Annotated in this window: 63 protein-coding genes and 1 other RNA gene (1 of these 64 cut by a window edge); 26 read left to right on the top strand and 38 right to left on the bottom strand. The window is 62.7% G+C overall.

Annotated elements, in window-relative coordinates; translation table 11 throughout:
- Positions 1-1,205: the 5' portion of a phosphoglucosamine mutase gene (glmM, locus tag ACSQ3L_RS06610; RefSeq protein WP_436159216.1), read on the bottom strand. It extends 148 nt beyond the left edge of the window; the window shows 1,205 of its 1,353 coding nt (coding positions 1-1,205); the start codon lies at positions 1,203-1,205; its stop codon lies off the left edge, out of view.
- A 368-nt stretch (positions 1,206-1,573) separates the two neighbouring features.
- Here glmM and ACSQ3L_RS06605 point away from each other — a divergent pair, with 368 nt between their 5' ends.
- Positions 1,574-2,425 (top strand): hypothetical protein, encoded by an 852-nt coding sequence (locus tag ACSQ3L_RS06605; RefSeq protein ID WP_436159215.1) that lies wholly within the window; start codon positions 1,574-1,576, stop codon positions 2,423-2,425.
- 444 nt (positions 2,426-2,869) lie between these two features.
- Here the strand turns inward: ACSQ3L_RS06605 and ftsH are convergent, their stop codons facing one another.
- From ftsH to ybgC, 10 genes are all read right to left on the bottom strand, one after another.
- Positions 2,870-4,798, bottom strand: a complete 1,929-nt coding sequence (gene ftsH, locus ACSQ3L_RS06600) for an ATP-dependent zinc metalloprotease FtsH (protein WP_292188165.1) — start codon at positions 4,796-4,798, stop codon at positions 2,870-2,872.
- Between the two features lie 125 nt (positions 4,799-4,923).
- Positions 4,924-6,315 carry a tRNA lysidine(34) synthetase TilS gene (tilS, locus tag ACSQ3L_RS06595; protein WP_436159214.1) on the bottom strand — a complete coding sequence of 464 codons (1,392 nt, stop codon included), beginning with the start codon at positions 6,313-6,315 and terminating at the stop codon, positions 4,924-4,926.
- Positions 6,316-6,372: 57 nt separating this feature from the next.
- The gene (gene ybgF / locus ACSQ3L_RS06590) at positions 6,373-7,500 is read right to left on the bottom strand and encodes a tol-pal system protein YbgF (protein WP_436159213.1); all 1,128 of its coding nucleotides are present in this window, start codon (positions 7,498-7,500) and stop codon (positions 6,373-6,375) included.
- A gap of 223 nt (positions 7,501-7,723) precedes the next feature.
- On the bottom strand, positions 7,724-8,230 hold the full coding sequence (gene pal / locus ACSQ3L_RS06585; protein WP_292188173.1) for a peptidoglycan-associated lipoprotein Pal: 507 nt from the start codon (positions 8,228-8,230) through the stop codon (positions 7,724-7,726).
- A 248-nt stretch (positions 8,231-8,478) separates the two neighbouring features.
- Positions 8,479-8,856, bottom strand: a complete 378-nt coding sequence (locus ACSQ3L_RS06580; RefSeq protein ID WP_436159212.1) for a four helix bundle protein — start codon at positions 8,854-8,856, stop codon at positions 8,479-8,481.
- A 32-nt stretch (positions 8,857-8,888) separates the two neighbouring features.
- Positions 8,889-10,199: a Tol-Pal system beta propeller repeat protein TolB gene (gene tolB / locus ACSQ3L_RS06575; protein WP_436159211.1), complete on the bottom strand. Its 1,311-nt coding sequence runs from the start codon at positions 10,197-10,199 to the stop codon at positions 8,889-8,891.
- Between the two features lie 40 nt (positions 10,200-10,239).
- Positions 10,240-11,397 (bottom strand): TonB family protein, encoded by a 1,158-nt coding sequence (locus ACSQ3L_RS06570; protein WP_436159210.1) that lies wholly within the window; start codon positions 11,395-11,397, stop codon positions 10,240-10,242.
- A 7-nt stretch (positions 11,398-11,404) separates the two neighbouring features.
- Positions 11,405-11,857 (bottom strand): protein TolR, encoded by a 453-nt coding sequence (gene tolR, locus ACSQ3L_RS06565; protein ID WP_013529146.1) that lies wholly within the window; start codon positions 11,855-11,857, stop codon positions 11,405-11,407.
- 10 nt (positions 11,858-11,867) lie between these two features.
- Positions 11,868-12,578: a protein TolQ gene (gene tolQ, locus ACSQ3L_RS06560; protein ID WP_056586472.1), complete on the bottom strand. Its 711-nt coding sequence runs from the start codon at positions 12,576-12,578 to the stop codon at positions 11,868-11,870.
- A 273-nt stretch (positions 12,579-12,851) separates the two neighbouring features.
- Positions 12,852-13,334, bottom strand: a complete 483-nt coding sequence (gene ybgC, locus ACSQ3L_RS06555) for a tol-pal system-associated acyl-CoA thioesterase (RefSeq protein WP_436159209.1) — start codon at positions 13,332-13,334, stop codon at positions 12,852-12,854.
- 57 nt (positions 13,335-13,391) lie between these two features.
- Between ybgC and ACSQ3L_RS06550 the strand changes: the two genes are divergently transcribed.
- On the top strand, positions 13,392-14,642 hold the full coding sequence (locus ACSQ3L_RS06550) for a glycoside hydrolase family 5 protein (RefSeq protein WP_436159208.1): 1,251 nt from the start codon (positions 13,392-13,394) through the stop codon (positions 14,640-14,642).
- 4 nt (positions 14,643-14,646) lie between these two features.
- Here ACSQ3L_RS06550 and ACSQ3L_RS06545 read toward each other — a convergent pair whose 3' ends face one another.
- The 8 genes from ACSQ3L_RS06545 to ACSQ3L_RS06510 form a co-directional block, all read right to left on the bottom strand.
- Positions 14,647-15,543, bottom strand: a complete 897-nt coding sequence (locus ACSQ3L_RS06545; protein WP_436159207.1) for a metallophosphoesterase — start codon at positions 15,541-15,543, stop codon at positions 14,647-14,649.
- Between the two features lie 166 nt (positions 15,544-15,709).
- Positions 15,710-16,747: a Holliday junction branch migration DNA helicase RuvB gene (gene ruvB / locus ACSQ3L_RS06540; protein ID WP_436159206.1), complete on the bottom strand. Its 1,038-nt coding sequence runs from the start codon at positions 16,745-16,747 to the stop codon at positions 15,710-15,712.
- A 43-nt stretch (positions 16,748-16,790) separates the two neighbouring features.
- On the bottom strand, positions 16,791-17,411 hold the full coding sequence (gene ruvA / locus ACSQ3L_RS06535; RefSeq protein ID WP_436159205.1) for a Holliday junction branch migration protein RuvA: 621 nt from the start codon (positions 17,409-17,411) through the stop codon (positions 16,791-16,793).
- A gap of 27 nt (positions 17,412-17,438) precedes the next feature.
- Positions 17,439-17,858 (bottom strand): type II toxin-antitoxin system VapC family toxin, encoded by a 420-nt coding sequence (locus tag ACSQ3L_RS06530; RefSeq protein ID WP_436159204.1) that lies wholly within the window; start codon positions 17,856-17,858, stop codon positions 17,439-17,441.
- On the bottom strand, positions 17,836-18,105 hold the full coding sequence (locus tag ACSQ3L_RS06525; RefSeq protein ID WP_436159203.1) for an AbrB/MazE/SpoVT family DNA-binding domain-containing protein: 270 nt from the start codon (positions 18,103-18,105) through the stop codon (positions 17,836-17,838). The genes ACSQ3L_RS06530 and ACSQ3L_RS06525 overlap by 23 nt, the downstream gene beginning before the upstream one ends.
- A gap of 54 nt (positions 18,106-18,159) precedes the next feature.
- Positions 18,160-18,669, bottom strand: a complete 510-nt coding sequence (gene ruvC / locus ACSQ3L_RS06520) for a crossover junction endodeoxyribonuclease RuvC (protein WP_436159202.1) — start codon at positions 18,667-18,669, stop codon at positions 18,160-18,162.
- A 246-nt stretch (positions 18,670-18,915) separates the two neighbouring features.
- Positions 18,916-19,449 carry a protease adaptor protein RcdA gene (rcdA, locus tag ACSQ3L_RS06515; protein WP_127384606.1) on the bottom strand — a complete coding sequence of 178 codons (534 nt, stop codon included), beginning with the start codon at positions 19,447-19,449 and terminating at the stop codon, positions 18,916-18,918.
- 441 nt (positions 19,450-19,890) lie between these two features.
- On the bottom strand, positions 19,891-20,271 hold the full coding sequence (locus ACSQ3L_RS06510) for a hypothetical protein (protein WP_436159201.1): 381 nt from the start codon (positions 20,269-20,271) through the stop codon (positions 19,891-19,893).
- A 340-nt stretch (positions 20,272-20,611) separates the two neighbouring features.
- Here ACSQ3L_RS06510 and ACSQ3L_RS06505 point away from each other — a divergent pair, with 340 nt between their 5' ends.
- The gene (locus tag ACSQ3L_RS06505) at positions 20,612-21,163 is read left to right on the top strand and encodes a DUF2269 family protein (protein ID WP_436159200.1); all 552 of its coding nucleotides are present in this window, start codon (positions 20,612-20,614) and stop codon (positions 21,161-21,163) included.
- Between the two features lie 33 nt (positions 21,164-21,196).
- Here the strand turns inward: ACSQ3L_RS06505 and ACSQ3L_RS06500 are convergent, their stop codons facing one another.
- From ACSQ3L_RS06500 to ACSQ3L_RS06490, 3 genes are all read right to left on the bottom strand, one after another.
- On the bottom strand, positions 21,197-21,967 hold the full coding sequence (locus ACSQ3L_RS06500; RefSeq protein WP_436159199.1) for a sulfite exporter TauE/SafE family protein: 771 nt from the start codon (positions 21,965-21,967) through the stop codon (positions 21,197-21,199).
- 119 nt (positions 21,968-22,086) lie between these two features.
- Entirely contained in the window at positions 22,087-22,815 is a 729-nt protein-coding gene (locus ACSQ3L_RS06495; protein WP_436159198.1) for a class I SAM-dependent methyltransferase, read from the bottom strand.
- A gap of 100 nt (positions 22,816-22,915) precedes the next feature.
- Entirely contained in the window at positions 22,916-23,395 is a 480-nt protein-coding gene (locus ACSQ3L_RS06490) for an Lrp/AsnC family transcriptional regulator (protein WP_436159197.1), read from the bottom strand.
- A gap of 132 nt (positions 23,396-23,527) precedes the next feature.
- Here ACSQ3L_RS06490 and ACSQ3L_RS06485 point away from each other — a divergent pair, with 132 nt between their 5' ends.
- From ACSQ3L_RS06485 to trhA, 6 genes are all read left to right on the top strand, one after another.
- Positions 23,528-24,433: a DMT family transporter gene (locus ACSQ3L_RS06485; RefSeq protein WP_436159196.1), complete on the top strand. Its 906-nt coding sequence runs from the start codon at positions 23,528-23,530 to the stop codon at positions 24,431-24,433.
- Between the two features lie 132 nt (positions 24,434-24,565).
- Entirely contained in the window at positions 24,566-25,213 is a 648-nt protein-coding gene (locus tag ACSQ3L_RS06480; RefSeq protein ID WP_436159195.1) for a thiamine phosphate synthase, read from the top strand.
- A gap of 13 nt (positions 25,214-25,226) precedes the next feature.
- The gene (locus ACSQ3L_RS06475) at positions 25,227-26,267 is read left to right on the top strand and encodes a tetratricopeptide repeat protein (RefSeq protein WP_436159194.1); all 1,041 of its coding nucleotides are present in this window, start codon (positions 25,227-25,229) and stop codon (positions 26,265-26,267) included.
- Positions 26,268-26,811: 544 nt separating this feature from the next.
- Positions 26,812-27,378 (top strand): elongation factor P, encoded by a 567-nt coding sequence (gene efp, locus ACSQ3L_RS06470; protein ID WP_013529127.1) that lies wholly within the window; start codon positions 26,812-26,814, stop codon positions 27,376-27,378.
- Positions 27,379-27,402: 24 nt separating this feature from the next.
- Positions 27,403-28,203, top strand: coding sequence for an inositol monophosphatase family protein (locus ACSQ3L_RS06465; RefSeq protein ID WP_436159193.1), 801 nt, complete (start codon positions 27,403-27,405; stop codon positions 28,201-28,203).
- A 106-nt stretch (positions 28,204-28,309) separates the two neighbouring features.
- Positions 28,310-28,996, top strand: coding sequence for a PAQR family membrane homeostasis protein TrhA (gene trhA / locus ACSQ3L_RS06460; protein ID WP_436159192.1), 687 nt, complete (start codon positions 28,310-28,312; stop codon positions 28,994-28,996).
- Here the strand turns inward: trhA and ACSQ3L_RS06455 are convergent.
- Positions 28,983-29,204, bottom strand: a complete 222-nt coding sequence (locus tag ACSQ3L_RS06455) for a hypothetical protein (protein ID WP_436159191.1) — start codon at positions 29,202-29,204, stop codon at positions 28,983-28,985. The genes trhA and ACSQ3L_RS06455 overlap by 14 nt on opposite strands.
- Positions 29,205-29,307: 103 nt before the next feature.
- On the opposite strand from ACSQ3L_RS06455, the gene ACSQ3L_RS06450 reads away from it, so the two are divergent.
- The 5 genes from ACSQ3L_RS06450 to ACSQ3L_RS06430 all read left to right on the top strand — a co-directional run bounded on the left by ACSQ3L_RS06450 (position 29,308) and on the right by ACSQ3L_RS06430 (position 32,915).
- A complete protein-coding gene (locus ACSQ3L_RS06450) occupies positions 29,308-30,333 on the top strand; it encodes a MotA/TolQ/ExbB proton channel family protein (RefSeq protein WP_292183519.1) in 1,026 nt (341 codons plus the stop codon).
- Between the two features lies 1 nt (position 30,334).
- Positions 30,335-31,366 (top strand): peptidoglycan -binding protein, encoded by a 1,032-nt coding sequence (locus tag ACSQ3L_RS06445; protein ID WP_436159190.1) that lies wholly within the window; start codon positions 30,335-30,337, stop codon positions 31,364-31,366.
- 273 nt (positions 31,367-31,639) lie between these two features.
- Entirely contained in the window at positions 31,640-32,056 is a 417-nt protein-coding gene (locus ACSQ3L_RS06440; RefSeq protein ID WP_436159189.1) for a hypothetical protein, read from the top strand.
- Complete coding sequence (locus ACSQ3L_RS06435; RefSeq protein ID WP_436159188.1) at positions 32,031-32,225, top strand: hypothetical protein; 195 nt, start codon at positions 32,031-32,033, stop codon at positions 32,223-32,225. Before ACSQ3L_RS06440 ends, ACSQ3L_RS06435 begins: the two co-directional genes overlap by 26 nt.
- A 258-nt stretch (positions 32,226-32,483) precedes the next feature.
- Positions 32,484-32,915: a hypothetical protein gene (locus tag ACSQ3L_RS06430; protein ID WP_436159187.1), complete on the top strand. Its 432-nt coding sequence runs from the start codon at positions 32,484-32,486 to the stop codon at positions 32,913-32,915.
- 81 nt (positions 32,916-32,996) lie between these two features.
- Here the strand turns inward: ACSQ3L_RS06430 and ACSQ3L_RS06425 are convergent, their stop codons facing one another.
- Positions 32,997-33,350: a DUF1304 domain-containing protein gene (locus ACSQ3L_RS06425; protein ID WP_436159186.1), complete on the bottom strand. Its 354-nt coding sequence runs from the start codon at positions 33,348-33,350 to the stop codon at positions 32,997-32,999.
- Positions 33,351-33,492: 142 nt separating this feature from the next.
- Between ACSQ3L_RS06425 and ACSQ3L_RS06420 the strand changes: the two genes are divergently transcribed.
- Positions 33,493-34,980: a carboxypeptidase M32 gene (locus tag ACSQ3L_RS06420; protein ID WP_436159185.1), complete on the top strand. Its 1,488-nt coding sequence runs from the start codon at positions 33,493-33,495 to the stop codon at positions 34,978-34,980.
- A 32-nt stretch (positions 34,981-35,012) separates the two neighbouring features.
- Here ACSQ3L_RS06420 and ACSQ3L_RS06415 read toward each other — a convergent pair whose 3' ends face one another.
- Positions 35,013-36,812, bottom strand: a complete 1,800-nt coding sequence (locus ACSQ3L_RS06415) for an ABC transporter transmembrane domain-containing protein (protein ID WP_436159184.1) — start codon at positions 36,810-36,812, stop codon at positions 35,013-35,015.
- Between the two features lie 206 nt (positions 36,813-37,018).
- Between ACSQ3L_RS06415 and rpmE the strand changes: the two genes are divergently transcribed.
- Complete coding sequence (gene rpmE, locus ACSQ3L_RS06410; RefSeq protein WP_013529118.1) at positions 37,019-37,240, top strand: 50S ribosomal protein L31; 222 nt, start codon at positions 37,019-37,021, stop codon at positions 37,238-37,240.
- 70 nt (positions 37,241-37,310) lie between these two features.
- Here rpmE and ACSQ3L_RS06405 read toward each other — a convergent pair whose 3' ends face one another.
- Complete coding sequence (locus ACSQ3L_RS06405; protein WP_436159183.1) at positions 37,311-37,952, bottom strand: TetR family transcriptional regulator; 642 nt, start codon at positions 37,950-37,952, stop codon at positions 37,311-37,313.
- Positions 37,953-38,057: 105 nt separating this feature from the next.
- Between ACSQ3L_RS06405 and ACSQ3L_RS06400 the strand changes: the two genes are divergently transcribed.
- Together ACSQ3L_RS06400 and ACSQ3L_RS06395 are read left to right on the top strand one after the other, a co-directional pair.
- On the top strand, positions 38,058-38,891 hold the full coding sequence (locus ACSQ3L_RS06400) for an NAD(P)H-binding protein (RefSeq protein ID WP_436159182.1): 834 nt from the start codon (positions 38,058-38,060) through the stop codon (positions 38,889-38,891).
- A gap of 1 nt (position 38,892) precedes the next feature.
- A complete protein-coding gene (locus ACSQ3L_RS06395) occupies positions 38,893-39,369 on the top strand; it encodes a DUF1772 domain-containing protein (protein ID WP_436159181.1) in 477 nt (158 codons plus the stop codon).
- Positions 39,370-39,410: 41 nt separating this feature from the next.
- Here ACSQ3L_RS06395 and ACSQ3L_RS06390 read toward each other — a convergent pair whose 3' ends face one another.
- The 3 genes from ACSQ3L_RS06390 to ACSQ3L_RS06380 all read right to left on the bottom strand — a co-directional run bounded on the left by ACSQ3L_RS06390 (position 39,411) and on the right by ACSQ3L_RS06380 (position 41,029).
- Entirely contained in the window at positions 39,411-39,725 is a 315-nt protein-coding gene (locus ACSQ3L_RS06390; protein ID WP_436159180.1) for a SelT/SelW/SelH family protein, read from the bottom strand.
- 17 nt (positions 39,726-39,742) lie between these two features.
- Positions 39,743-40,492, bottom strand: a complete 750-nt coding sequence (locus tag ACSQ3L_RS06385) for a YebC/PmpR family DNA-binding transcriptional regulator (RefSeq protein WP_436159179.1) — start codon at positions 40,490-40,492, stop codon at positions 39,743-39,745.
- Between the two features lie 213 nt (positions 40,493-40,705).
- On the bottom strand, positions 40,706-41,029 hold the full coding sequence (locus ACSQ3L_RS06380) for an ArsR/SmtB family transcription factor (RefSeq protein ID WP_224700519.1): 324 nt from the start codon (positions 41,027-41,029) through the stop codon (positions 40,706-40,708).
- Between the two features lie 52 nt (positions 41,030-41,081).
- On the opposite strand from ACSQ3L_RS06380, the gene ACSQ3L_RS06375 reads away from it, so the two are divergent.
- Both ACSQ3L_RS06375 and ACSQ3L_RS06370 read left to right on the top strand, forming a co-directional pair.
- A complete protein-coding gene (locus tag ACSQ3L_RS06375; protein ID WP_436159178.1) occupies positions 41,082-41,564 on the top strand; it encodes an SRPBCC domain-containing protein in 483 nt (160 codons plus the stop codon).
- 16 nt (positions 41,565-41,580) lie between these two features.
- Complete coding sequence (locus ACSQ3L_RS06370; protein WP_436159177.1) at positions 41,581-42,048, top strand: SRPBCC family protein; 468 nt, start codon at positions 41,581-41,583, stop codon at positions 42,046-42,048.
- Here ACSQ3L_RS06370 and ACSQ3L_RS06365 read toward each other — a convergent pair.
- From ACSQ3L_RS06365 to ssrS, 5 genes are all read right to left on the bottom strand, one after another.
- The gene (locus tag ACSQ3L_RS06365; RefSeq protein WP_436159176.1) at positions 42,041-42,211 is read right to left on the bottom strand and encodes a hypothetical protein; all 171 of its coding nucleotides are present in this window, start codon (positions 42,209-42,211) and stop codon (positions 42,041-42,043) included. The two genes, ACSQ3L_RS06370 and ACSQ3L_RS06365, sit on opposite strands and share 8 nt — an antisense overlap.
- Before the next feature lie 3 nt (positions 42,212-42,214).
- Complete coding sequence (locus ACSQ3L_RS06360) at positions 42,215-42,982, bottom strand: TerC family protein (RefSeq protein ID WP_436159175.1); 768 nt, start codon at positions 42,980-42,982, stop codon at positions 42,215-42,217.
- Between the two features lie 74 nt (positions 42,983-43,056).
- Positions 43,057-43,881, bottom strand: a complete 825-nt coding sequence (locus ACSQ3L_RS06355; protein WP_292183480.1) for a TIGR00282 family metallophosphoesterase — start codon at positions 43,879-43,881, stop codon at positions 43,057-43,059.
- Positions 43,882-43,951: 70 nt separating this feature from the next.
- On the bottom strand, positions 43,952-44,539 hold the full coding sequence (locus ACSQ3L_RS06350) for a 5-formyltetrahydrofolate cyclo-ligase (RefSeq protein WP_436159174.1): 588 nt from the start codon (positions 44,537-44,539) through the stop codon (positions 43,952-43,954).
- 139 nt (positions 44,540-44,678) lie between these two features.
- A non-coding RNA gene (gene ssrS / locus ACSQ3L_RS06345) (6S RNA) lies at positions 44,679-44,834 on the bottom strand.
- A 149-nt stretch (positions 44,835-44,983) separates the two neighbouring features.
- Between ssrS and ACSQ3L_RS06340 the strand changes: the two genes are divergently transcribed.
- Positions 44,984-45,823 (top strand): AAA family ATPase, encoded by an 840-nt coding sequence (locus ACSQ3L_RS06340; protein WP_436159173.1) that lies wholly within the window; start codon positions 44,984-44,986, stop codon positions 45,821-45,823.
- A 64-nt stretch (positions 45,824-45,887) separates the two neighbouring features.
- Here the strand turns inward: ACSQ3L_RS06340 and ACSQ3L_RS06335 are convergent, their stop codons facing one another.
- On the bottom strand, positions 45,888-47,453 hold the full coding sequence (locus ACSQ3L_RS06335; protein WP_436159172.1) for an MFS transporter: 1,566 nt from the start codon (positions 47,451-47,453) through the stop codon (positions 45,888-45,890).
- Between the two features lie 137 nt (positions 47,454-47,590).
- On the opposite strand from ACSQ3L_RS06335, the gene ACSQ3L_RS06330 reads away from it, so the two are divergent.
- The 5 genes from ACSQ3L_RS06330 to msrB all read left to right on the top strand — a co-directional run bounded on the left by ACSQ3L_RS06330 (position 47,591) and on the right by msrB (position 51,480).
- Positions 47,591-48,454 carry a LysR family transcriptional regulator gene (locus ACSQ3L_RS06330; RefSeq protein ID WP_436159171.1) on the top strand — a complete coding sequence of 288 codons (864 nt, stop codon included), beginning with the start codon at positions 47,591-47,593 and terminating at the stop codon, positions 48,452-48,454.
- Positions 48,455-48,513: 59 nt separating this feature from the next.
- A complete protein-coding gene (locus tag ACSQ3L_RS06325; protein ID WP_436159170.1) occupies positions 48,514-48,960 on the top strand; it encodes an N-acetyltransferase family protein in 447 nt (148 codons plus the stop codon).
- A gap of 7 nt (positions 48,961-48,967) precedes the next feature.
- On the top strand, positions 48,968-50,158 hold the full coding sequence (locus ACSQ3L_RS06320) for a vWA domain-containing protein (RefSeq protein ID WP_436159169.1): 1,191 nt from the start codon (positions 48,968-48,970) through the stop codon (positions 50,156-50,158).
- A gap of 19 nt (positions 50,159-50,177) precedes the next feature.
- Entirely contained in the window at positions 50,178-50,975 is a 798-nt protein-coding gene (locus tag ACSQ3L_RS06315) for an MBL fold metallo-hydrolase (RefSeq protein ID WP_436159168.1), read from the top strand.
- 100 nt (positions 50,976-51,075) lie between these two features.
- Positions 51,076-51,480 (top strand): peptide-methionine (R)-S-oxide reductase MsrB, encoded by a 405-nt coding sequence (gene msrB, locus ACSQ3L_RS06310; protein ID WP_013529102.1) that lies wholly within the window; start codon positions 51,076-51,078, stop codon positions 51,478-51,480.
- 91 nt (positions 51,481-51,571) lie between these two features.
- Here the strand turns inward: msrB and ACSQ3L_RS06305 are convergent, their stop codons facing one another.
- The 3 genes from ACSQ3L_RS06305 to ACSQ3L_RS06295 are packed head-to-tail and all read right to left on the bottom strand — an operon-like array spanning position 51,572 to position 52,641.
- Positions 51,572-51,883 (bottom strand): hypothetical protein, encoded by a 312-nt coding sequence (locus tag ACSQ3L_RS06305; protein WP_436159167.1) that lies wholly within the window; start codon positions 51,881-51,883, stop codon positions 51,572-51,574.
- A gap of 6 nt (positions 51,884-51,889) precedes the next feature.
- Positions 51,890-52,330 (bottom strand): hypothetical protein, encoded by a 441-nt coding sequence (locus ACSQ3L_RS06300; RefSeq protein ID WP_436159166.1) that lies wholly within the window; start codon positions 52,328-52,330, stop codon positions 51,890-51,892.
- Between the two features lie 50 nt (positions 52,331-52,380).
- On the bottom strand, positions 52,381-52,641 hold the full coding sequence (locus ACSQ3L_RS06295) for a DUF2312 domain-containing protein (protein WP_013529099.1): 261 nt from the start codon (positions 52,639-52,641) through the stop codon (positions 52,381-52,383).
- Positions 52,642-52,737: the final 96 nt, after the last annotated feature.

The raw sequence follows: 52,737 nt of genomic DNA, 5'->3' as shown, positions 1-52,737 counted from the left end.
CGGTGACGGGCGTCTTCGATGGCTGCCTTGACAGGCGCTTCCTCGAGCGGCTTGCCGCCCGAAAAACGAACGTTCTTGAGAAGCTGTGGCACCGGTTCGAACTTCTTCGACAATTCGCTGACCGGCCGCCCCTGCCGCTTGATGCAGGCCAGCACCTGCAACGCCGAGACGAGGCCGTCGCCGGTGGTCGAAAAGTCAGACAGCACGATGTGGCCCGATTGTTCGCCGCCGACATTGAGCCCATGCGCGCGCATATGTTCGACGACATAACGGTCGCCGACCTTGGTGCGATGCAATTGCAGCTTCATGTCGCCGAGGAAGCGTTCGAGGCCGAGATTGGACATCACGGTCGAGACGACACCGCCGCCGGCAAGCCGCCCGCTCTGGTGCCAGGATTCGGCGATCAGCGCCATGATCTGATCGCCATCGACGATCGCGCCGTTCTCATCGACAATGACGACGCGATCGGCATCGCCGTCGAGCGCGATGCCGATGTCGGCGCGCACTTCGTGCACCTTCTTCTGCAGGCCGGCGGGATGGGTCGAGCCGCATTCCTTGTTGATGTTGAAGCCATTGGGCTCGACATTGATGGCGACGACTTCGGCGCCCAGTTCCCACAGCGCCTCGGGAGCCACCTTATAGGCCGCGCCATTGGCGCAATCGACGACGATCCTCAAGCCCGAGAGCGACATCGAGCGCGGCAAGGTACGCTTGGCGAATTCGATGTAGCGATCATGCACGCCGTCGACGCGCTTGGCGCGGCCAAGCCCGTCGGAATCGGCGAGCGCCAGTTCGATATCCTTGTCGAGCATGCTCTCGATGCGCTCTTCGATCTCGTCGGAGAGCTTGTAGCCGTCGGGTCCGAACAGCTTGATGCCGTTGTCGTAATAGGGATTGTGCGAAGCCGAGATCATGACGCCGATATCGGCGCGCAGCGAACGCACCAGCATGGCGACCGCCGGCGTCGGGATCGGGCCGAGCAAGAACACGTCCATGCCGGCGGCACAGAGACCGGCCACCATGGCATTCTCGATCATATAGCCGGAAAGCCTGGTGTCCTTGCCGAGCACGACACGATGACGGTGGCTGCCGCGCTGGAAGGAGAGGCCAGCGGCCATGCCGACCCGCATCGCGATTTCCGCGGTCATCGGAAACTTGTTGGCGCGCCCGCGAATGCCGTCCGTGCCGAAATAATTCCCTGCCATACTAGCCCGTTTCCTCAACGTTTCTTCCCCGGCACGTCATGCCACAATTGGCCGGGGCGCTATGATCACATTGTGTGATTATATGTTACCAATCCTTAGAAAATCATTGTTGTGCACCGCACACAACATGGCTGCAACCTAGCATGCCGAGACTGCCATGCTGCAATATACAAGTCATGCGAGCCTTTCAGCACAGATGCATCTGGAAAATCTTGCTCTGAAGCCGGCAACGGGCAACGATTTCATCACCTTATCGGGAGAAGCCGGTTTTCGGCGATATATACGCCACTTAGCATCTGGCGCAACCGACCGTTGAGCGTTATTGATTTGCAGGGACGTATCATGGGCTGCTGCAACGGAGAAACGCTATGCTCATCCACCGACTTGCCACTTTGACCGGCCTCGCCGTCGCGACCTTGTTCCTGGCCGCGCCAGCCAACGCACTGACGATGGCCGAGTGCAGCACGAAGTACAACGCCGCCAAGGATGCGGGGACACTTGCCGGGGCGACCTGGAACCAGTTCCGCAAGGCCCAGTGCGGCACCGACGCCGCCGCGACGACCGACGCCAAGCCAGCCGATACCAAGAAGGCTGCCGAGACGAAGCCGGCCAAGGCTGCCAAGGCAGCTGCCGCGGCGGACGACAGCACGGCCAAGGGCCTGACGGCGAAGGAATGCAGCACCAAGTATCAGGCGGCGAAGGCTGCCGGCACGCTGAACGGCATGAAGTGGAACGACTTCCGCAAATCCGAATGCGCCGCCGGTGCATCCTCTGCTGCCGACACCAAGCCGGCAACCACCAAGGCCGCCGCGGCTCCCGCCGCTCCCGCAGACAATGGCGGCAAGGGTCTGAGCATGGCCGAATGCAGCACCAAGTACCAGGCCGCCAAGACGGCCAACACGCTGAAAGGCATGAAGTGGAACGACTTCCGCAAGACCGAATGCGGTGCCGGCGCCTCGGATGACGACACCGTGCCGGCCGCCGACGAGGCGAGCTACACCAAGGAGCCGGCAAAGCCGACGACGGCCGCGCCCAAGGGCGTCACTTTCCCGTCCGCGATCTCGCCGAAATATGCCAGCGAGACTCCCGGAAAAGGCCGCATGCATACTTGCCTCGACCAGTACTATGCCCTCAAGGACGCCAATGCGCTTGGCGGCCTGAAGTGGATCCAGAAGGGCGGCGGCTTCTACAGCCTGTGCAACGCCAAGCTGAAGAGCTGAGCGATAGCGACATCTGAAGAAAGCAAAGCCCGCGAGCCGCAAGGTTCGCGGGCTTTTTTCTTGAGCGACGTTTTGGGAATGGCCGCATCCGCTCTAGGAGGCGCGGTGGTCGACGCTGCCAATCTCCCCCCTTGCGGGGGAGATGTCCGGCAGGACAGAGGGGGTGCTGTCCCGCCGACCACTCAACCGGTCCCAGCCATGCCCTCACTGATTGCGGATAAGGAACGGGATAACGGAAGGGTAAGCGATCCTTCACACCCCCCTCTGCCCTGCCGGGCATCTCCCCCGCAAGGGCGGAGATTGGCTGTCACCTAGGCTTTCGCCAATCACCAGCGTTGCAGATGAGCAAGGTCGCGGACAACTCATCGCTCTACAGTCTCCCAAAACAAAAAACGCCGCGGTCGAAGCCGCGGCGTTTCTGAAAATCAAACTGCCAGTCGAAACTCAGCTCGATGGCTGCGGTTCCATGCCGCCTTCGGGCTCGGGACCCTTCTTGCGCCGGCCGCCGGACTTCGGCACGGCCGAGCCACGGCTTGGCGGCGTGTCGTCGCCGAGGTCGCGAGAAGGCTTCTGGCCGGCGATCAACTGCTTGATCTCCTCGCCGGACAGCGTCTCGTATTCCAGCAGGCCCTGCGCCAGCGCGATCCATTCCTTCTTCTTCTTGGTCAGGATGGACTTCGCCGTCGAATAGGCCTCGTCGATCAGGCGGCGCACTTCGGCGTCGATGATCTGCGCGGTCTCTTCCGAGACGTTCTGCGTGCGCGCCACCGAATGGCCGAGGAACACTTCCTCCTGGTTGTCGCCATAGGCAACGTGGCCGAGCTTGTCGGAAAAGCCCCAGCGCGTAACCATGGCGCGCGCCAGCTTGGTCGCCTGCTCGATATCGGAGGAGGCGCCCGAGGTGATGTTTTCCTTGCCGAACTTGAACTCCTCGGCGACACGGCCACCCATCATGATGGCGAGGCGCGAGATCATGTACTTGTAGCTCATCGAATAGCGGTCGCCTTCCGGCAACTGCATGACCATGCCGAGCGCCCGGCCACGCGGGATGATGGTGGCCTTGTGCAGCGGGTCGGCCGACGGCACGTTGAGCGCGAGAATGGCGTGACCTGCCTCGTGATAAGCGGTCAGTTCCTTCTCGGCCTGGGTCATCGCCGACGAGCGGCGCTCGGCGCCCATCATGATCTTGTCCTTGGCGTCCTCGAATTCGGCCATGGTGACGAGACGCTTGTTGCGCCGCGCCGCCATCAGTGCCGATTCATTGACGAGGTTCATCAGGTCGGCGCCGGAGAAGCCCGGCGTGCCGCGCGCGACGACCTTGAGGTCGACATTGGGGGCCAGCGGCACGTTGCGCACATGCACTTTGAGGATCTTCTCGCGGCCGACGATGTCGGGGTTCGGCACCACGACCTGCCGGTCGAAACGGCCTGGTCTGAGCAGCGCAGGATCGAGCACGTCGGGCCGGTTGGTGGCGGCGATCAGGATGATGCTTTCGTTGGATTCGAAGCCATCCATCTCGACCAGCAACTGGTTCAGCGTCTGCTCGCGTTCGTCGTTGCCGCCGCCGAGGCCAGCACCGCGATGACGGCCGACGGCGTCGATTTCGTCGATGAAGATGATGCAGGGCGCGTTCTTCTTGGCCTGGTCGAACATGTCGCGAACGCGGCTTGCACCGACGCCGACGAACATCTCGACAAAGTCCGAACCGGAAATGGTGAAGAACGGCACGTTGGCTTCGCCGGCGACCGAGCGGGCCAGCAGCGTCTTACCGGTTCCCGGAGGGCCGACAAGCAGCACGCCGCGCGGAATCTTGCCGCCGAGCCGCTGGAACTTCTGCGGATCGCGCAGGAACTCGACGATCTCTTCCAGATCTTCCTTGGCTTCGTCGACGCCGGCAACGTCCTGGAAGGTGACGCGGCCATGCGCCTCGGTCAGAAGCTTGGCCTTCGACTTGCCGAAGCCCATGGCGCGCCCGGAGCCAGACTGCATCTGGCGCATGAAGAATATCCAGACGCCCAGGATGAGGATCATCGGCAGCCATGAGATCAGATAGCCGAACAGCGAATTGGAACCGTCGGTCTCAGGCCGCGCGTTGATGGTGACGTTCTTGTCCTGCAGTCGCGAGACCAGTGACGGATCGCCGGGCGAATAGGTCTGGAAGCCGCTGGCATTGTCGGTGTAGGTGCCGGTGATGCGGGCGCCCGCAATGGTCACTGTCTTGACCCGGCCCGCCCCGACGTCCTGCAGGAACTGCGAATATGGCACATCGCTGGAAGCCCCTCGCGTCTGCGGCGTCTGGAACAGATTGAACAGGGCGATGAGCAGGACCGCTATGATCGCCCAGAGCGCGAGGTTGCGATAGTTCGGATTCATCAATTGTCCCGTTGGCGTCCGCAAGGCGGACACGCATCATGAGAGGAAACTTGGGCTTAACATAGGGAGAGCACCTCCCCTTGCCAAGCATAACAGCACGTCTCGGTTAAGCTTTCGCGCAACCATCAACCGGCACTGTGGCCGCTGAAAGGCAAGGAAGGGACCGGGGCCGCGCCAATCAGCCCGGCGACGGCCCGCGCCGGCGCAAGATCGAAGGACGGCAGGAAGCGTGCGAAGGGCGCGACGACCGGCCGCGCCTCGACCGCCTTTGGCGCCCGGCTTTCCCCCGGCAAACCAAGGCAATCACCGGCTTGCCACAACGCCGGCTCGGCGGCGAGCGCGGCCCGCATCAGGCTCGGCGGGGTTTTTCCTTCGCCCGGCGTCAGCCGCTTGGCCGCGGCTGCGCCGAATGGCGCGATCAACAATGCGCCGCTGCTGTTGTTCAATGTGATGTGCCGGCGGCCATCCCACAGGGTGTCGTCGATGACGGCAGCGGCGGTGGGCAAGCCGCGCATCTCGCGGCGCAGGAAGATACCGGCGCGCCGGGAATCGACAACCGTCCGCGACAATGTGGCGCAAAGAAATCCGGCCTTCAGCTTGCCGAAAAGGGTCTCGCTGCGGGCCTGATCCGGCAGGAATGCGATTCCACCGGTCGTGGCCAGCAGGATGCGCAATGCATAGACGGCCGCCCGCTCTTCACCGGCGGAAAGCAGGCGCGGGTCAAGACGGATGAGGCCGATGGCTGGCTGGCTGCCGAAGCGATGGATCAAGTCGGCGGCGCCGACGCCAAGCTGCCTGCGCTCGGCGGCGGCCTGGCCGGCGAGCACCAATGTGCCCTCGATATACTCGGCACTCTCGCCGGCAAGTGCGGCGCGCACACGCGGCCGCTCGAAAGCCTCGTCGATATTGGTCGGATCATCGGCCCAACCGACATGTTCACGCCGCAAGAAATCGCGAAGCGCCGAGCGTCGCGTATCCAGAAGCGGGCGAACGATCCATTCGCGCCAGCCGTAGAGGGTGGCCGGTGCCATGCCGGCAAGCCCACGGCCTGCCATTTCGGCAAACTCTCGGCCATCATCGCGCGCCAATCCTTCTTCGCGCGCTTGCCGCATCAGCACTGTTTCCGCCTGGTCGTCGGCGGTATGGCCGGTCAGGATCAGGCGGATGCCTTCCGCTTGCGCGGCCTCCGCCAATAGCCGGTAGCGCGCCTCCCGCGCCGCGGCGGGCAGACCGGTCGACGGCTTGGGGTCCGACCAGGTCATGATGCGGTGTGAAATTCCATATGTGGCGCACAGCTTCGCCACGGCTTGCGCCTCCGCTGCCGAATCCGGCCGCAAACCGTGGTCGATCGTTACCGCCAGCAGCTTGGTTGCCGGCGCCGTGCGGTCGAGATGATGTTTGAGAAGGAGGAGCAGGGCGGTCGAGTCACTGCCGCCGGACACGGCCGCAACAGCGCCGCTGGTAAAATCGATATGCGAAAAAAGACTTTTCGAAAGGTCCGGCTCGGTGTCGAGCATAGTGCATGTCGCCCAAAAGTGGTCCCGGTTTTAGGACAACGACATGTATGACAAGGATCAGCAGGCAGCCAGAGCCTTCTCCTGCTTGATGCGCTCCTTGAGCGCACTGGAAATATCAGGGTAACGCTTGCCGACCTCGCTGAAGGTGGCGCAGGCAACGTCGTGCTGCTTGAGGCCGACCAGCGACACGCCGAGCTTCAGCAACATGTCGGGAGCCTTCTTGGCCTTGGGGTAGTCCTTGCTGGCAGCAAGGAAAGTCTCGGCCGCGTCGCGGTATTTCTGCTGGCCAAGCAGGGACTCGCCCAGCCAGTAATGCGCGTCCGCCGCTTTCGCATCCTTGGGGAAGCGGGCGATATGATCGCGAAAACCCTGCTCGGCTGTGCCGTAATCACCCGAGAGGATGAATTGATAGGAGTTGCGGTAGAGCTCCTCAGGGTCGTTGGTGGTGGGCAAAGCCGCGATCACCGTATCGGATTTGCCGGCCTTGGGCGGCGCGCCGGCGACTGGCGCGGAATCCTGCGTCGGCGCGGTCGACTGCGTGTTGCCACCTGCATCGATAACATTGCCGTTCTTGTCGACGGTGATGGTGCCGAAGGTCTTTTCCGGTGCCCCCGTACCAGGAATAACCTTGCCGGGATCGCCATCGGGGGATTCGACGATGACGTCCTGGACCGTCTTGCCGCCTGCCGACTGATCGTTGCCGGGCGCGGCGCCGGCATCGGCCGGCGCCTGTGTTGCCGGTGCCGTCGCCACGTCGGTGTCGGTGCCGGTGGTGGCGTCGGATTTCTTCTGCGCCGGCGGCTGTCCGCCCTGCGTGCCGCCGCCTTCAAGCTGCTGGAAGCGGAATTCGTTGTCTTCCTGCTGCTTGCGTATCTGCTCCTGCATCTGCAGGACCTGGAAATTGAGCTCCTCGATCTTGCCATTCATCTGCCGCAGCTGCTCTTCCAGGCTGGTGACGGCGGCGGGATCGGACTGCACCAGCTGAACCTGGTCCGGCTTCTTCTGGCCGAAAAGGCCGGGCTTTTCACCGAAAGTGCTGGGCAATTCGATACTGGGCAGATGGAAGGAAAAGCCGCTGTCGGTTGATTGCCCTGTGCCGCTCGCCCGCGAGCCGCTAGCCAGGGCGGTGACGCCTGATAGGAGCAGCAGCGCAAGCGTGCCGCTCAGAACCGATCTCAAATGCATGTGCCTCTCGCAGTGATTTCGTTAGCTTTCGCGCCTTCCAATCAGCATGGGACCAGCCAAGCGCCCTCGGCTCATAGCAGGAGCCGAGACTTCGGCCAAATTTTGTTTCGGGTGGCCAGATGTGAAAAAGGCGGCCCGGAGGCCGCCTTTCACATAGGTATGTTGCATTTCTGCCGCTAGAGCGCCGGTGTTCGTTCGACGCGCCGATCGGCTTCGCGATGCCTCAGGAACCGGCTCCGCTGAGCGTGGTGACCGCGCGGCGGTTCTGCGACCAGCAGGAGATGTCGTCGCACACCGCGACCGGACGCTCCTTGCCGTAGGAAATGGTCTTGAGACGGCTGGCCGAGACGCCCTTGGCGACGAGGAAGTCGCGGGTGGCGGCGGCGCGGCGGGCGCCGAGCGCCAGATTGTACTCGCGTGTGCCGCGTTCGTCGGCATGGCCTTCGATGACGATGGCATACTGCTTGTACTGGTTCAGCCACTGCGCCTGGCGCGAAAGCGTCGTCTGCGCATCGGCACGGATCGAGGTCGAATCCGTGTCGAAGAAGATGCGGTCGCCGATGTTGACGGTGAAGTCCTGCGCCGATCCGGGCGTTGCAGCACCGGCGCCGTTGAGGCCGAGATCAGCCGCGTTGTTCGGCGTCTTCTTGGAGGCGCAACCGGCGATGGCGAGCATCGCCACCAGCGCGATCATGACCGGGTTTCTGGTAAGTGCTGCGATACGGCCCATGCCGCCTCTCCTTCGTATTTCGAGTGATCGTATTTGAGTGATTTCGTTGATCACCCAGTAACCACGTTTGGGTTAACCGGCATTCAAGAAACACGGTTAAAATTCGGTTTAGGCTGCCCGTCCGCAACCGTTTGGCCATAGGCCACAATTGGCGCGGACCCTAGGCGGAAATGCGGCCAAAACGCGACCAAGAGATGGAAAATGAGGAATTGAAGAGTTGGAGAATTGAAGAAATAAAGAGAGAGAACTCACTTCAGCTTTTCTCTCAGATTGATCAGCATGCCGTAGATATGGGCATAGGCTTGTAGCCAATCGTCGTGTTGTGCCTGGCTAATGTATCCAAGGTCGAACGCATAGGAAATCCACGTCTCCACTTCGCTGCATGACCCCATCGCCATCGAAATGAACCGTGCGAATTCCGGTCTGGAGTGTGTCTGCTTGGCAAATCCCTCAGCCAAATTGGCACAGATTCCCTTGCTGGAGCGACGCAACTGATCAGCCAGTGCGTATTGCTCCATTTTCGGAAAAGCGAGCGTAGCTTTATGTACGTCAAGAGAAACCGCATAAGCGCGCTTATAGACCTCTAGATCCTTCGCACGCTTAATATAGTTCCCCGGTTTCTCCATCTCTTCAATTCTTCATTTCTCCAATTCGCCTCTCACTCCAGCAGCGGCGACCATGCCGGGTCCGAAGCGAAATTCGCGGTCGGGATCGGCTGTTCGTTGCGGCCGGTGAGATCGACCGAAACAAGTTTCGGGCCGCCGGCGGAGTCGCGGAAGAACATCAGCACCCGCCCGTTCGGCGCCCAGGTCGGCCCCTCCTGCTGGAAGCCGGAGGACAGGATGCGCTCGCCCGAGCCGTCGGTCTTCATGACGCCGATCTGGAATTCGCCGCCGGTCTGCTTGGTGAAGGCGATCAGGTCGCCGCGCGGCGACCATACCGGCGTCGAATAGACGCCGTCGCCGAAGGAGATGCGGTTCTGGCCTGAACCATCGGCGCCCATCACGTAGATCTGCGCACGGCCGCCGCGATCGGAGGTGAACACCACCTGGCTGCCGTCGGGCGAATAGGAGGGCGAGGTGTCGATGGCGGTCGAATTGGTCAGCCGCGTCGTCGAACGGCTGCGCAGATCCATGGCGAAGATGTTGGAATTGCCGTCGTCGCGCAGCAGGCTCATGATCACCTTCTGCCCGTCCGGCGAGAAGCGCGGCGCAAAGGTCATGCCTGGAAAATTGCCGACCAGTTCGCGCTGGCCGGTCTCTATCTGCAGGAGGTAGACCCGCGGCTGGCCGCTTTCATAGGACATATAGGTGATTTCCTGCCGGTTCGGCGAGAAACGTGGCGTCAGCACGATCGACTTGCCGTCCGAGAGATAGCGGACGTTGGCGCCATCCTGATCCATGATGGCAAGGCGCTTCTTGCGCGCGTTCTTGGCGCCGGATTCGTCGATGAAGACGACGCGTGTGTCGAAATAGCCTTTTTCACCGGTCAGCCGCTCATAGATGGCGTCGGCGATGATGTGGGCGACACGCCGCTGATTGGCGTCGTTGGCGAAGAACTGCTCGCCGGCCATCTGCTGGCCCGCAAACGTATCCCACAGCCTGTATTGGGCGCGGATACGGCCGTCGGCTTCCTTGCTGACGCTGCCGGTGACCAGCGCCTGCGCGTTGATCACCTTCCAGTCGTCGAAGCGCGGCGCTGCATCCGGGTTGGTGATCTTCTCGATGAAAGCGCTCTTGTCGATCGGCGCGAACAGGCCCGACCGCTTCAAATCGGCGGTGACGATCTGCGAAATCTGCGCCCCAAGCGCATCGCCGCCCTGGAAATCCGTGATGGCGATCGGCAGCGGCTCGACATTGCCCTTGTTGACATTGAGCTCGACGAGCGCCAGCGCCGGCAACGTGCCGGCCGCGGTCATGCCCATAGCCATGGCTGCGACCATCAGGAGCGGCTTGAGGATTGATTTCATGTCTTCTCGCTTCTCGTACTGATTTTCGGATGACAGAGCCTTAGAGGCCCAGCATCTCCCTTGGATCGAAGGTGACGCGGACGTCGGCCCAGATATCCTGCTTGCCGGCCGGAACCTGCAGGCCGGTGACATCGCATTTTTGCACCGCACGAACGGCACTTTCGTCGAACTGACGGTTACCGCTCGACTTTTCGACCGCTGGGCGCCCGTCCAGCTTACCGGACGCATCCAGGTTGAAGCGCACAACGACGACAAAATTCTCAGAACCTTCAAGGCCCGCGGGAAGGGTCCAGCAGCCGCCAAGCTGGCTTTCCAGGGCGCCCATTTCGGACCTGGACAGCTTCTGCCCCTGATCCTTGTCGCCGCCGAGCGATGCCTGCTGGGTCGAGCGCTTGGCGCCGCCGCCGGAAGGCTTCTGCTTGTCGAGGAGCGCCGAAATCTCGTCGGCGTTGAACTGCTTGTCGTCGGACTTCGGCTTCGACGAGGCTTCCTTGACCGGCTTGTCGGTATCCTTGCGGTCCGGCGCCTTGGCGCTTTCGGCCTGTGCCGGCTGCGGCTTCGGCCGGGCTTCTGGCGCGGGTGCGGAGTCTGGCAGTTGCGTCGCTTCGGCGGGCGGCTCCTGCGCTATGGCTTCAGCGACGGCATCCGGCTTGACCTCGGGCGTCGGGTCGATGGCGGCGGTCTTGTCCGGCGGTGGTGGGGCCGGCGCCGGCTTGGCCGGTGTCGGCTTGGGATCGGCCTGCTTGACCGGCTCGGGCTTGACTTCTTCCTTGGGCGCCGGCACCGGCGCCACTTCCGTTGCCGGCGTCGGCTTGGGCTTTTCCTGCGGCTTCGGCACGTCCTCGGGCTTCGGCTTTTCGATCGGGGTCGGCGCGGGCGGCGGAGCCGACGTCATGTCGACGGGTTTTGGCTTGGCCTCCGGCGTTATCGGCTTGTCGGTGTCGACGCTGTTCTCGCCGACCTTCTGTGCATCGGGAACGGCGTCCGGACGCTGCGTCGGCACAGGTGCCGGCTTTTCATGCATCACGGCCTTCTTGTCGCCCTGCAAAGTCTGCGCAATGGCTTCCATCGGCACGATGTCGACCGCGACCGACTCGACGTCGGACGGCGGAAGTGCTGCCGGCGCCGTCAGCGTGAACAGGCCGAAGGTCAGCGCCGTCGCATGCAAGATCACCGATGTGGTGAGGCCGGTCTTCATCGCCTGTCTACTGATCCTGTTCCTGCAGAGAAACGAGGCCGATATTCTTGTAGCCAGCGGCCGAAATGCGGGCCATCACCTTCATCGCCGTGCCATAGTCGGTGGACTTGTCGCCGCGGATGAAGATGCGCTCTTCATAGCCGGTCTTCGAGATCGCCTGCAGCTTGGCCACCAGTTCCTCGATCGGGATCTCGGTTTCCTGCAGATAGATCTGGCCGGCGGCGTTGATCGAGACGGTGATTGGCTGCGTGTCGGCATTCATTGCCTTGGCCTGCGTATCCGGCAGGTCGATCGGCACGCCGACCGTCAGCATCGGTGCCGCGACCATGAAGATGATCAGCAGCACCAGCATCACATCGACCATCGGCGTGACGTTGATTTCCGACATCAGTGCATGGTGACGGCCTCGCCGCCTGTGGCCGCGCCCGCCGCGTCCTGCCATGCCCATGGACATACCCATCTGCTACTCCTTAGGCCTTTGGGGCCACTTTTTCATCGATTTGGCGCGAGAGTATGGCGGAGAACTCGTCGGAGAACCCTTCCATGCGCACTGCTATCTTGCTCGCGTCGGACGACAGCTTGTTGTAGGCGATGACGGCGGGAATGGCGGCGAGCAGGCCGATGGCCGTCGCCAACAGCGCTTCGGCAATGCCGGGCGCAACGACTGCGAGGCTGGTGTTCTTGGAACCGGCGATCGCCTGGAACGACGTCATGATGCCGATGACGGTGCCGAACAGGCCGATAAAGGGCGCCGCCGAGCCGGTGGTGGCGAGGAAGCCGAGGCGTCCCTCCAGCTTCTCCATCTCGCGGGTCAGCGCCAGGTCCATCGCCTTGTCGATGCGGGTCTGCAGGCCGAGCGGCGTTTTAGCGCCCTTCTCGAAGCTTTTCTTCCACTCGCGCATCGCAGCCACGAAAATGGCGCCCATGCCGGTGGTCTTGCGGTCGGCAAGCGTGCGGTAAAGCTCCTCCAGCGACTGCCCCGACCAGAACACCTGCTCGAACCGGTTGAGCGCCAGCCGCATGCGGGCGTAGGAAACCAGCTTGTCGACGATGATCGCCCAGGTCCAGACCGAGGCGCAGAGCAGGCCGATCATGACCAGCTTGACCACCCAGCTGGCCGAAATGAACAGCGACCAAACCGACAATTGCGCGCCCGGATCGGCGAGTGCGATATTTTCCATCGTTACGTCCTTAAGATTTTCCGGGCGAAGCTGGCGGCTGGCCCCTGGCATCCCTTGTGGTCGGTTCGCACGAAGCTACCGGAACAACCCCAAACTGCGCCGTTCTCGGCCTTTTCAGGGCAAATATTGGTGAAAGGAAGGCGCTCGGATAACGCCAATCTTCACCAATCTCTTCATGAACCGTTATGGTTAAGGATGGGTTAGTATATAAGGCGCGGCGCATTGCCACGCCCAGTGGCAAGGCACATGCAATCGCCGTTGATCACGACGGGGCTAATCAGCCGTGGATGGGGCCTTGGGCATGAATGCCGCCACCCATTCCTTGGGAAAGCGCCTTGGGCGGCCATTCTCGCCGATGATCGCCGCCTCGACCTTGGCTTCGACCAGCACCTCGTCGCCGCGTTTGAGCTGCTGGCCCATGAAGATGCGGGCGCCGGAAATGTCCTCGGTGCGGGTGTCGACTGTCAGGATGTCGTCGATGCGGGCGGGGCCGCGAAAGTCGATCTCCATGCGCCGCACCACCCAGACTATTCTTTCGCCGTGCTTGCCGTCGGCGAGCTCGGTGTGGTGAACGCCGGTGAGTCGGAGATAATCGGAGCGGCCGCGTTCGAAGAATTCGAGATAGCGTGCATGGTAGACGACGCCGGAGAAATCGGTGTCGGCGTAATAGACCCGCGCCATAAGCCGGTGGCCGAACGCCGTCAGCGCACCGGAAATCCCGGCCAGCAGCGTCGCCGATTCACCATGATCGCCCATTGCGCTTCCTTTTTCAGTCCCGGCGAGGCACCTGTTTCCCGCGTGGCACAGCTTCGGATGGCACTGTTGACGGCGATGATCAAGACCTTGATGGCAGCGCTGCTTGTGCTCATGGCTTTGGCGCTGCCCAGCCACGCGGCCAGCTTCTCGATGAAACGCGGCCTCAATCTCGATCAGTGGGTCACGTGGCCGGGTGAAGACCAATGGGGCGACGCCAAGGCCATCCTGCCTTATCCGGAATGGCGGAAATTCCTTGGGGAGGACGATCTGAAGGCGTTGAAGGATGCCGGTTTCGACTTCCTGCGCATGCCGGTCGACCCCTCGCCCTTCCTGTCCGGCCAGACCGTGGCCTTGCGCGACGACCTCTATGCCAGCGTGCTGGAGTCGGTGAGCATGATCAACCGCGCCGGGCTGAAGGTGGTCGTCGACATGCATCTGATTCCGGCCGGCGGCAGCCGCAAGATCGGCATGGCGCAGGTGATGGACGATCCCAGGACCTTCGACGCCTATGTCGAAATGGTTCGCAAGATGGCCCGCACGCTGGCCGGCGAGGATCCCGCCCAGGTGGCTTTCGAACCGATGAACGAACCGATCGTCGATTGCGACAGCGACGGCACCAGCCTGTGGCCGGAGCGCCAGCGCAAACTTTTCGCGGCGGCGCGATCCTCGGCGACGAAACTGACCCTGCTGCTGACCGGGGCCTGCTATTCCGCCGCGAGCTCGCTGGAAAAGATCGATCCGAGGACGATCCCGGACGACAACGTCATCTGGACCTTCCACTCCTACGATCCGTTCCTGCTCACCCACCAGGGCGCGACCTGGGCCGGCGACTTCATCCCTTACGTGACCGGCCTGCCCTATCCGTTGACCGCGATGCCCAAGGCGCAGTTCGAGGTGACGCTCGACACCATCCGTGCCAGGATCAAGGCCGAGGCGCCGTGGACACGGCAAAGCGGCCTGCTTGCCTATCTCGACGAACAGGTCGCCAGCATGGACAGTCCCGACAGACTGCTCGGCCTGATGGATGCGCCATTCAAAAAGGTCGAGGCATGGGCGAAGGCCAATGGCGTCAAGCCTGAAAACATCACGCTGGGCGAGTTCGGCATGATCCGCCAGGAATATGGCAATGCCTATGTGATGCCGGCCGGGTACCGGGCCGCCTATGTCAGAGACATGATCGCGCGCGCCGAAGCGCACGGCTTCTCATGGTCGGTGTGGAGCTATGGCGGCGCTTTCGGCATCGTCGACGCCTTCAACGGCGACAAGGCGGAGCCGGATGTAATGGATGTGATCCGCGGGCTGCATTGATCGTTCAGCCAAGATCGATCGACAGGATTTCAGGCCGCATCCCGAAACGCACCGGCACAATGCTGAAACCAAGCCCGCCCGAGACGATCAGATTGCGCTCGTTCTCGACAATATGGCCATAGGCATAGCGATTGCCGAAACGCGACGGCACGACCGGCGAGTAGCCGAACAGCCGAATTTGTCCGCCATGGGTGTGGCCGGACAAGGTCAGCGAAACCCGCCACGGCACCTTCGGAAAGATATCCGGCTCATGCGCGAGCAGGATGACAGGCGATGCGTCGCTGACCTTGGCCAACGTGCCGTCGAGATCGTCCAGGCCGGTAAAGCCAGCGCGGTCCCTGGTCGGCAGCAGTGCCAACTGGTCGGCGAGCCCGGCAATCCAGATGCCATGCCCGTCCTTTTCCAGGCGCACGACATCGTTCTCCAGAACCGGAATGCCGACTTTCTCCAGGGCCTTGCGCGCTGTGGTCGGGCCGGCTCCGGCGCGCTGCGCGAAGCCATCCGCCCACCAGTCATGGTTGCCGAGGATCGACAGCACGCCGAGCGGCGCCTTGAGGTCCGACAGGACGGACGCCCATTGCGACGGCGTCACCGGGCCGGTCACCAAGGGCATGCCGGCGATATAGTCGCCGAGCAGGACAATCAGGTCCGGCTGCAGGGCATTCGCGTCTTCGACAAGCGAAGCGATCCGCTCCGGCGTCATCCACGGTCGGCAGGCATGGATATCGGCAAGCGCAACGATGCGCAGCTTCAAGCCATCAGGCCAATGCGGCGGCATCAGTGCGTAACGCTTCACATGGGTCAAAAGCATCGGCTCGATGCCGACCGCATAAGCGCTGAACGAGGCGGCGGTCAGGAAGGACCTGCCGATAAGGCGCAGGAACCCGCGTCTGGTTATCATTGCCCGGCTCCGGCACTTGGATCGCAGCGGCATGCCACAAGGCAGCACCGCTGATAAAATCCATGATTGCGCCGGCAAATCGGCGAAGCTTAGGATATTTTGCGCAGAGCACGGCACTCACTGATCCTTGAGCGTCGTCATGGAGCCGCGCCGGTCCCTCCGGCTGTTACTCTTCCTGGAACAGGTTGATCTGCTGCTGCGCCAGATCCTTCGGCGCGTCGAGGCCGAGATGGCGCCATGCATTGGCCGTCAGCATGCGGCCGCGCGGCGTGCGCTGGATGAAGCCCTGCTGGATCAGATAGGGCTCGATGATGTCCTCGATGGCGTCGCGCGGTTCGGACAGGCCGGCGGCAATCGTCTCGATGCCGACCGGCCCGCCGCCGAAATTGCGGGCGATCATGCTGAGATAACGGCGGTCGAGCGCGTCGAGGCCGAGCGCATCGACTTCCAGCCGGGTCAACGCCTCGTCGGCGATCTGCCGGTCGACATGGCCGTCGCCGGCGACCGAAGCGAAATCGCGCACGCGGCGCAACAGCCGGCCGGCGATGCGCGGCGTGCCGCGTGCACGCCGCGCGATCTCCAGTGCGCCGTCGTCGCCGAGTGGCATTTGCAGGATACGTGCGCCGCGCCGCACGATCTGCTCCAACTCCTCGACCGTGTAGAAATTGAGCCGCACCGGAATGCCGAAACGATCGCGCAGCGGATTGGTGAGCAGGCCAAGCCGCGTGGTCGCGGCGACCAGGGTGAAACGGGCGAGGTCGATCTTGACCGAACGTGCCGCCGGTCCTTCGCCGATGATCAGGTCGAGCTGGAAATCCTCCATCGCCGGATAGAGGATTTCCTCCACCGCCGGGCTCAGCCGGTGGATCTCGTCGATGAACAGCACGTCGCCTTCCTCGAGATTGGTGAGCAGCGCCGCAAGATCGCCGGCCTTGGCGATGACCGGGCCGGAGGTCGAACGGAAATTGACGCCGAGCTCGCGCGCCATGATCTGCGCCAGCGTCGTCTTGCCGAGACCAGGCGGCCCGACGAACAGCACGTGGTCGAGCGCCTCGTTGCGGCCCTTGGCGGCCTCGATGAACACTTTGAGATTGGCCCGCACCGCCGCCTGGCCGACAAAATCGTCAAGCGTCTGCGGCCGCAAGGTCTGCTCGGCATCCTCGCCGCGTTTTTCCGGCGCAATCAGGCGGGGCGACAGGCTCATGCCGCCCTCCTTGCATATGGCGAGGAACTGAACAAGCGACGGCTCACCGCGCCAGTTCCTTCAGCCCGAAGCGGATCAGCTTCGGCGCATCGGCATCCTCGCCCGCCGTTTTCAGCGCCGCAGCCACCGCATTGGCGGCGGTGTCGCGCGAATAGCCGAGATTGACCAGCGCCGAGACCGCATCCGTGATGGGCGCGGATGCCACGCCGTCGCCGAGTTCCTGCTTCAGCCCGATGGTGCCCGAGGCGGTGCCGGCATAGGCCGGCGCCTTGTTCTTCAACTCGGTAACGATGCGCTCGGCCACTTTCTTGCCGACGCCAGGTGCGCGCGAGACCATGGCGATGTCGCGCAGCGCAATGGCGTTGGCGAGGTCGGGCGGCGCCAGCGTCGACAGGATGGCCAGCGCCACCTTGGCGCCAACGCCTGGCACATTGTTCATCAATAGCCGGAACCACTCACGCTCGAGCTGCGACTGGAAGCCGTACAGCCGCAGCATATCCTCGCGCACATAGGTCTCGATGAACAGCACCACCGCTTCGCCCGGCGATGGCAACGCCGCCAGCGTGCGCGCCGAGCAATAGGCGACATAGCTGACGCCATGGATGTCGATGAGGCAATGATCCTCGTCGATCTCGTCCAACGTGCCCTTGAGCTTGCCGATCATGCCAGACCTTTCATGGAAGATGGCCCCTCATGGATGCGTTTCCGGAGAGATGATGTCGAGGTCGGGAAAGTAACTGCGATAACGCGCGGCGTCGCGGGTCAAAAGACGATGTCCAGCAACGGTCGCGTGAGCGCCGATAAAGAAATCGGGCAAGGTTCTTTCCCTGATGCCACCGGCCCGGCGATAGCGGGAATGCGTCACGCCCGCAAGGAATGCCGCGTCCCAAGGTACAAGTTCGCGATCCATCTCGAGCATGTCGACTGCTTTTCGAAGCGCCGCCTCCGTCGCAATCAGCGGCGCCAACTCGGACCAGACGATCGTATTGACCACCAATGCGCCGTCGCGGCGGCAGGAGGCGATTGCCGATGCCGACCATTCTCTCTGGGGTCCGGCCGGACCCCAAACGTCGATCAGGACATTCGTGTCAATCAATGTCGAGATCTTCACGCGGCCCCCTCAACCACTCCATGTACTGATCGGTGGTCATGCCTCCCAAATCCAACGTCCCCTCCATCCGGTCAAGGACATCGCTGAACCTGCGCAATTTCTCCTCTTCGGAGATGTTCTCGTTGACGGCAACCAGCCGAACGTCCCCGTCGGTGGCCACGAACTCCACCTCGGAGCCCGGGCCGATGCCCAGAAAGTCCCTTATCGGCTTGGGGATTGTAACTTGCCCCTTGGTGGTCACGCGCATGGTAATACCTCTAAGGTATTACTTATCCCTGCGGCGTGAACAAGTCAAGAACATCTACCCAGCCAGCGTCATCCGGTAAGCCACGCTTTGCCGGTGATGCGCGTGGCAGATGGCGATGGCCAGCGCATCGGCGGCATGTTCGGTATCGAAGATGGCTTTCGGCAACAGCACCTTCACCATCATGTGAATCTGCTTCTTGTCGCCATGGCCGACGCCGATCACCGCCTTCTTGACGGCGTTGGGCGCATATTCTGCAACGACAAGCCCTGCACGCGCCGGCACCAGCATGGCGATGCCGCGCGCCTGGCCGAGCTTCAGCGTTGCCACCGCGTCCTTGTTGACGAAGGTCTGTTCGACCGCCGCCTCGTGCGGCATAGCGGTGTGCAGGATTTCGGCCAGCCCGTCATGCAATTGGCACAGCCGCGTCGCCAATGCCGCCTTGTCGTCGGACTTCACGGTGCCGGAAGCAATGAAGCGCAGCGAATTGCCGAGGCTTTCGACGATGCCCCAGCCGGTGCGCCGAAGTCCCGGATCGATACCGATGATGCGAATCGCTTCCGCCATTTGCCGACTTTACCTCCGGCACACAGCGATGCCAGCGAAATGTGAACAAACCGGAAACAGAACAGCGATGACTCGAGAGGCTGTTTCGAAATTCGCTCTGGCGAGTCATATGGTGGTGGTTTCGAGAACCGTAGCGCAGCGGACATTTGGTCCGTGAGCCCAGTTCTACTGCGTCGGCGCAGTAGAACGAGGAAGCGCAGAAAACGCCATCAGATGGCCGCCAGAGTAGAATTTCCAAACGGTCTCTCAGCCTCGGGCGAAAGCCGTGTTTAGCAGGCTGATCTGGTCGGAAACCGGATTGGGGCGGCGAGCCATCGGCTGCATGTCGACCACGGCGCCGGAGCCATAGATTTCGTCGTCCATGCGGCGCACCAGCGCCTGCAGGCGCAGCGAGCGGGTGACGAGGTCGAGGAAATCCTCGGGCAGTTCGGCCCAACCGGCGGCTTCGTCATGGGCGGAAGCGGTGTCAAGGCGCACTTTGGACTTTTCCGACGCGACCTGGTCGCGGGTCATCTCGCCGGAATTGGCGGCGCGCTGCAAAAGCAGCCAGGACGCAACCTGCATCAGCCTGGTGGTCAGCCGCATCGATTCGGCGGCATAGAGCGTGGCCGCCAGCCTGGACAGTTTCTTCGCCTCGGCCCGGCCCTTGCCGTCGAGATATTCGGCCGCCTGCTCGACCAGGCCCATACCTTCCTGGTAAAGCGGCTTGAACGATTGCGAGAAAACCCGGCGCTCCGCCAGTTTGACGGTTTTCGCACTGCCCTTCGAAGGCTCGTTCATTGATACGCCCCTGCACTTGCAACCGGCTGATTCGGCTCCCTGCCGATACACCCGAAACACTATCTGACTGAAGCTTGAAAATGCGCTTCGTCACCGGTGAAGGCAAGCACATGTTTAACAGAAGGTTAACAGCGGTCCGCTGGCCCGTGCCCCCCGAGAATTCGGACAAAAAGAGAAAATGCGGACAAAAAAAGAGCCGCGGATAAGGCGGCTCTCAGGAGTTTAACAGGGAGGCGTCAAACAAAGTGGCTCCAACCACTCGGTAAGAATCCAGATCACTGGATGGACATAGTAAACGCCTGTAAAGCTTAATGAAGCCTTAAGGGCTGGCATGTTTTTTGATCGAACGCCGCCATCCTGTCCCGTAACAGCACAGCCTTCAGGTTCAGCTCAGGCCGTCTTCCAGACGGCTGGCACAGCCTCACTTGCCTCAGGTTCAGCTCAGGCCGTCTTCCAGACGGCTGGCAGGGCGATGAAGGCAAACAGCAGCATTGCCGCATAGAAGCCCATCGAGGAGGCCGCCACCAGCGGTTCGATCGCGGCATTGCCGGCGAGCAGGAAAAACAGGCCGATCAACAGGCCGATGCCGCTGACCGCGGTCAGCCAGAAATGAACGTTGGCGAGCGTCTTTTGCCCGATTGCCGGAAACAGATGGTAGAAGAAGGCGAAGACCGCCGACATCAGCCATCCGGCCACCATCGTGTGGGCGTGGGTCGGCATCTGGCCATGATCCTGGCTGATCGCCATGTACAGGCCGAGCCCCATGCCGCACAGCGAATAGATGATCGCCAGCGTGAAGAAATTCCGTGCTACCCCTTGCATAATAGTCCCCCGAATTGCCTTTTCCCGTTTGCGGGAATGGGTTGATCGTCAGACGACTGTTGTCGCCACCGGGCTCCCGGCATTAGCGCACTAGCATCGGCGATGTTTCCGGACGATGTCGCGCCAACCCCCTCCCGACGATTCGTATATTAGCAGGAAATCAGATAGCGCGTTCACTATCTCAATCTCAGCCGCTTCTTTCGTTGGCAGGGCGCTGAAACAGAGCCGGATTTTCCGCGACATCGTTCCGATACAAGCGCCGCGCTAAACGCCCGCTTCTCTGACGGCCGGCGCAAATCCGCGCCGCCGCAACCTGACCGGAACACTGCAGGAGCAACCCATGGACTGGTACTCGATCGTTAAATTCCTCCACGTCACTACTGCCATTCTGTGGGTCGGCGGCGGCTTTGTGCTGTTCCTGCTCGGCGTGCTTGCCGAGCGGGCCGGCAACATCGAGGACAAGCTGCAGGCGATGCGCGCCAGCGGCCAGCTGGGCGGCAGGTTCTTTGCACCAATGTCGATGCTGACGCTGATCTTCGGCCTCATCATGTGCTGGTTCTGGGTCGGCTTTTCCGACTTGTGGATCCTGATCGGCCTGGCCGGTTACGCCACGACTTTTTCGATCGGCATGTTCATCTTCAAGCCGACAGCCGAACGCATGGGCGCGATGATCGCCAAGGAGGGCGTCACACCGGCCGTTCTTGCCATCGGTCAGCGCATGATGAGCGCGGCACGCTTCGACTATGCGGTGATGCTGGTGATCGTTGCCGACATGGTGCTCAAGCCGACCGCACATGACATCGGCATCCTCGCCGGCATGGTGCTGGTCGTCATGGCAGGCGCCACACTGGCGTTTGGCGGCACCCGCCGCCTCGTGCCGAGCGCCGCCTGACCCAGCGGCAAGGCGGCGGCGCGGGCCACCTTTCTAGATCAGGCCGGCAATGCCATCCCAAAGCAGCTTCAGCGCCACGACCGCGACGGTTGCGTAGGTGAAGGGATAGAAGATTTCCGGGCGCATCCGCCGCACCAGCCACGCCCCGGCGATGGTCGACAGCGGCGCCAGCGGCATCAGCACGGCCGACGCCGTCAGATTGGCGGTGTCGAACTGGCCGAGCGCGAAATAGGGCACCAGCTTCAGCGCATTGGTGGCCGCGAAGAAGATCGCCGCCGTGCCCGACAGCACCTTGGGGTCGAGCCGGATCGGCAAGGCATAGACCTGAAAGGGCGGCCCGCCGACATGGGCGACGAAGCTGGTGAAGCCGGCAACCGTGCCCCAGACCGCGGCGGCCACGCGGTTGGGCGCGGCCGCGTGGTCTGCGCCATGGCGAAACTGCAGATAGAGCCAGCGCAGGACGAAAATGATGGCGACGGCGCCGACTATCAGCCGCACCGCCTCTTCGGTGACCAGTGCCGCTGTCAGCCAGCCGAGGCAGATGCCGATGACGGCGCCCGGCATCATGTCGACCAGCATCTTCCGGTCATAGACACCCCACCATGTCCACACCGAGACGATGTCCATCAGGCACAGGATCGGCAGCAGGATGGCGGCCGCCTGCACCGGCGGCATGGTCAGCGCCATCAGCGGCACGCCGACGAAGCCGACTGCGCCGCCGAACCCGCCCTTGGACAGGCCGACCAGAATGACCGCCGGAATGGCAGCCGCGTAGAACCACGGATCGAGAAGCAGGCCGGACATGGGAGGGGACTGGGTCTGGAGGGAAAGCGTATCGACGCTTGAATAGCCCAGAACCCCGGGCGGAGCGACAGCAAATATGTGCATGGCCGCCCCACCCCTTGGCCGACGCCGGCCTGTGCCTATCGGCGCGCCGAGACCAGCAGGAACATCGGCCGCTCGAGTTCTTCAGCCAGTTCGGGTTTGGCTGCGATCTGCTCGGCTGTCGGGCAGAACTCCTCGACGTGATCGATGGTGAAGCCGGTTTGGATCAGAGCGTTGAGCGTGGTGCCGATCGTCCGGTGATGTTTCACCACGCCCTTGGCCAGCCAGTCCGTGCTGCGCGGTCCTTCCACCAGATACCGGTCGACGGGCCATGTCTTGCGGCCGTCGGTATCGATCGCCCAGCCGGGCTTGGTCGGCGCCATGAAGATCGGATGTTCCGTCGAGAAGACGAAATGCCCGCCGGGCACCAGCGCCTGATACACCGTCCCGAACAGCTGCATCACGTCCTCGACATAGTGCAAGGCGAGCGAACTGTAGACGAGATCGAAGCTGGCTTGCGGCAGGCTGAGCCGATCGAGATCGGCTTTCGCATAGGCGATGCCGGTATCCGCGCCGGCGACCCTTGCCCGGGCAAGCATCTTCTCCGACAGATCCAGGCCAAGCACCTGCGCCGCGCCATGCTCGCGTGCCCAGCGGCAGAACCAGCCGAAGCCGCAGCCGAGATCGGCGACCCTCAAGCCGCCGACATCGGGCAGCATCGCGCGCAGCGCCGGCCACTCGGCGGCACCATCCAGCCCTTCGACCGAACGGCCAAGTTGGCTGTAGCCGGCGAAGAAATCCTCGCGGTCGTATATGTTCTGCACCATAGTCCAGGTCTCGTTTGGGCCGGCACACTAACCAACCGGCAGCCGGCTTTCCACCCGGCTTCGATCGGCTCTCTGGAAACCGGGCCTCGACCAGTCCAGCTCAGGATGCCTGCAAGACCTTTGCCTTGTCACGCGAAGCGGTTGCGTCGAGCGGTGGCGGCCGTCGCCGGATCGGCTGCGCCTTGATGATGGCGGTGCTTGTCTCGGCCTTGTCGGCGATGCGGTCCAAAATCCCATCGAGATCGCCGATCGAACGCACGAACAGCCGGGCGACGAAGCAGTCATCGCCGGTCACCTTGTCGCATTCGCCGAATTCGGGAATGTCCTCGATCAGCTTCTGGACGATGTGCAGCTTGCCCGGCAGCGGCCGGATGCGCACGATGGCCTGCAAGGTATAACCGAGCGCCAGCGGATCGATCTCGACGGTGAATGCGCGGATGACGCCGCGTTCCTCGAGCCGTCGCAGCCGTTCCGAAACGCTGGGCGACGACAGCCCGACCTGGGCGGCCAGCTCCTTCAGCGAGGTCCGCGCATCCTTGACCAGAATTTCAAGGAGATTTCGGTCGAGATCGTCAAGCATTTTACATTTCTCGTAGATTTGAAACCATCGCCTAATATAATTAGGCAATATACCCATACATCCTTTCCAATCAGATGGAAAGCCGCATTGCTGCATGAGATTATAGCCGTTCAACTGATATGGAGGTTTGTCGTGAACGAAACGGTGCGCGGCACGGTCGAAATGTCCGCCGCAATGGCGATCCTGGGAACCATCGGATGGTTCGTCGTCCTGTCCGGCCAGCCGATCATGGATGTTGTGTTCTGGCGCTGCGCGTTCGGTGCGCTGACGCTGCTCATCATCTGCGCCGCGCTGGGCTTGCTGCGCAACAGGCTGTCGCTGCGCATCATCGGCATCGCCGCGCTTGGCGGCGTCGCCATCGTCGTCAACTGGCTTTTGCTGTTTAGCGCTTTCTCACGCGCGTCGATTTCGATCGCCACCGCCGTCTACAACACGCAGCCCTTCATGCTCGTCGGCTTCGGCGCGCTGTTCTTCGCCGAGCGGCTGACCCTGACCAAGCTGACCTGGCTGGCCATCGCCTTCGCCGGCATGGTGCTAATCGTGCAATCGGCCCCCGACGCCGGTGATGTCGGCACGGATTATTTTACCGGCATCGTCATGGCGCTGGGCGCAGCCTTTTTCTGGGCTGTCGCCGCCATCGTCACCAAGAAACTCAAGGGCACGCCGCCGCATCTGATCGCGCTGATCCAGGTCTGCGTCGGCGTCGTCATGCTGGCGCCCTTCGCCGATCTTGCTGAGCTTCCGGCCGATGCCTGGAGCTGGACCATGCTGGCGACGCTCGGCATAGTCCACACCGGCCTGATGTACATACTGATGTACGGCGCCATCCAGAAGCTGCCGACGCATCTGCAGGGTTCGCTGTCCTTCATCTATCCCGTCGTGGCGATCCTGGTCGATGTCCTCGCCTTCGGCCATCGGCTGCATTTGAGCCAGATCGTCGGCGCCACAGCCATCCTGATCGCCGCCGCCGGCATGAATCTCGGCTGGACACTTTGGAAGGGCAAACCACCCGTCGCGAGTCCGCACCCGATCAAGTGAAGCGGCCGCCGGCTGCCCGGCGGGTCGAACATCGCGATCCCGCTGCCCGCCTGTTCAAAGCGGGCACTTTGCTCTATGCCGCAATCCAACCATCTTCGCCCGGCATAGGCGAAACGCGGGACCCGAAGAACCATGAATGACGCAACGCCCCCCAACCGCTGTCGCATCGTGCTGATCGCGCCGCCCGGCGCGCCGGCGGCCCGTATTGTCGCGGCATTCGAAGGCGGCGACATCGCTTCGCTGATCCTGCCCGAGAACGGCATGGATGAGGCCTCTTTCCAGGCTTTCGCCGAACAGATCGTGCCGGCAGCGCAGGCCGCCGGCATCGCCGTCGTCATCGCCGGCGACACCCGCATAGCCGGCCGCGTCCAGGCAGACGGCATCCATGTCGAGGTCTCCAAGGCCGAACTCGCCGAGACGATCGAGCATTTCCAGGCAAAGATGATGGTCGGCACCGGCGGCGCCAAGACGCGCGACGACGCGCTCGAGCTTGGCGAGGTCAGGCCCGATTACATCTTCTTCGGCCGCTTCGGTTACGACAACAAGCCCGAGCCGCACCCGCGCAACCTGTCGCTCGGCGCATGGTGGGCGGACATGATCCAGATCCCTTGCATCGTCATGGCCGGATCCGACATCGCCTCGGTCGAAGCCGTGGGGGCAACCGGCGCCGAATTCGTGGCGCTGTCGAGCGCCGTGTTTGCCGATGGCGTCGACCCCAGGACAGCGGTCGCCGCCGCCAACGCGCTGCTCGACGAGACCGCGCCGCGCTTCGAGGACTGACGTGCCCTCGGCGATGCTACCCCTCCAGGCCCTGCTTGCGGTGCTGATGGTCCAGGCGGCAGCCGCGGAGACCATTCCACTGCCGCAGCCCAAGCCGGACATCGGCATGCACACCGACAAGCCGATCGACAGGCCGATCGACAAGCCGCTGCCGCAGCCGGCCACCACGGCCGAGCCGGCGCCGCTGCCGTCCGCCGACGCCATCAATCCCGACCGTTTCGGCGCAAAACCCGCCGATGCGGCCTATGGTGCCTTCCAGCGCGGTCTCTACAAAACGGCCTACAATCTGGCGCTGGTCCGCGCGCAAAACGGCGACCCGGCGGCGCAGACGCTGGTCGCCGAGATCCTGTCGCGGGGGCTCGGTGTGCCGCTCAATTCGGCGCAAGCGGCGAAATGGTATGCGCTCGCCGCCGAACAGGGTGTGCCGGAATCGCAGTTCCAGTATGCGCTGATGCTGCTCGACGGCCGCTACGTCAAGAAGGACGAAAAAGGAGCCTACGCCTTGATGCAGGCCGCCGCCGAGGCCGGCAACCGGCTGGCGCAGTTCAATTTCGCGCAGATGCTGGTCCAGCAGGACCCCGGCGACGCCGGCATAACCAAGGCGGTCTCCTACTACGAGCGCGCCGCCGCGACCGGTCTTGCCGACGCGCAATATGCGATGTCGCAGATCTACGCCAATGGCGTTGGCGGCAAGCCGCGTGACGATGTGCAGGCAAGGCGCCTGCTGGCACAGGCGGCACGACAGAACTACGACACTGCGCAGATCGATCTCGCCGCCTGGATGATCGAAGGCCGCGGCGGCGCGCGGGACCTGAAATCGGCCTTCGGGTGGACGAAACAGGCGGCGGAGGGTGGCAATGTCGCTGCCCAGAACCGCCTGGCAAAGCTCTACATGCAAGGCATCGGCACCGATCCGGACCTCGTCCTTGCCGGCGCCTGGTACATCATTGCCCGCCGCGCCGGCCTCATCGATCCGCGGATGGACGACTTCCTGCAGGGGCTGGACGACGACCAGACCAAGCAGGCGCTGCAGAAGGCGAACCGCTTGCCCTGACGGCGAACGGATTGATCGATCCGCATATCCATCGACTGACAAAGGTTGCCGATGCCATCGCCAAGGCCATCGGTTCGGTCATCAACCAGGGCCAGTGATCAAGGCCACGAAGGCGTTGCATCCCTCGATCTGCGCGTGTTGACCCGCAGCTCGGCACCAACCTGCCAGGGCTCCGAACTCAGGTTAACAAAAGAGCTGACGACAGCCAGTTCGGCGGCGTTGGCGGCCTTTGTGCCGGTCGCTTTTCAAGATAGGAATTTTTTCTTGACTCCGTGACGTCAGCTATGGTACATTTTTACCTATGGTGCTGATTTGCGCCAGTGACCCGCCGCTCAGGCGGGTTTTTCGTTTAATACTCCGTCAGCCAACGCGCCCGCGAAGGCTCCGAAGGGAACCCGTTAACCCGAGTTCGTAGTCCTGACCAACCTGCCCGCTCCCTTGCCTCTTCTGGTGATTTGTGGTCTTGGGAGCCCGAAATCGCTTTCGCAGCGAACATCCCTTACCAACGGCGCGGCCGTTGGGCATCATTCCGGATCATCTCAATATGGCCAAGATCAATGGCAACGAAATCCGTCCCGGCTATGTCATCGAGCATGATGGCGGCCTTTGGGTGGCGGTCAGGACCAACACCGTCAAGCCCGGCAAGGGCGGCGCCTACAATCAGGTCGAACTGAAGAACCTCATCAACGGCACCAAGCTCAATGAGCGTTTCCGCTCGGCCGAGACGGTCGAACAGATCCGGCTCGACCTGAAGGACTTTTCCTTCCTCTACGCGCAGGAAGACGCCTTGGTGTTCATGGACACCCAAAGCTACGAGCAGCTCGAATTGAACAAGGACTTCGTCGGCGATCGCGCCGCCTTCCTGCAGGACGGCATGATGGTGACGGTCCAGCTCTACGAAGAGCGGCCGATCGGCATTTCGCTGCCCGACTATGTGACGCTGACCATCACCGAGGCGGACCCGGTGGTGAAGGGCCAGACGGCGGCCTCGTCCTACAAGCCGGCGATCCTGGAGAACGGCATCCGCGTGCTGGTGCCGCCATTCATCGGCGCCGGCGAGCGCATCATCGTCGACACCAACGAAATCACTTACGTGCGCCGCGCCGACTGACGCACGCCAGCAGGAAGAACCACTATGGCACGCTCAGCCCTCCTCAACGTCATGGTCCAGGCCGCAATGAAGGCCGGCCGCTCGCTGTCGCGCGACTTCGGCGAAGTGCAGAACCTGCAGGTCTCGATGAAAGGCCCCGGCGACTATGTCAGCCAGGCCGACCGCAAGGCCGAGGACATCGTCTTTGCCGAGCTGTCCAAAGCACGGCCAGGCTATTCCTTCCTGATGGAAGAACGCGGCGTGGTCGAAGGCGACGATGGCCAGCATCGCTGGATCGTCGACCCGCTCGACGGCACCACGAATTTCCTGCACGGCATTCCGCTCTTTGCCGTTTCGATCGCCTTGGAGCGCCAGGGGCAGATCGTTGCCGGCGTCATATACAATCCGGCGATGGACGAACTCTACACCTGCGAACGCGGCGGCGGCGCCTTCATGAACGACCGCCGGCTGCGCGTCGCCGGCCGCATCAAGCTGGTCGACACGGTGATCGGCTGCGGCATGCCGCATCTCGGCCGCGGTCACCATGGCAATTTCCTCGTCGAGCTGCGCAACGTCATGGCCGAGGTTTCCGGCGTCCGCCGCCTCGGCTCTGCTTCGCTCGATCTCGCCTATGTCGCAGCCGGCCGCATGGATGGGTTCTGGGAAACCGGCCTGTCGGCCTGGGACATCGCCGCCGGCCTGCTTCTGATCCGCGAGGCGGGCGGCTTCGTCTCCGACATGGATGGCGGGCAGGACATGCTCGACAACGGCTCGGTGGTCGCCGGCAACGAGATCATCCAGCGCGCCTTGCTGAAGGCCGTGAAAAAGCCGCTCCCCTCCCGTTGACAGCCACGCCGCGCTGATGCGCCGCAGTCGCAAAACCGCAATGGAAGCTTGAAATACTGCCCTGCATGCGCCCAAATTGGAGGGCGCGGTGCAGGAACCCGGCTTAGTGAGAGACAACCAACCCTACCCCGACATCCCGTTCATCGGACGCTGGCACTATTCGCGCGCCGAGATGATCGCGGACGGTATCGTCCACGCGGTCGGCATCGTGCTGGCGATCGCGGCAGGGTCGGCACTGCTGGCGCTGGCGGCCTTTCGTGTCGGACCGGGCGAATATATCGCCGCCGCCTTCTATGTGGTTTCGCTGCTCACCGTGCTGTCGGTGTCGATGACCTACAATCTATGGCCGGTGTCGTCGCCGCTGAAATGGGTCTTGCGGCGTTTCGACCACGCCGCGATCTATCTGCTGATCGCCGCGACCTACACGCCTTTCCTGGCCCAGCTCGAAGGCTCGCCGCTGGCGCGCTGGATGATTGTCCTGGTCTGGACCGCCGCAGTGCTGGGCATTGCCATCAAGGTGTTCTTTCCCGGCCGTTTCGACCGGCTGGCCATCGTCTTCTATCTCGCCATCGGCTGGAGCGGCATCATCCTGGTCAAGCCGCTTGTCCAGACGCTGCCACCGACATCGATCGCGCTCATCGTCGCCGGAGGCATCGTCTATTCCTGCGGTGTCATTTTCTTCGCCTGGAAGGGGCTGCGCTTCCACAATGCGCTGTGGCACGGTTTCGTCGTCACCGGCGCCGGCCTGCATCTGGCAGCAATGGTCGACTGTCTGGTCATCAATCGCCTCTGACAAAGACTGCCGGTACAGCAATATTGCCAGGGCAATCGGGTGAATGAAAAAATTCCACGGTCGAGCCGAACGGGCGGTATTTCCATTTTTGCGCAGCGAAAATGGCAAGGCCGAACGGCCGTCGGCGCTTATGCGCCGTAAGCCAAGGGGCGCGGATGCGCCCGCCCGGCGCTTGAGGGAAAGAAAAGGAAAGGGCAAGCGGGTTCACTCGATTGCCCTGGCTATATTGCCAAGCGCCATTCAATTTGGTCACAATTCCGTTTAGAGTCGCGGACTACGTGATCGGCGGCGGCATCGGAAACGGGGCACGGATGGCTTTTCTCAGATCCTTCGGCATGGGCAGACGTTCTGATGTCCTGATCTACGATCCGCACAAACTGTCGAGCCCGCAGGTCTTCCTGCTGACCATGGTGATCTTCCTGGTCATCGTCGCTTTCATCGCCGCCATCCTGACCCGCCAGATCTCGACCGCCTTTGGCAGCAATCCCGGCCTCAACGGCCTGATCGTCGGCGTGCTGGTGGTCGGCATCCTTCTGGCCTTCGCCCAGGTCGGCCGGCTGTTTCGCGAAGTGCGCTGGGTCAACTCCTTCCGTGCCGGCTCGGAGACCACCGAACCGGTGCTGCTGGCGCCGATGAAGGCGATGATCGGCCGTTCCGCGGCGACAGCCTTCTCGACCAGTTCGATGCGCACCATGCTCGATTCCATCGCCACGCGCCTCGACGAAAGCCGCGACACCTCGCGCTATCTCGTCGGCCTGCTGGTGTTCCTCGGCCTGCTCGGCACCTTCTGGGGCCTGTTGAACACCATCGGCTCGATCCGCGAGACCATCGAATCGCTCGACCCGGGCACGGGTGACGCCGCCGCGGTGCTCGACTCGCTGAAGCAGGGGCTTTCGGCGCCGTTGGCCGGCATGGGCACGGCCTTCTCGTCATCTCTGTTCGGCCTGTCCGGCTCGCTGGTGCTCGGCTTTCTCGACCTGCAGGCCGGCCGCGCCCAGACGCGCTTCTACACCGAGCTGGAAAACTGGCTGTCCTCGGTCACCGACCTGTCGTCCGACATCGTCGTCGCCGACCCGGCCAAGACCGAATCCTCCGACGAGATCCGGGTGCTGTCGGAACGGCTGCGCAGCATGCAGGAGAATGGCGGCGGCTCCAACCCGCGCGTCGCCACCGCCATGGCCAATCTTGCCGACGGCATTTCCGGTCTGGTCAAGAACATGCGCTCGGAACAGCAGATCATGCGCGACTGGGTCGAGGCCCAGTCCGACGAACAGAAGGCGATGCGCAACACGCTGGAAAAGATCGCCGACGCCCTGAAGAAGCCCGGGGTCCACTAACATGGCACTCGCCAGGGGCCGGCGCACCGATCGCCGCATCGACTATTGGCCGGGCTTCGTCGACGCGCTGTCGACGCTGCTTTTGGCCATCATGTTCCTGCTCACCGTCTTCGTGCTGGCGCAGTTCCTGCTGGGACGGGAAATCTCTGGCAAGGATACCGCGCTTTCGCGCCTCAATTCGCAGATCAACGAATTGACCCAGCTTCTGGCGCTGGAGCGCTCGACGACGCAGGACAAGGATGACTCGCTGGCCAATCTGCAGGCATCGCTGTCGGCGGCGGAAGCGGAAAAGAGCCGGCTCGAACGATTACTGGCGCAAGGTGCCGGCGCCGGCGACGTCGCCAACCAGCGCGCCGCGGCGCTGGGCGGCGAACTCGACAGCCAGCGCCAGATCAGCCAGCAGGCGCTGAGCCAGGTCGAGATCCTCAACCAGCAGATCGCGGCACTGCGCAAGCAGATTGGCGCGCTCGAGGATGCGCTCAACGTCTCCGAAACCCGCGACCGCGATTCCAACACCAAGATCGCCGATCTCGGCCGTCGCCTCAACGTCGCACTGGCGCAGCGCGTGCAGGAATTGAACCGCTACCGCTCCGACTTCTTCGGCCGCTTGCGCGAAATCCTCGCCGACCGCGAGAACATCCGCATCGTCGGCGACCGCTTCGTCTTCCAGTCGGAAGTGCTGTTTCCGACCGGCTCCGAAGTGATCAACGATGCCGGCAAGGTCGAGATGAAGAAGCTCGCCGACGCCATTATCGAGCTGCAGAAGGAAATCCCGCCCGAGATCAACTGGGTGCTGCGCGTCGATGGCCACACCGACAACAAGCCGCTCTCCGGCACCGGCCGCTACCGTGACAATTGGGAGCTGTCGACGGCGCGTTCGACCTCGGTGGTGAAGTACCTGATCGAGAATGGCGTCCCGGCCAATCGGCTGGTCGCCGCCGGTTTCGGCGAGTTCCAGCCGCTCGATCCCGCCGACACCGAAGAGGCGCGTAACAAGAACCGCCGCATCGAGCTGAAGCTGACCGAGCGCTGATCCGGACCCGGCGCTGATCGAGACCGGGCACCGATCCAAGTCGGGCTGGCTCAAGGCGAACGGTCAGTTTTAGGGCGGCAATTCGGGCCGGCAAGGCTCAAAAAGATTACCTTTTGTTGATTACTCTTTGCCGCGATGCGTTCTTAAATTTGCTACTGGGCCGAGGACCGCCGGCGATGGAACGGTCCATCGCGACGCGACGGAACCGGACGGCCCACAGCCAGAAGGTGGGAGTCCCAATCGCCACCTTCCCCATTGATAGGAGACGCAGCCATGCGCTCTTTCAGCACCAAGCCCCTCAGGACAGCGGCACTCGCCGCACTCCTCGTTACCGTTCCGTTTGCTGGCGCCTACGCCGCATCGACCTCATTCTACGGCTCGCGTGAGACTGTGTTGTTCGACCAGATACAGGGCGTCGATACGGGCATCCGCGCCGCGATGCAGGCGAACAAGATCAAGCCGGACGAGGCGCGTGACTTGCGCAGGCAGGTCGCCCAACTCAATCGGGACGCTCAGAAGGCCGCGCAAGACGGAACGATGCCGGCCACGCAGTACCAGCAGTTGCTGGCGCAACTCGACGATGTGAGCCAGAAGCTGCGGGCGGCCACCGGCGGCGCTTTCCTGATCGGCAACGGCGCTGATGGCGGATATTATCCAAACGGCTATGGCCCAAGCCATCCAAACGGCTGAAATCATTCATTACAGCGCCGCACTTGATCTTGCGCATGGTCTCTTTGATCTGCACATGATCCGTTCCGCACCGAATGCCCGCGCAGCAGGAGCGATCCCGCTGATGCGGACCTCGGTGCGGGATCATGCGCCCAGCAAAAACCGCTCGATTCCGTCGACACCGAACTGAAGCAGGCCGAACGCTGATCGGCCAGCGGGATTGTGTCGGATGAAGGCAGTGCCAGCTAGGGCGCCGGTTCGTGGCCGGCAAGGCCTGAAAAGATTATCTTTTTTTAATTACACATTGTCGCAGGGCGATCCTAGCTTCCGCCTGGGTCGAGAACCGCCGGCGATGACCCCCCTCATCGCGACGCGACGGAACCGGACGGCCCAGGCTGGAAGGCAGAGTGAAACAACCGCCGCCTTCCTCTACAAGAGGAGACGCGTGATGCGCTCTTTCAAGACCTCGCTCAGAACTGCAACACTCACGGCGCTCCTCATCGCCGTTCCGCTCGCCGGCGCCTATGCCGCGGGCCATCACAATAAGGGCGCTCTCGACGCGACCGATCCGACGGATATGACCGGCCCACGTGTCGAGGCGCTTATCGAACAGGTGCGGGGCGTGCGGCAGGGCATCGTGGACGCAAGACAGGCCAACAACATCACCCCGGCCGTGGCGGAACGCCTGGAAATGCGCACGACCCGCATCGGCCAGGCGGTCGAGAAAGTCGCCGCATCCGATCATGGCAGGATACCGGCCGCGCAATACCATCACCTGCTGCGCCGTCTCGACAATGTCGACCAGCGTTTGAGGGTCGATATCGGCAGCGGTTTCCTGATGGGCGATGGCGCCGACGGCGGAAGCTACCCGAACGGCTGAGCCATAGCGGCTGGAGCAGTCCAAGAGGAAGGGACCACCCGACGCCTTCGGAAGGCAATCCCGCAGGCGTCCTGTTTCCTGCTACCAGCCGAGCCACACCGCGATCAGGGCAACCACCGCCGGCACGGTCTGGATGAACAGGATCTTGCGGCCAACCGTGGCCGCGCCATAGAGGCCGGCAACAGCCACGCACAGCAGGAAAAACACCTTGACCTGGAAACCGTCCGCACCGAGGTAAAGCCCCCAGATCAAGCCGGCGGCGAGGAAGCCGTTGTAGAGCCCCTGATTGGCGGCGAGCACTTTCGAGGCGTTGGCGAATTCGGGCGTCAGATTGAAAGCTTTGCGTCCGCGCGGCGTATCCCACAGCACCATCTCCAGATAGACGATGTAGGCATGGATCAAGGCCACCAGCCCGACCAGGAAGTTGCCGATCATTTTTTCCCCCCTCGATGTGTCGCCGGCAGCATTTCACGCGTGACCTTACCTGCGCAAGGTGCATCTGCCGGACGGCATCTGAGGGTTGCCAACGCTTTTGCGTTGGTGTCTTTTCGCGCCGTCCCCAATCACGGAAGCCGCCATGTCCTTTCTGAAACTCGATGAACTCGGCCACAAGCTCGAAGCGCTCGAGCACGCGCTGGCCATCCTTGGCGCCGACGAGGCCACCCACATGGCCGTCGGCGGTGGCGAGAAGCGTGCCGAGGCGATGTCGGCGCTGGCCGGCATGTATCACACCAGGGCAACGGCGCCGGAGATAGCCGACTGGATCGCCGCGGCCGAACAGGAAGCGTTGGGTGAAGAGCAGCGCGCAGCCGTCTCGGAACTGCGGCGCCAATACACCAACCTGACCTGCCTGCCGGTCGAATTCGTCGAACGCCAGACGACCGCGCGCATGCGTTGCGAGCAGCTGTGGCGCGACCTGCGCGCCAAGAACGACTGGGCTGGCTTCCAGCCGGCGCTGGAGGGCGTGGTAGCGCTGGTGCGCGAAGAGGCGGCGCTGCGTGCCGACGTGCTCGGCCTTGCCCCCTATGACGCGCTGATGGAGCAGTACGACCCCGGCAACCGCACCGCCGACATCACGCCTGTGTTCACCGACCTGAAGGCTTTCCTGAAAAGCTTCGTGCCGGAGGCGCTGGCGATCCAGGACGCGCGGCTGCGCAAGCGCCCGTTGAAGCCGCTTTCCGGCACCTACGCGATCGACCGGCAGCGCGAGCTTGGCCTTGCCATGATGGCGGCGGTCGGCTTCGACCTGACGCACGGATCGCTGTCGGTGTCGCACCATCCTTTCTGCGGCGGCGTGCCGAGCGACGTGCGCATCACCACCCGCTACAAGACCTCCGACTTCCTGTCGGCGCTGATGGGCGTGCTGCACGAGACCGGCCATGCGCTCTACGAACAGAACCTGCCCAAGGCGTGGTCGCACTGGCCGCTCGGCAAGGCGCGCGGCATGGCCGTGCATGAAAGCCAGAGCCTGTTCGTCGAAAAGCAGCTCGGCCGCAACCCCGCCTTCTGGCGCTGGGCGCTGCCGGTGGTCGAAAAGCATCTCGGCGAAGCCTGGCCGCTCGACGACATCCTGCCACATGTGCATCGCGTCGAACGCGGCCTGATCCGCGTCGATGCCGACGAGGTGACCTATCCCCTGCATGTCATCCTGCGCTACGAACTGGAGCAGGAACTCGTCGCGGGCCGGCTGGAGGTCGCCGACCTGCCCGAAGCCTGGGACGCCAAGATGCGCGATTATCTCGGCCTTTCCACCATCGACAACCCGGCCGACGGGCCGATGCAGGACGTGCATTGGCCGGGTGCGGCCTTCGGCTATTTCCCGTCCTACACGCTGGGCGCGATGATGGCGGCGCAGCAATGGGCGGCGCTGACACGGGAACGTCCTGCCGCCGACGAGGATCTTGCCAAAGGCAATTTCGAGGCGATCAACGACTGGCGCCGCGAAAAAATCTGGTCGCAGGGATCACGCTGGTCGACGCCGGACCTGCTCGAACGCGCCACCGGCGAAAAGCTCAACGCCGCGCATTTCGTGAACCATCTGAAGCAGCGCTATGGAGCCTCATAGCGGCGGCCGGCACAGCAGCAGATGTTTTCTGACTATTCCGCCGCGCCCCTGAAAGCACTGGCGCCGGTTTCGAACTGCAGCTTGGCCAGCCGCGCATAGATGCCGCCCTTGGCGACCAGGCTTTGATGCGTGCCTTCCTCGACGATCGAGCCGCCATCCATGACCAAAATCCTGTCGGCCTTCAGCACCGTTGCCAGGCGGTGGGCGATGACGATGGTGGTGCGGCCCTGCATCAGGCGTTCCAACGCTGTCTGCACCAGCGTCTCGCTTTCGGCGTCGAGCGCCGAGGTCGCCTCGTCGAGCAGCAGGATCGGTGCGTCGCGCAGGATGGCGCGGGCGATCGCCATCCGCTGGCGCTGGCCGCCTGACAGCGTCACGCCGCGCTCGCCGACCTGGCTGTCATAGCCCTTTTCCAACTTGAGGATGAATTCATCGGCAAGTGCATCCTTCGCCGCCGTCTCGATCTCGGCCTTGCCGGCTCCCGGCCGGCCAAAGCCGATATTGTCACGCGCGGTGGCCGCGAAGATGGTGACGTCCTGCGGTACGATGGCGATGCGCTCGCGGACCGAAACGGGATCGGCCGCGCGCACGTCGACGCCGTCGATCAGGATCTTGCCTGTTTCGGGATCGTAGAAGCGCAGGATCAGCGAAAACACCGTGCTCTTGCCGGCCCCTGACGGCCCGACGATCGCCAGTGTCTCGCCCGGCATGACCTGGAAGCTCAAGCCGTGCACGGCGGCACGGTCGGGCCTTGCCGGGTAGGAGAACGAGACATTGTCGAAGACGATCGCGCCCTTGGCAACCGCAGGCAGCGGCTTCGGATCGGCTGGAGCCTGGATCGCCGGCTTCTCGGCCAGGATCTCGGTCAGCCGTTCGGCGGCACCCGCCGCTTGCGCAAGCTCGCCCCAGACTTCCGACAGCGCGCCGAGCGCGCCGGCGGCGAACACCGAATAGAGCAGGAACTGACCGAGCGTACCCGGCGATATCGAGCCTTCGAGCACGTCGCGCGAACCGAACCACAGTACCGCCACGACCGACGAGAAGATGGTAAAAATAGCGAAGAAGGTAAGGAAGGAGCGCGCGAAGATCGACGCGCGCGCCGCCTCGAAGGCGGCTTCCACCGCAGCGGAGAAATGCCCGGTGACCAGCTTCTCATTGGTGAAGGCCTGCAGCGTGCGCACCGCGCCGATCTGTTCACTGGCATAGGCCGTGGCATCGGCAAGCGTATCCTGCGCCTGCCGCGACTTGCGGCGCACCGAACGGCCGAAGGCGACCAGCGGCAGCACGATGACGGGAATAGCGGCAATGACCAGGCCGGACAGTTTCGGGCTGGTAACGACCATCATCCCCACCGCGCCGAGGCCGAGGATGACGTTACGCAGCGCCACCGAAGCCGTCGCCCCGACCGCAGATTTGACCTGCGTCGTGTCGGCGGCGAGCCGCGACACGATCTCTCCCGATTGCGCGGTGTCGAAGAAGGCAGGCGACAGCGTCGTCACATGGGCAAAGACATCGCGCCGGATATCGGCGACGACGCGCTCGCCCAGCGTGATGACGAAATAGTAGCGGCTGGCCGATGCCGCCGCCAGCACGGCGGCCATCGCCACCAGCGCGGCGAAATATTCCGCGATGAAGGTGGTGCTGGACGACGAGAACCCATGATCGATCATGCGCCGCACCGCCAGCGGCAGCGCCAGCGTGGTTGCCGCTGCGATGGCCAGCGAGATGATGGCGCCGACAACCAGCGTGCGATACCGCGTGATGTACGGGAACAGGCGCCTGAGCGGCTTGAGCGAGCGCCGGCGCTCGTCTGCGCTGGTGATTTGCGCCATCCCGATGTTTCCTCCAGCCGCCCTTGGGGTCTGCGCCTCAATATGCGCTTGCCACGGCCTTGTGATTCAATTCCGGCTGATGTATAGGCTCGCCGACCGTTTTAGAAGCCGTGGCTCCTCAATAGCTGCGGCTTCGAGTTTTAAAAAGGGGCGCATCGACGCAGGCTTTTGCCCGTCGGCAGCGCCGGCAAGCCAGGAACCGAACCATGAAGACCGACATCCATCCCGATTACCACACCATCAAGGTCGTCATGACCGATGGCACCGAATACACGACCCGTTCGACCTGGGGCAAGGAAGGCGATACGATGAACCTCGATATCGACCCGACCACCCACCCGGCCTGGACCGGCGGCCAGCAGACCCTGCTCGACCGCGGCGGTCGCCTGTCGAAGTTCAAGAAGCGTTTCGAAGGTTTCGGCATCTAAGCTCAACGAGCTTTTTGCAGATCAAAACCCGCCTCCGTGGCGGGTTTTTTGTTGCGCCGCCAGCGCGGTCCTACTCGGCCAGCAATTCTCGCAGCGCCATGCGCTTATACGCGGCGACCAATCTGTCGCCTTCCTGGCGCTGCACCGAGATTGCCAGCCGCACGGCGGCCTCGCCCATCTGCCAGACGAGAAATGCCGTGGTTTCCAGCGCCGCCGGATCGGCTGCCGGCCGCAACCGCCTCAGCACCGCGGTGAGGAATTCGGCATTGGCCCGGCTGTCGGCGAGTTCAAGCTGGCGCAGTGCCTTGTCGGCCTGCGTTCCCGACCAGATATCGCGCATTACCGGCTCGGCCAGGAACAGCCCGTAGTAGATATCGACCAGCTCCGAAAACGCGGATCGCAGGCCTTCGGCGTCGCTGACATCAGCCAGTGCGGCTGAGATGCAGGCTTGGCTTTCGGCGGTGTAGCGCTCGGCCAGCGCCCAGATGATCGCCCGCTTGTCCGGAAAGAACTGGTAGAGCGACCCGATCGACACCCCTGCCCGTTCCGCCACCTCCCCCATGCGCATGGCATCGCTGCCTTGCTCGGCAATCAGCGCCGAGGCAGCGGCCAACATGCGCTCGACCCGCTCGCGGCTGCGCTGCTGGCTCGGCGCCCGGCGCGGTGAAGCAACCTGCTCCTGTGCGGAAACGGGGGCTGCCGTGTCTTCCATAGCTAACTCCAATGCCAACAAAACTGCTTGACTCGCAAAATACGAGGGTTTATCACGTTTTGCAAATGTGAGGATTACTCATATTTCAAAACAGAGGAAACCGCTATGAATGCTACGACACCGAAACCCATCTTGATCCTCGGCGGCACCGGCAAGACCGGCCGCCGCCTCGCTGAGCGTCTGACCGCTCGCGGCCTGCCCGTGCGGATCGGCTCGCGCTCCGGCAGCCCACGCTTCGACTGGGAAGTCCCGGCTACGTGGGGTCCGGCCGTCCAAGGCGTGAGTGCTGTCTACATCAGCTACTACCCCGACATTGCCGTGCCGGGCGCCGCCGAAGTCGTCGATGCCTTCGCCAGGTTCGCCGTGGCCAACGGTGTCGCCCGGCTGGTGCTGCTGTCTGGCCGCGGTGAGACCGAAGCCCAGCGCGCCGAAGAGATGCTGAAAGCCTCGGGCGCCGAATGGACGATCCTGCGCTGCGCATGGTTCTCGCAGAATTTCAGCGAGGGCTTTCTCGTCGAGCCGTTGCTGGCGGGCGAGGTAGCACTGCCGGTCGGACCTGTCGGCGAACCCTTTCTCGATGCCGACGACATCGCTGACGTCGCCGAAGCGGCGCTGACCCAGCCCGGTCATATCGGCCAGCTTTATGAATTGACCGGACCGCGGCTGCTGAGCTTCGCCGACGCGGTTGCCGAGATCGGCAAGGCGGCCGGACGCGACATCCGCTTTGTCAGGATCTCGCATGACGAATTCACTGCCGCTGTCGCGTCGCATGACCTGCCACCCGAATTCGGCTGGCTCCTCAATGAGCTGTTTACCCAAGTGCTCGATGGCCGCAACGAGTCGCTCACCGACGGCGTCCAGCGCGTGCTAGGCCGCGCGCCGAAAGACTTCTCCACTTACGCAACCGAAACCGCCGCTAGCCGAATCTGGAGCAACTGAGATGATCAAGCTTCTTCCCACCCTCACCATCATTGCCGCTATCGGATCGGGCCTTGTCGGCGGCGTGTTCTTCGCCTTTTCCAACTTCATCATGGCGGCGCTTGCCCGGCTGCCGGTCCCAAGCGGCATCGCCGCGATGAATTCGATCAACGTCACGGTGATCACGCCGACCTTCATGACGGCGCTTTTCGGCACTGGCCTGCTCTGTCTGGTGCTTATCGCCGCCGCCATCGTGGGCTGGAGCCAGTCCGGCTCGTACTGGCTGCTTGCCGGAGCGGTGATCTATCTGGTCGGCAACCCGATCGTGACCATGGTCTTCAACGTGCCGCTCAACGATGCGCTCGCCGCGGTCGACCCAGCCAGCAGCAACGGCGCCGCCGTGTGGGCGAACCATCTGAGCCAATGGGTGATGTGGAACCACGTTCGTACCATCACCGCAGTCGTGGCGATGGCCTGCTTTATCTTCGCATTGCTGTAAGTGGCGTTACGAAACGCAAAAGACCCCGCTCAGGCGGGGTCCTACGTCTGGTCTTTTGACGTGTGACCCTTGCGGTCGGCATGGCCAAGATCGCGATCCGGGTCGATGACGTCGCGCACCAGCTGCTTGAGTTTGGCGGCTTCCGGAAAACCGCCATCGCGCTTGCGGTCCCAGACCAGCGTGTCATTGCAGCTGATGGTGAAGATGCCGCCGGTGCCGGGCACCAGCGTTACTTCGCCGAGATCGGTGCCGAAGGTGGAGAGCAGCTCCTGCGCCATCCAGCCGGCACGCAGCAGCCACTGGCACTGCGTGCAATAGGTGATACGGATAACCGGCAGGGTCTGAGCTCCGCTCATGTCAGGCTGAGCTTCGCTCATGCCGCGCTGAGCTTGGCCATCGTCTCGTCGTCGACTTCGAAGTTGGCGTAGACGCTCTGCACGTCATCGTCATCCTCGAGCGTGGCGACCAGCTTCATCAGCGACTGCGCCCGCTCCTCGTCGACCGGAACATTGTTCTGCGGCCGCCAGATCGGCTTCACCGATTCAGCCTCGCCGAGCGCGCCTTCCAGCGCCTTCGACACTTCGCCGAGATTTTCGAAGGCGCAATAAATGGTGTGGCCTTCGTCATCCGATTCGACATCATCGGCGCCGGCTTCGATCGCCGCATCCATGATCTTGTCGGCGCTGCCGGCCGATGCCGGATAGTAGATCTCGCCGGCGCGGTCCCACATGAACGACACCGAGCCGGTTTCGCCCATCGCCCCGCCGGCCTTGGTGAAGGCGGCGCGCACATTCGAGGCCGAACGGTTGCGGTTGTCGGTCAGGGCTTCGACGATGACGGCGACGCCGCCGGGACCATAGCCCTCATAGCGCACGGCTTCGTAGTTCTCGGCATCGCCCATCGAGGCCTTGTTGACGGCGCGCTGGATGTTGTCCTTCGGCATCGACACCGCCTTGGCGTTCTGGATCGCCAGCCGCAAACGCGGGTTCATCGATGGATCGGGCGTCCCGCTCTTGGCGGCGACGGTGATTTCGCGCGCCAGCTTGGAAAACATTTTCGACCGCACCGCATCCTGGCGGCCCTTGCGGTGCATGATGTTCTTGAACTGTGAATGGCCAGCCATGGCACCCCTGTCGTCTTCTCGGCTAGAGCATCCCGAAGCGAGGTGATCTCACCTCGTCTTCCGCAATGCTCGAATTCAAAATTTCAGAGCGTCCTAGGTGCAACTCGTGGAAGCACGGCGTTCTCTGTCGGAATGGCCGGCTTATAGATAAATCGGCTCAATTCGTCCAGCCGCACCGCGCACGGGGCGCGCGACATAGGCTGCTGCAAGCGTTCACGCCTCCAGATCGGACTTCAGCCGGTCGATGATGCTGAGCGCATGCCCGGCATACTGGCTGATCCAGCGGTCGTGGATCTGCTTGATCGGCAGCGCGTTGAGATGGTTCCAGCGCTCGCGTCCGTCGCGCCGCGCAACGATCAGGTCGGCCTCCTCCAGCACCTTGAGATGCAGCATCACGGTGCAGCGATCGATATCGGGAAAGGCCTCGCACAGCATGCCGGTGGTCTTCGGCGTGTCCTTCAGCTGATCCAGGATTTCGCGCCGGCGCGGATGCGCCAGCGCCTTGAAAACATTGTCGTCTTGCGATCGGCTTGACATGTTATATTTCTATAACATATTGTTGAGCCGATCAAGGGAAGGAGTTGTGGATATGTCACTCGGATTCAGTGTTTCCGGACGCATCGGCAAACCGGTCGCCGAAGTCTTCGACGCGGTCGTCAATCCAAAGAAGCTCAGCGGCTATTTCACCACGATCGGCGGCGCCAGCGCCCCGCTGGCGGCAGGTGCCGGCGTCGTCTGGTGGGGCAAGGTGCCGGTCGAGGTCGACGAGGTGGTCAAGGACAGCCGCATCGTGCTGCGCTGGGATGCCATCGACGCCGACGGCAAGCCGGCCTACAAGACCCGTATCGAGATGAATTTCGAACCGCTCGACGATGGCGGCACCTTCGTCACCATCGCCGAAAGCGGCTGGCAGGACGGCGCGGTCGGCCTGAAGAAATCCTACCTCAACTGCGAGGGCTGGTCCCAGATGCTGGCCTGCATGAAGGCCTATGTCGAATACGGCATCAACCTCCGCGACGGCTACTATCGCAGCGAGATGAAGGGCGAACCCGCCAACGAGACCAATATCTGACCATTAGGAGCATTCCATGGAGATCCGCGAAACACCAACCGCCGAGGCCGGCATGCTGGTCCGGCGGCCTGTCGCCGACGTGTTCGAGGCCATCGTCGATCCGGCCATCACCACGAAATTCTGGTTCACCCACGGCAGCGGCCGCCTGGACAGCGGCAAGGAAGTTCGCTGGGAGTGGCGCATGTACGACGTCTCGACGACGGTCGACGTCAGCGAGATTGTCCCGAATGAAAAGATCGTCATGCGATGGAGCGATCCGCCGACCACGGTGGTCTGGACTTTCACCGAAAGGCCCGACGAGACGACCTTTCTCGAGGTTCGCAATTTCGGCTTTGCCGGCAATGGCGACGAGCAGGTGAAAGAAGCCGTCGGTTCAACCGGCGGCTTCACGCTCGTGCTGGCCGGGGCCAAGGCCTGGCTGGAACAAGGCCTGACGCTCGGCCTGATCGGCGATCGGCACCCGAAGGGTGTGCCGGCTAACTGAACCGGCGGGCTTGGGATCGCCGCTTTTCCTGCTCACGACGAGCTTGAATCCAGTTCTCGGCCGGAGCTTCCGGGATGTCCAAGATGTCGATCTCGCTGTCAGACAATTCAGCCAGCTTGGCTAACTGATCGCGCTGATCCTGGCTAAGGTCTCTGCCGCTCATGCCTCAGTGCCCGCCGCCCGACTTCGCCTTCTTGCGCCGCCGCGCCAGCATGTTGAGCCCTTCGACCAGCGCCGAAAAGCCCATCGCCGCGTAGATGTAGCCCTTGGGCACATGGTAGCCCATGCCGTCTGCAATCAGCGTCATGCCGATCATCAAAAGGAAGCCCAGTGCCAGCATGACGATGCTCGGGTTCTTGGCGATGAAGTTGGCCAGCGGCCCGGCTGCCAGCATCATCACGCTCACCGCGACGATCACGGCGATGTACATGATGGCGATCTCGTCGGTCATGCCGACGGCGGTGATGATCGAATCGATGGAGAAGACCAGGTCGAGCAGCAGAATCTGGAAGATCGCGCCGGCAAGGCTGATCTGCAGCGTCTCGCCCAGCATCGTATCCTTGTGGTCGTCGGGATCGACCGTGTGATGGATTTCCTTGGTCGCCTTCCAGACCAGGAACAGGCCCCCGGCGATCAGGATCAGGTCGCGCCAGGAGAAGCCATGGCCGAAGGCTGTGAACACCGGCGTCGTCAGCTGGACGATGATCGAAATGGTGGCCAGCAGCACCAGCCGCATGATCAGCGCCGCCGAGATGCCGAGCCGACGCGCGCGCCCCCGTTGCGCTTCCGGCAGCTTGTTGGTCAGGATCGAGATGAAGATCAGATTGTCGATGCCGAGCACGATCTCCAGCACGACCAGCGTCAGCAGCGCGACCCAGGCTGTCGGGTCGGATACGAATTGAAAATGCGGCGCCAGGAATTCGATGAGCTGCATGGAGGTCGTCCCCTCTTTTAACGATCTAGAGCAGTGTCGCCGGCAATTAGGTATTGAGCGTGCCTATATCAATGTCACGACCAGAAGGACGGTGCGGTTTCCTCCAGCCGCGGGCCGCGACGAAACGGCGCGATCCGCTCGGTCAGCCCGGTGCGGTCGGAAATATCGACGCCGACGCCGCACAATGTCGCTGGTCCGGTCGCGGCTTCGAAACGCCCTTTCGGCACTTTCGACAGGAACCGGTTCAGCGGTTCCTCCTTGTCCATGCCGAGCGAGGAATCATAGTCGCCGCACATGCCGGCATCGGACATATAACCGGTGCCGCCGTTGAGGATCTGATGGTCGCCGGTCGGCTGGTGGGTGTGGGTGCCGATGACGAGGCTGGCGCGGCCGTCGACGAAATGTGCAAAGCACATTTTTTCAGACGTTGCCTCGGCGTGGAAATCGATGACAACCGCGTCCGCCTGCTCGCCGAGCGGACAGGCGGCAAGCTCGCGCTCGCCGGCCTGGAACGGATCGTCGAGTTCGGGATGCATGAACACACGGCCCATGATGTTGGCGACCAGCACGCGCGCGCCGCTCCTGGCGATGTAGACGCCGGAGCCGCGCCCGGGCGTACCCTTGGGAAAGTTGGAGGGGCGCAGGAAGCGCTCTTCGCGCGGCGCGAAGGCGAGCGCGTCGCGCTGGTCCCAGACATGGTTGCCGGTTGTGACGACATCCGCACCGGCCGCGATCGTCTCGCGAAATATCTCTTCGGTGATGCCGAAGCCGCCGGCGGCATTCTCGCCATTGACGATGACGAAATCGAGTTTGAAATCCGAGATCAGGCCGGGCAGCTGTTCCCACACCGCCGTCCGTCCTGTCTTTCCAACCATGTCACCGAGGAAGAGAAGTCTCATATTGTCCTGCACCGAAGGTCAGCGAAAGCTGCATGACGCCCGTGAAAGATCATGCGTCGCTTGTACTTATCTACAATTTTGGCGCGAAGCGGCGCAACCCGCTCTCGGTGAGTATTTCCGCGAGGACGACGTCGTGCTCCTCATCCGGCACCTGCGCCACTTCCTGGCAGTCGAAGGCGATGCCGATCAGCCGCGGCGGCTGTCCCTTGTCGAGCAGCTTGGCGATGGCGCGATCGTAATAGCCGGCACCATAGCCAATGCGATGGCCGCGCGCATCGAAAGCGGCGAGCGGCACCAGCATCACCGAGGGGTCAAGCACCTCGGCTTCTTCGTGCGGACCGACCGTACCGAAACCCATCTCGACCATCGGCGCGCCGCGCACCAGTTCGCGAAAGACGATGGTGGTCTTGTCGAGAATGGCCGGCAGGCAAAGCCGCACGCCCTTTTCGCGCAAGGCAAACATCAACGGCCGAACGTCGACTTCGGAACGCATCGGCCAGAAGCCGGAAACGATCTGGCCCGGCTCGACGTGGAGGTGATCGCGCGCCGTCTCAGCCATTTCAAGCGCGACCTCCACCCGCCAGAATTCATCGAGCGCGTCGCGGCGCCCGAGGGCCTCGCGGCGAAGCTGCTTTTTCAGGTCTTTGGGAGAGGTCATGCGCCGACGCTAGAAAAGGTCAGATTTGGATGGAGTTTTAGGAGCGACGTTTTGGAGGAGCGGAGCGAACTTTTCGTTCGTGAGCACCGCACAAAGCGGCGCGACGACGAAATCCGCCAAATATGGCCTTTTCGATAAGTGACGATCCACACAACCGGTGGAGAGAGCGATCCCGGGAACCTACAAAGTAGGTGGGCGCCGTGTGAGAAAACCCACGGGTCTTCCCAGGGACAGCTCCCTAAGGATCGTTAAGGCCCCGGGGAAAATGTTCTCCTGCCGGGAAGCACAGACCGTCCCAGCCAATATAGGCTGCCGGGCGACTAAGCGCCAGTGAGGCGGGCATTCTTTCCGTGTTGGATTCAGGCCCTCGCCGCCGCCAACACCTCACCCTTGCACAGGGTGAGCCGCGTCCTTACGGTCGCGATGACCAACCGAGGAGCAAGAATGCGTTTCGAAGGCACGGCAGCCTATGTCGCCGACAAGGATCTGATGGTGGCGGTCAACGCGGCGATCGCACTGGAGCGGCCGTTGCTGGTCAAGGGCGAACCCGGCACCGGCAAGACGGAACTCGCCCGCCAGGTGGCAGCGGCACTCGGCCTCGACCTCATCGAATGGCACGTCAAGTCGACGACGCGGGCGCAGCAGGGTCTATACGAATATGACGCCGTCTCGCGCCTGCGCGACAGCCAGCTTGGCGATATCAGGTTCAACGACATCAAAAACTACATCAAGCGCGGTAAGCTCTGGGAGGCGTTCGCGGCCGGCAGGAAGGTCGTGCTCTTGATCGACGAGATCGACAAGGCCGACATCGAGTTCCCCAACGACCTCCTGCAGGAACTCGATCGGATGGAGTTCTTCGTCTACGAGACCGGCGAAACCATCCGCGCCGCGGTCAGGCCGATCGTCATCATCACCTCCAACAACGAGAAGGAGCTGCCGGACGCGTTCCTGCGCCGCTGCTTCTTCCACTACATCCGCTTCCCTGATGTCGACACGCTGCACAGAATTGTCGACGTGCACTATCCCGGCATCAAGCAGAATCTGGTGCGCGCGGCGCTCACCCAGTTCTACGAGATCCGTGACGTGCCTGGCCTGAAGAAGAAGCCGTCGACGTCCGAGGCGCTCGACTGGATACGCCTGCTGGTCGCCGACGACATCGCGCCGGAGGATCTGCGGGCCGATCCGAAGAATGCGCTACCCAAGCTGCATGGCGCCCTCCTGAAAAACGAACAGGACGTGCATCTGTTCGAACGTCTGGCCTTCATGGCCAGGCGGCAGGGATAGTGGTTCGCACATGATCTCTGGACCGCAACAATTCGGCCTCTGACGCCGGGTTGGAAGGCCGTTGCTACGAGCGGGCCTCGCCCGCGGTCCGTGCGGAACCACGCCCTCTTCCTTCTTTCGACGCGTCGGTCTTCGCACCGAAGATGATGAAGCTGACGACGGCAAGAGCAAGAACCCCAATCCCGCTATAAAGCATGACCCAGCCAAAACCGTTGACCAGGGCGGCACGCGCAATGGCGCCGGATGGGTCGAGGGTCGCGAGCCTGGGTGAATTCTGCGTCAAGCCATCGAGGTTTCCGGTGGCGATCTTTTCCGCCAGTGCACCCAGTTCATTCGGCTCAAATGCCGTGCCTAATGCGTTCCGCAGATAAGAAACTATCCCCTGCGTCAGCAGCAACCCCAGCACCGCGATGTTGATGGCGAGCGTGATCAAGCGCGCACTGATATCGATGCCCGAAGCCATGCCGGCACGATCCGGCGACACCGAACCGGTCGTGGTGTTGGTGGTCGGTGAATTGGTCAAGCCTATGCCGATGCCGGCGATCAGCGTGCCGGGCAACATGGTCACCCAATTGGCGCCCTCGAGCCCGGACCCTATCCGCATGGCGATAAAGCCGATCCCCAATGTCAACAGGCCGAGCGGAATCGCAACCCGCGCCTGATAGCGCGCGCGCAGGCGCTCGGCGGTTGAGGACATCAGCATCAGGGGAAGCGTGTAGACGAGCAGCAACAGGCCGGTCGTGGTGCTGTCATAGCCCAGAACGCCCGAAAAATAGATCGGCAGGTAGATGATGAACGGCCAGTAGCTGAAATTCATGCCAATGCCGCCCATGATCGCTCCCGAAAACTGGCGGATGCGGAAGACGGAGAAGTCGAACATCGGATAGGGATTGATCTTCTCTGCAACCAGGAACGCGACGAAGGACAGGACGGCCGCAACGGTCACGCCGATGCGGGCGCCCGACCCGAGATCGGCGCCTTGCGTGATCAGATAGGAGAAGCCGAACACCGCGAAAGAGAGCGTCAGGATGCCGGCCCGATCGAGCTTCCGGGCGTTGCGGTCGCGCGATTCCGTGACACCGGCGACGATGAAGACCAGAGCAAGGATCGCCAGCGGCACGTGGATCAGGAACACCCATTGCCAGCTCGAAAATGCGACGATCAATCCACCGATTGCGGGACCGAAACCAAGCCCGATGCCCGAGACCACGCTCCAGGCAACGAAAGCCTTGCCGCGTTCGCCACCATCTTGAAACTGATGGGACAGCACAGCCACGCTACAGGTGAACATCGCTCCGCCCGCGAGCCCTTGCAGAAAGCGGGCGATGATCAGAATTGGAGCGCTCGGTGCGAGGCCGCACAGCAGAGAGGAAAAGCCGAAGGCAACGGTGGTAATCACCATCACACGTTTGCGGCCGAAACGGTCGGCCAGCGTTCCCGTCGCCATCAACACCGTGGTGCAGGCAATGGTGTAGGCATTCATGATCCACTGCAAATCCTTGAAATCGGCGGCGAGCACGCTTTCCAGTTTCGGAAGGATCACCGGTACGCTGGAAATTTCGAGGCCGAACAACAGCGAGGCAAGACAAGCGCCCGCAAGCGCAACGGTGTTTCGGTCAATCTGAAACATATCAATCACTCTCCATCGGAGCATCCGCAGGTGAACCGCGCTTTTTCAAACCGCGATGGAGATGACATAGACGAGGCTTGACCATGAAAAAAGACTATGTATCTCTATTTCAGAGATGACAAAAAGGAATGGTGGTGATGACCAGTCTTGATGTCGACGCCGTGCGGACCTTCGTCATGGTGGCCGATCTGCAAAGCTTCACCCGGGCGGCCGCCGCGCTGGGCAGTACCCAGGCAACGATCAGCGTCAAACTGCGCCGGCTCGAAGAGAAGCTCGGCGCGCGTTTGATCGAACGAACCCCGCGCCGCGTCGCCCTGTCGGCCAAGGGGGCGGGTTTCCTCCCTGCGGCGCGCGACTTCCTTGCGGCCCACGAACGCGCCATGGCGGAGTTTGCCGCCGCACCATGCCGGCTTGCGCTCGGCTTTGTCGATCACGTCGCCGGGCCTGAGCTTTCCGTCCTCATAGCCCAGATCCATGCGCACGATCCGTCGCTCGCGCTCAGCATGAAAATCGACACCAGCATCATGCTGAAGGACGCTTTCGATCACGGCGAGCTCGATGCGGTCATCGTGCACCGGGAAGGTGACGATCGCCCGGGCCGGGCACTGTCGCGCAACCACTATGGCTGGTTCGCGGCGCCTTCATTCGAATGGCAACGCGGGACGCCGTTGCGTCTCGCGCTTTTAAGCACCGTATGCACCTGTCCGGATCGTCTGAGGGCTATCGAGACGCTTGACGGAGCAGGCATCGCCTGGGAAGAGGCTTTCGTCGGCGGCGGCGGCACGGCCGTCAACATTGCGGTATCGGCCGGCTTCGCCGTTTCCGCCCTCGCCAACCGTGTCGCTCCCCCCGGCCTGATCGAGGTTAGCCGTAAGCTCGGCTTGCCGCCGCTCCCCTCTTCGGAGATTGTTTTGCATTCGCGCACCCTGGCGCCGCGCGCGCGAGAAGCGCTGCATATGCTCGCGACCGCATTTCGCGAGTACAATTCGCCGACGGTTTAGGCGAAGCTATGCCCGATCCTGATTCCGTCGAAATGGATCAAGCTTTGGAGGGAACCGAAATGACCGAGATCACCGTCCGCCCGCTCGCGCAGTCCGACCATGCCGACTGGCGTCGCCTGTGGACCGACTACCTGACCTTCTACGAAACCAAGCTTCCCGAAGAGGTCTACGCCGTCACTTGGAAGCGTCTGTTCACGGAAGGTGAGTTCGAGCCGAAAGGCTTCATCGCCACATCAGGCGGTAAGGCGGTCGGCCTCACCCACTATCTCTACCACCGCTCCGGCTGGTCGGAAAAAAACAACTGTTATTTGCAGGACCTGTTCGCCGACCCGAAGGTACGCGGCAAGGGCATCGGTGCGGCGCTGATCAAGGCGGTGCAACAAGAAGCTGCGAAAATCGGCGTCAAGAATGTCTACTGGATGACGCACGAGACCAATGCCACGGCCCGCAAGCTCTATGACCATGTCGCGCGCCGGACGGGCTTCATCGAGTATGATTTGCTATAGATAAACCATGTTCATCCCCTTCTTCCTTGAACTGAAGGCAGCACGTGTTCCCGTCTCTCTGCGGGAATATCTGTCGCTGCTCGAAGGGCTGGAAGCCGGGTTGGTCGACTATGACGTCGAAGGTTTTTATTATCTCGCCCGCGCAGCACTGGTAAAGGACGAGCGCCACATCGATCGCTTCGATCAGGTGTTCGCGCATGTCTTCAAGGGCATTGAAGCGCTGGGCGGACCGGATGCGGTAGACGTCGCCAATATCCCCGAGGAATGGCTGCGCCGCCTCGCCGAAAAGCACCTCACCGATGAGGAGAAAAAACTGGTCGAGGCGCTCGGCGGCTTTGACAAGTTGATGGAGACGCTGAAGCAGAGGCTGGAAGAGCAAAAAGGTCGCCACCAGGGCGGCTCGAAATGGATCGGCACCGGCGGCACCTCGCCGTTCGGCGCCTATGGCTACAATCCAGAAGGGGTGCGCATTGGCCAGCATGAAAGCCGCAACCGGCGGGCGGTGAAGGTGTGGGACAAGCGCGAATTCAGGAATTTCGACGATGCGGTCGAGCTCGGCACGCGCAACATCAAGATCGCACTGAAGCGGCTGCGTCGCTGGGTGCGTGAGGGCGCCGAGGAGGAGTTCGACCTGCCCGGCACCATCCACGCCACCGCAGAACATGGCTATCTCGACGTGCGGACGCGGCCCGAACGGCGCAACGCGGTGAAGCTTTTGATGTTCTTCGATGTCGGCGGTTCGATGGACGACCACATCAAGAGCGTCGAGGAGCTGTTCTCGGCCGCCCGCGCCGAGTTCCGCCAACTCGAATATTTTTACTTCCACAACTGCCTCTACGAGGGCGTGTGGAAGGACAATCGCCGCAGGCATGCCGAGGTGATTCCGACCTTCGACCTGCTCCACAAATATGGGCCGGACTACAAGGTAATCGTCGTCGGCGACGCCGCTATGAGCCCTTACGAGATCGCGCATCCCGGCGGTTCGGTCGAGCACTGGAATCCGGAAGCCGGAGCCGTCTGGCTCGGCCGCCTGCTACGGCAATGGCCGAACGCGGTATGGCTCAATCCTGAAAACCAGAAAAACTGGGGCTTTACCCATTCGATCGCGATGATCCGCGACATCTTCGGCGGCCGCATGTTCCCGCTGACACTGGCCGGGCTCGAAGGCGCCACAAAGCAGCTTTCAAGAAAGCACTGAAAGACCGACAGGAGATCCGATGACCTGCTTTCTCTGCCTGCAATGCGGTGTCCAGTTCGCGGCAACAGAGGCGCCGCCAAAACATTGCCCAATCTGCGAGGACGAGCGGCAATATGTGCGCTGGGAGGGGCAGGCGTGGATCACGCCGGAAGAGCTCTCCGCCGGACACCGGCTTGTGATGAAGGATGACGCCGGCGTGCTCGCCTTCGGCATCGAGCCGCGCTTCGCCATCGGCCAGCGGGCGCTGCTGGCGCAGACGCCGCACGGCAATGTGCTGTGGGATTGCATTTCGATGGTGACCGACGAGGCGGTGGCCGAAATCAAGCGCCGGGGCGGCCTGACCGCAATCGCCATCTCGCACTGCCATTACTATTCGGTGATGGTCGAGTGGAGCGAGGCATTTGGCGGCGTGCCGATCTACCTTCACGCCGACGACCGCAAATGGATCATGCGGCCGCACAAGGCGATCGTCAGCTGGGAAGGCGAAACGCTCTCGATCAACCCGTCGCTGACGCTCATCCGCTGCGGCGGTCACTTTGCCGGTGGCCAGGTGCTGCACTGGAAACGCGATAGCGGCGACGCCCTGCTGGCCGGCGATATCTTGCAGGTGACGCCGACGCGCCGCCATGTCAGCTTCATGTACAGCTATCCGAACTACATTCCGCTCAATGCAGCCGCCGTGCGCCGCATCGCGGCGGCACTGCAGCCTTTCGCGTTCGACCATATCTATGGTGCATGGTGGAACCAGAACCTCATCGGCGGCGCAAGAACGGCTTTGACTGCTTCGGTCGAGCGCTATCTCGCGGCGATCGCGTGAGAGCTCGATCGAAAATGCGGGCAAATCGCGTAACAAATGCCTATCTTGGTTCGAACAAAGGCTGCAATCAACAACGAGCCGGCAAGGCTGAGGAGATCGAATGGACACCCACACCTACCCCGTAACCCGCACCGACGCCGAATGGCGCGCCCGGCTGACGCCGGAGCAATATGCCGTCATGCGCGGCCATGGCACCGAGCGGCCCGGAAGCTGCGCCTTGCTCTACGAGAAGCGCGCCGGCACTTTTTCCTGCGTCGGCTGCGACCAGCCTTTGTTTGAATCCAAGCTGAAGTTCGAGAGCGGCACCGGCTGGCCGAGCTTCAACGACCCGGTGCCGGGCTCGGTCGAAAACACCGTCGACCGCAGCTACGGCATGGTCCGCACCGAATGCCATTGCGCCCGCTGCGGCAGCCATCTCGGCCATGTCTTCGAGGACGGCCCGCCGCCGACCGGGCTGCGCTACTGCATCAACGGCGTGGCGTTGAAATTCGAGCCGGCGGCTTGAGCGGAACTCGATCGCGAGACAATGGGAAGGGCGGCTGCGGCCGCCCTTTTCGTTTGCGTCTGTGAAGTTGGCTGGTGCCGCCGATGCTCGCTCAGATCACGACCGTCAGGATCAGCCACAATGTGGCGCCAAGCGTCATCAACGAAGCTTTGGCGCCCCTGGCCTTCTCCGTGGTTCGCCATACCGCAAAGGTCAGGAAGATGTTGTAGGGCACCAGCGCGAGATGCACCGCCAGAACGAGCGTGAGCGGCAGCTTCAACCCAAGTAGGACAATCGCGGCCACCAAAGATGCGACGTTGAGCGCGGTGCCGACAAGGACAAGATCGCGCCAGAACAGCCGGTCGAGCGGCACCTGGCCTTGCCAGCGTGAGCGGAAGAAGTATCCGACGCCTTCTGGCAACACTGATATCTATCCCTGCCCCAGGACTTCGGTCACCGCCCGCTCGAAGCGCGAGCATTCGGTCACCAGCCAGTCGGTCATCGCCGGCCAGTTGTCCTCGGCATAACAGTTCACCCGCCACATCGAATTGATGCCGAGCCCCTCGCAACTCTGTTCCGGCCTGAGCTTCAGCCGCTCTTCGATATCAGGCTGGAACGGCTTCAACCGCGACCAGGCTTGCGTGGCGCCGAACTTCTCATTGCGGCCAAAGAAGATGCCGACATGGTTCTGCGCCGGCGCGACATACATGGAAAGCACCAGGGCGAAGTCGGGCAGCCCGCGTTGCCAGAACCAGGGTCCGCGCCTCGCCATCAAAACCTTTTCTTCCGGATGCCGTTCGGCGAACAGCGTCCAGAAGCCGCGCTGGCGGAATTCTGAAGCGCGGCGGGCGCCGAAGTCGAATTCGCTCATGGCTCAAACCGTATCTCCGGCAACCGCGTCGGTGCCGGGGCCGGTTAGTCTTACACCATACCGAGCGCGGCCTTGTACAGATCGAGGATGGTTTCCTCTTCCTGCCGCTCGGCCTGGTCCTTCTTGCGCAGCCGGATGATCGTACGCATCGCCTTTGTGTCGAAGCCGGTGCCCTTGGCCTCGGCGAACACTTCCTTGATGTCGTCGGAGATGGTCTTCTTCTCTTCCTCGAGCCGCTCTATACGCTCGATGAAGGCACGCAGCTGGCCGGCGGCAACAGTCTGGCTGGTATCGGTGATATCGTCGGCCATGTTTTTCTCCACATCGTTTTTCTGCGCCGCGACTCGGGATGCATGCAGCGGCGAATTGAGCGGGCTCGATGCCCGACCGGGGGCGGCGGGTCAAGC

Source organism: Mesorhizobium sp. LjRoot246, assembly GCF_964254115.1.
Taxonomy (GTDB): Bacteria; Pseudomonadota; Alphaproteobacteria; order Rhizobiales; family Rhizobiaceae; genus Mesorhizobium.
The sequence above is the reverse complement of the archived record's forward strand: the minus strand, read 5'-3'. Positions and strand labels throughout refer to the sequence as shown.

Coding starts and splice junctions, on each gene's coding strand:
- ACSQ3L_RS06605 (WP_436159215.1), top strand. CDS start 1,574: ATGCTCATCCACCGACTTGCCACTTTGACCGGCCTCGCCGTCGCGACC.
- ftsH (WP_292188165.1), bottom strand. CDS start 4,798: ATGAATCCGAACTATCGCAACCTCGCGCTCTGGGCGATCATAGCGGTC.
- tilS (WP_436159214.1), bottom strand. CDS start 6,315: ATGCTCGACACCGAGCCGGACCTTTCGAAAAGTCTTTTTTCGCATATC.
- ybgF (WP_436159213.1), bottom strand. CDS start 7,500: ATGCATTTGAGATCGGTTCTGAGCGGCACGCTTGCGCTGCTGCTCCTA.
- pal (WP_292188173.1), bottom strand. CDS start 8,230: ATGGGCCGTATCGCAGCACTTACCAGAAACCCGGTCATGATCGCGCTG.
- ACSQ3L_RS06580 (WP_436159212.1), bottom strand. CDS start 8,856: ATGGAGAAACCGGGGAACTATATTAAGCGTGCGAAGGATCTAGAGGTC.
- tolB (WP_436159211.1), bottom strand. CDS start 10,199: ATGAAATCAATCCTCAAGCCGCTCCTGATGGTCGCAGCCATGGCTATG.
- ACSQ3L_RS06570 (WP_436159210.1), bottom strand. CDS start 11,397: ATGAAGACCGGCCTCACCACATCGGTGATCTTGCATGCGACGGCGCTG.
- tolR (WP_013529146.1), bottom strand. CDS start 11,857: ATGGGTATGTCCATGGGCATGGCAGGACGCGGCGGGCGCGGCCACAGG.
- tolQ (WP_056586472.1), bottom strand. CDS start 12,578: ATGGAAAATATCGCACTCGCCGATCCGGGCGCGCAATTGTCGGTTTGG.
- ybgC (WP_436159209.1), bottom strand. CDS start 13,334: ATGGGCGATCATGGTGAATCGGCGACGCTGCTGGCCGGGATTTCCGGT.
- ACSQ3L_RS06550 (WP_436159208.1), top strand. CDS start 13,392: ATGGCACTGTTGACGGCGATGATCAAGACCTTGATGGCAGCGCTGCTT.
- ACSQ3L_RS06545 (WP_436159207.1), bottom strand. CDS start 15,543: ATGATAACCAGACGCGGGTTCCTGCGCCTTATCGGCAGGTCCTTCCTG.
- ruvB (WP_436159206.1), bottom strand. CDS start 16,747: ATGAGCCTGTCGCCCCGCCTGATTGCGCCGGAAAAACGCGGCGAGGAT.
- ruvA (WP_436159205.1), bottom strand. CDS start 17,411: ATGATCGGCAAGCTCAAGGGCACGTTGGACGAGATCGACGAGGATCAT.
- ACSQ3L_RS06525 (WP_436159203.1), bottom strand. CDS start 18,105: ATGCGCGTGACCACCAAGGGGCAAGTTACAATCCCCAAGCCGATAAGG.
- ruvC (WP_436159202.1), bottom strand. CDS start 18,669: ATGGCGGAAGCGATTCGCATCATCGGTATCGATCCGGGACTTCGGCGC.
- rcdA (WP_127384606.1), bottom strand. CDS start 19,449: ATGAACGAGCCTTCGAAGGGCAGTGCGAAAACCGTCAAACTGGCGGAG.
- ACSQ3L_RS06510 (WP_436159201.1), bottom strand. CDS start 20,271: ATGCAAGGGGTAGCACGGAATTTCTTCACGCTGGCGATCATCTATTCG.
- ACSQ3L_RS06505 (WP_436159200.1), top strand. CDS start 20,612: ATGGACTGGTACTCGATCGTTAAATTCCTCCACGTCACTACTGCCATT.
- ACSQ3L_RS06500 (WP_436159199.1), bottom strand. CDS start 21,967: ATGTCCGGCCTGCTTCTCGATCCGTGGTTCTACGCGGCTGCCATTCCG.
- ACSQ3L_RS06495 (WP_436159198.1), bottom strand. CDS start 22,815: ATGGTGCAGAACATATACGACCGCGAGGATTTCTTCGCCGGCTACAGC.
- ACSQ3L_RS06490 (WP_436159197.1), bottom strand. CDS start 23,395: ATGCTTGACGATCTCGACCGAAATCTCCTTGAAATTCTGGTCAAGGAT.
- ACSQ3L_RS06480 (WP_436159195.1), top strand. CDS start 24,566: ATGAATGACGCAACGCCCCCCAACCGCTGTCGCATCGTGCTGATCGCG.
- ACSQ3L_RS06475 (WP_436159194.1), top strand. CDS start 25,227: ATGCTACCCCTCCAGGCCCTGCTTGCGGTGCTGATGGTCCAGGCGGCA.
- efp (WP_013529127.1), top strand. CDS start 26,812: ATGGCCAAGATCAATGGCAACGAAATCCGTCCCGGCTATGTCATCGAG.
- ACSQ3L_RS06465 (WP_436159193.1), top strand. CDS start 27,403: ATGGCACGCTCAGCCCTCCTCAACGTCATGGTCCAGGCCGCAATGAAG.
- ACSQ3L_RS06450 (WP_292183519.1), top strand. CDS start 29,308: ATGGCTTTTCTCAGATCCTTCGGCATGGGCAGACGTTCTGATGTCCTG.
- ACSQ3L_RS06445 (WP_436159190.1), top strand. CDS start 30,335: ATGGCACTCGCCAGGGGCCGGCGCACCGATCGCCGCATCGACTATTGG.
- ACSQ3L_RS06440 (WP_436159189.1), top strand. CDS start 31,640: ATGCGCTCTTTCAGCACCAAGCCCCTCAGGACAGCGGCACTCGCCGCA.
- ACSQ3L_RS06435 (WP_436159188.1), top strand. CDS start 32,031: ATGGCCCAAGCCATCCAAACGGCTGAAATCATTCATTACAGCGCCGCA.
- ACSQ3L_RS06430 (WP_436159187.1), top strand. CDS start 32,484: ATGCGCTCTTTCAAGACCTCGCTCAGAACTGCAACACTCACGGCGCTC.
- ACSQ3L_RS06425 (WP_436159186.1), bottom strand. CDS start 33,350: ATGATCGGCAACTTCCTGGTCGGGCTGGTGGCCTTGATCCATGCCTAC.
- ACSQ3L_RS06420 (WP_436159185.1), top strand. CDS start 33,493: ATGTCCTTTCTGAAACTCGATGAACTCGGCCACAAGCTCGAAGCGCTC.
- ACSQ3L_RS06415 (WP_436159184.1), bottom strand. CDS start 36,812: ATGGCGCAAATCACCAGCGCAGACGAGCGCCGGCGCTCGCTCAAGCCG.
- rpmE (WP_013529118.1), top strand. CDS start 37,019: ATGAAGACCGACATCCATCCCGATTACCACACCATCAAGGTCGTCATG.
- ACSQ3L_RS06405 (WP_436159183.1), bottom strand. CDS start 37,952: ATGGAAGACACGGCAGCCCCCGTTTCCGCACAGGAGCAGGTTGCTTCA.
- ACSQ3L_RS06400 (WP_436159182.1), top strand. CDS start 38,058: ATGAATGCTACGACACCGAAACCCATCTTGATCCTCGGCGGCACCGGC.
- ACSQ3L_RS06395 (WP_436159181.1), top strand. CDS start 38,893: ATGATCAAGCTTCTTCCCACCCTCACCATCATTGCCGCTATCGGATCG.
- ACSQ3L_RS06390 (WP_436159180.1), bottom strand. CDS start 39,725: ATGAGCGGAGCTCAGACCCTGCCGGTTATCCGTATCACCTATTGCACG.
- ACSQ3L_RS06385 (WP_436159179.1), bottom strand. CDS start 40,492: ATGGCTGGCCATTCACAGTTCAAGAACATCATGCACCGCAAGGGCCGC.
- ACSQ3L_RS06380 (WP_224700519.1), bottom strand. CDS start 41,029: ATGTCAAGCCGATCGCAAGACGACAATGTTTTCAAGGCGCTGGCGCAT.
- ACSQ3L_RS06375 (WP_436159178.1), top strand. CDS start 41,082: ATGTCACTCGGATTCAGTGTTTCCGGACGCATCGGCAAACCGGTCGCC.
- ACSQ3L_RS06370 (WP_436159177.1), top strand. CDS start 41,581: ATGGAGATCCGCGAAACACCAACCGCCGAGGCCGGCATGCTGGTCCGG.
- ACSQ3L_RS06365 (WP_436159176.1), bottom strand. CDS start 42,211: ATGAGCGGCAGAGACCTTAGCCAGGATCAGCGCGATCAGTTAGCCAAG.
- ACSQ3L_RS06360 (WP_436159175.1), bottom strand. CDS start 42,982: ATGCAGCTCATCGAATTCCTGGCGCCGCATTTTCAATTCGTATCCGAC.
- ACSQ3L_RS06355 (WP_292183480.1), bottom strand. CDS start 43,881: ATGAGACTTCTCTTCCTCGGTGACATGGTTGGAAAGACAGGACGGACG.
- ACSQ3L_RS06350 (WP_436159174.1), bottom strand. CDS start 44,539: ATGACCTCTCCCAAAGACCTGAAAAAGCAGCTTCGCCGCGAGGCCCTC.
- ACSQ3L_RS06340 (WP_436159173.1), top strand. CDS start 44,984: ATGCGTTTCGAAGGCACGGCAGCCTATGTCGCCGACAAGGATCTGATG.
- ACSQ3L_RS06335 (WP_436159172.1), bottom strand. CDS start 47,453: ATGTTTCAGATTGACCGAAACACCGTTGCGCTTGCGGGCGCTTGTCTT.
- ACSQ3L_RS06330 (WP_436159171.1), top strand. CDS start 47,591: ATGACCAGTCTTGATGTCGACGCCGTGCGGACCTTCGTCATGGTGGCC.
- ACSQ3L_RS06325 (WP_436159170.1), top strand. CDS start 48,514: ATGACCGAGATCACCGTCCGCCCGCTCGCGCAGTCCGACCATGCCGAC.
- ACSQ3L_RS06320 (WP_436159169.1), top strand. CDS start 48,968: ATGTTCATCCCCTTCTTCCTTGAACTGAAGGCAGCACGTGTTCCCGTC.
- ACSQ3L_RS06315 (WP_436159168.1), top strand. CDS start 50,178: ATGACCTGCTTTCTCTGCCTGCAATGCGGTGTCCAGTTCGCGGCAACA.
- msrB (WP_013529102.1), top strand. CDS start 51,076: ATGGACACCCACACCTACCCCGTAACCCGCACCGACGCCGAATGGCGC.
- ACSQ3L_RS06300 (WP_436159166.1), bottom strand. CDS start 52,330: ATGAGCGAATTCGACTTCGGCGCCCGCCGCGCTTCAGAATTCCGCCAG.
- ACSQ3L_RS06295 (WP_013529099.1), bottom strand. CDS start 52,641: ATGGCCGACGATATCACCGATACCAGCCAGACTGTTGCCGCCGGCCAG.